This window comes from Pseudomonas sp. FP1154 (assembly GCF_030687245.1).
Taxonomy (GTDB): Bacteria; Pseudomonadota; Gammaproteobacteria; order Pseudomonadales; family Pseudomonadaceae; genus Aquipseudomonas; species Aquipseudomonas rhizophila.
The window spans coordinates 573,119-630,789 of sequence record NZ_CP117465.1 but is presented as its reverse complement, the minus strand read 5'-3'; the positions used below and the strand labels follow the sequence as shown (position 1 = coordinate 630,789).

The 57,671-nt window shown below is 61.2% G+C and carries 48 protein-coding genes, 3 pseudogenes and 1 riboswitch (2 of these 52 running past the window's edge); of the genes and pseudogenes, 14 read left to right on the top strand and 37 right to left on the bottom strand.

Annotated features, from left to right (window positions below):
* From hflC to PSH91_RS02745, 9 genes are all read right to left on the bottom strand, one after another.
* A protein-coding gene (gene hflC, locus PSH91_RS02785; RefSeq protein ID WP_047227313.1) for a protease modulator HflC crosses the window boundary here: on the bottom strand, window positions 1–601 show its 5' portion. Its footprint begins 269 nt before the window's first position; the window shows 601 of its 870 coding nt (coding positions 1–601); it begins with the start codon at window positions 599–601; its stop codon lies beyond the left edge, outside the window.
* A complete protein-coding gene (gene hflK, locus PSH91_RS02780) occupies window positions 601–1,773 on the bottom strand; it encodes an FtsH protease activity modulator HflK (protein ID WP_047227312.1) in 1,173 nt (390 codons plus the stop codon). The genes hflC and hflK overlap by 1 nt, the downstream gene beginning before the upstream one ends.
* Before the next feature lie 85 nt (window positions 1,774–1,858).
* Window positions 1,859–3,160, bottom strand: coding sequence for a ribosome rescue GTPase HflX (hflX, locus tag PSH91_RS02775; protein ID WP_160893732.1), 1,302 nt, complete (start codon window positions 3,158–3,160; stop codon window positions 1,859–1,861).
* Window positions 3,161–3,172: 12 nt separating this feature from the next.
* The gene (hfq, locus tag PSH91_RS02770) at window positions 3,173–3,433 is read right to left on the bottom strand and encodes an RNA chaperone Hfq (RefSeq protein WP_047227310.1); all 261 of its coding nucleotides are present in this window, start codon (window positions 3,431–3,433) and stop codon (window positions 3,173–3,175) included.
* A gap of 91 nt (window positions 3,434–3,524) precedes the next feature.
* Window positions 3,525–4,496, bottom strand: a complete 972-nt coding sequence (miaA, locus tag PSH91_RS02765; RefSeq protein WP_160893734.1) for a tRNA (adenosine(37)-N6)-dimethylallyltransferase MiaA — start codon at window positions 4,494–4,496, stop codon at window positions 3,525–3,527.
* On the bottom strand, window positions 4,496–6,409 hold the full coding sequence (mutL, locus tag PSH91_RS02760; protein WP_076382898.1) for a DNA mismatch repair endonuclease MutL: 1,914 nt from the start codon (window positions 6,407–6,409) through the stop codon (window positions 4,496–4,498). Before mutL ends, miaA begins: the two co-directional genes overlap by 1 nt.
* Entirely contained in the window at window positions 6,406–7,836 is a 1,431-nt protein-coding gene (locus PSH91_RS02755) for an N-acetylmuramoyl-L-alanine amidase (RefSeq protein ID WP_047227307.1), read from the bottom strand. The genes mutL and PSH91_RS02755 overlap by 4 nt, the downstream gene beginning before the upstream one ends.
* Entirely contained in the window at window positions 7,836–8,306 is a 471-nt protein-coding gene (tsaE, locus tag PSH91_RS02750) for a tRNA (adenosine(37)-N6)-threonylcarbamoyltransferase complex ATPase subunit type 1 TsaE (protein WP_047227306.1), read from the bottom strand. Before tsaE ends, PSH91_RS02755 begins: the two co-directional genes overlap by 1 nt.
* Entirely contained in the window at window positions 8,294–9,793 is a 1,500-nt protein-coding gene (locus PSH91_RS02745) for an NAD(P)H-hydrate dehydratase (RefSeq protein ID WP_305467219.1), read from the bottom strand. Before PSH91_RS02745 ends, tsaE begins: the two co-directional genes overlap by 13 nt.
* A gap of 63 nt (window positions 9,794–9,856) precedes the next feature.
* On the opposite strand from PSH91_RS02745, the gene queG reads away from it, so the two are divergent.
* Window positions 9,857–10,936, top strand: coding sequence for a tRNA epoxyqueuosine(34) reductase QueG (gene queG, locus PSH91_RS02740; protein WP_047227304.1), 1,080 nt, complete (start codon window positions 9,857–9,859; stop codon window positions 10,934–10,936).
* Here queG and PSH91_RS02735 read toward each other — a convergent pair.
* Window positions 10,918–11,532, bottom strand: a complete 615-nt coding sequence (locus tag PSH91_RS02735; protein ID WP_171061284.1) for a trimeric intracellular cation channel family protein — start codon at window positions 11,530–11,532, stop codon at window positions 10,918–10,920. The two genes, queG and PSH91_RS02735, sit on opposite strands and share 19 nt — an antisense overlap.
* 260 nt (window positions 11,533–11,792) lie before the next feature.
* Complete coding sequence (orn, locus tag PSH91_RS02730) at window positions 11,793–12,335, bottom strand: oligoribonuclease (RefSeq protein ID WP_047227302.1); 543 nt, start codon at window positions 12,333–12,335, stop codon at window positions 11,793–11,795.
* Window positions 12,336–12,587: 252 nt separating this feature from the next.
* On the opposite strand from orn, the gene rsgA reads away from it, so the two are divergent.
* Entirely contained in the window at window positions 12,588–13,619 is a 1,032-nt protein-coding gene (gene rsgA, locus PSH91_RS02725; protein ID WP_047227301.1) for a small ribosomal subunit biogenesis GTPase RsgA, read from the top strand.
* A 169-nt stretch (window positions 13,620–13,788) separates the two neighbouring features.
* Here rsgA and motB read toward each other — a convergent pair whose 3' ends face one another.
* Together motB and motA are read right to left on the bottom strand one after the other, a co-directional pair.
* A complete protein-coding gene (gene motB / locus PSH91_RS02720) occupies window positions 13,789–14,829 on the bottom strand; it encodes a flagellar motor protein MotB (RefSeq protein WP_305467217.1) in 1,041 nt (346 codons plus the stop codon).
* Window position 14,830: 1 nt separating this feature from the next.
* Entirely contained in the window at window positions 14,831–15,682 is an 852-nt protein-coding gene (gene motA / locus PSH91_RS02715) for a flagellar motor stator protein MotA (protein WP_047227299.1), read from the bottom strand.
* 166 nt (window positions 15,683–15,848) lie between these two features.
* On the opposite strand from motA, the gene PSH91_RS02710 reads away from it, so the two are divergent.
* The 4 genes and pseudogenes from PSH91_RS02710 to PSH91_RS02695 all read left to right on the top strand — a co-directional run bounded on the left by PSH91_RS02710 (window position 15,849) and on the right by PSH91_RS02695 (window position 21,082).
* Window positions 15,849–17,387 (top strand): HDOD domain-containing protein, encoded by a 1,539-nt coding sequence (locus PSH91_RS02710; protein ID WP_047227298.1) that lies wholly within the window; start codon window positions 15,849–15,851, stop codon window positions 17,385–17,387.
* Window positions 17,388–17,429: 42 nt separating this feature from the next.
* Window positions 17,430–18,245: a thiosulfate sulfurtransferase gene (rhdA, locus tag PSH91_RS02705; protein ID WP_047227297.1), complete on the top strand. Its 816-nt coding sequence runs from the start codon at window positions 17,430–17,432 to the stop codon at window positions 18,243–18,245.
* Window positions 18,246–18,264: 19 nt separating this feature from the next.
* Window positions 18,265–19,126 (top strand): annotated as a pseudogene (asd, locus tag PSH91_RS02700) (archaetidylserine decarboxylase).
* 195 nt (window positions 19,127–19,321) lie between these two features.
* Window positions 19,322–21,082: a hypothetical protein gene (locus tag PSH91_RS02695; RefSeq protein WP_047227295.1), complete on the top strand. Its 1,761-nt coding sequence runs from the start codon at window positions 19,322–19,324 to the stop codon at window positions 21,080–21,082.
* A gap of 92 nt (window positions 21,083–21,174) precedes the next feature.
* Here PSH91_RS02695 and serB read toward each other — a convergent pair whose 3' ends face one another.
* On the bottom strand, window positions 21,175–22,389 hold the full coding sequence (serB, locus tag PSH91_RS02690; RefSeq protein WP_076382904.1) for a phosphoserine phosphatase SerB: 1,215 nt from the start codon (window positions 22,387–22,389) through the stop codon (window positions 21,175–21,177).
* A gap of 133 nt (window positions 22,390–22,522) precedes the next feature.
* Here serB and PSH91_RS02685 point away from each other — a divergent pair, with 133 nt between their 5' ends.
* The gene (locus tag PSH91_RS02685; protein ID WP_305467213.1) at window positions 22,523–24,037 is read left to right on the top strand and encodes an AhpA/YtjB family protein; all 1,515 of its coding nucleotides are present in this window, start codon (window positions 22,523–22,525) and stop codon (window positions 24,035–24,037) included.
* A 237-nt stretch (window positions 24,038–24,274) separates the two neighbouring features.
* Here the strand turns inward: PSH91_RS02685 and PSH91_RS02680 are convergent, their stop codons facing one another.
* The 10 genes and pseudogenes from PSH91_RS02680 to PSH91_RS02635 form a co-directional block, all read right to left on the bottom strand.
* On the bottom strand, window positions 24,275–24,979 hold the full coding sequence (locus tag PSH91_RS02680) for a membrane integrity-associated transporter subunit PqiC (protein WP_047227292.1): 705 nt from the start codon (window positions 24,977–24,979) through the stop codon (window positions 24,275–24,277).
* A 179-nt stretch (window positions 24,980–25,158) separates the two neighbouring features.
* Window positions 25,159–27,423, bottom strand: coding sequence for a DNA topoisomerase IV subunit A (gene parC / locus PSH91_RS02675; RefSeq protein WP_047227291.1), 2,265 nt, complete (start codon window positions 27,421–27,423; stop codon window positions 25,159–25,161).
* Window positions 27,424–27,433: 10 nt separating this feature from the next.
* A complete protein-coding gene (locus tag PSH91_RS02670; protein ID WP_076382906.1) occupies window positions 27,434–27,955 on the bottom strand; it encodes a TIGR02281 family clan AA aspartic protease in 522 nt (173 codons plus the stop codon).
* Window positions 27,952–28,939, bottom strand: a pseudogene (locus PSH91_RS02665) (esterase-like activity of phytase family protein). Before PSH91_RS02665 ends, PSH91_RS02670 begins: the two are co-directional and overlap by 4 nt.
* On the bottom strand, window positions 28,939–30,843 hold the full coding sequence (parE, locus tag PSH91_RS02660) for a DNA topoisomerase IV subunit B (RefSeq protein WP_047227288.1): 1,905 nt from the start codon (window positions 30,841–30,843) through the stop codon (window positions 28,939–28,941). The pseudogene PSH91_RS02665 and the gene parE overlap by 1 nt, the downstream one beginning before the upstream one ends.
* A gap of 41 nt (window positions 30,844–30,884) precedes the next feature.
* Window positions 30,885–31,493, bottom strand: coding sequence for a YqiA/YcfP family alpha/beta fold hydrolase (locus tag PSH91_RS02655; RefSeq protein ID WP_047227287.1), 609 nt, complete (start codon window positions 31,491–31,493; stop codon window positions 30,885–30,887).
* Between the two features lie 766 nt (window positions 31,494–32,259).
* A complete protein-coding gene (locus tag PSH91_RS02650) occupies window positions 32,260–32,616 on the bottom strand; it encodes a DUF6124 family protein (RefSeq protein WP_160893744.1) in 357 nt (118 codons plus the stop codon).
* A gap of 914 nt (window positions 32,617–33,530) precedes the next feature.
* Window positions 33,531–34,346, bottom strand: a complete 816-nt coding sequence (gene cpdA / locus PSH91_RS02645) for a 3',5'-cyclic-AMP phosphodiesterase (RefSeq protein WP_160893746.1) — start codon at window positions 34,344–34,346, stop codon at window positions 33,531–33,533.
* Between the two features lie 136 nt (window positions 34,347–34,482).
* Window positions 34,483–34,923 (bottom strand): annotated as a pseudogene (locus PSH91_RS02640) (DUF1249 domain-containing protein); the annotation flags it as partial.
* Window positions 34,914–35,531 carry an NUDIX domain-containing protein gene (locus tag PSH91_RS02635; protein ID WP_076382912.1) on the bottom strand — a complete coding sequence of 206 codons (618 nt, stop codon included), beginning with the start codon at window positions 35,529–35,531 and terminating at the stop codon, window positions 34,914–34,916. The pseudogene PSH91_RS02640 and the gene PSH91_RS02635, both read right to left, overlap by 10 nt.
* Before the next feature lie 214 nt (window positions 35,532–35,745).
* Here PSH91_RS02635 and PSH91_RS02630 point away from each other — a divergent pair, with 214 nt between their 5' ends.
* Entirely contained in the window at window positions 35,746–36,492 is a 747-nt protein-coding gene (locus PSH91_RS02630) for a DUF3298 domain-containing protein (RefSeq protein WP_076382914.1), read from the top strand.
* On the opposite strand, the gene cytX is transcribed toward PSH91_RS02630, so the two are convergent.
* Together cytX and thiC are read right to left on the bottom strand one after the other, a co-directional pair.
* Window positions 36,461–37,753, bottom strand: a complete 1,293-nt coding sequence (gene cytX / locus PSH91_RS02625) for a putative hydroxymethylpyrimidine transporter CytX (RefSeq protein WP_047225886.1) — start codon at window positions 37,751–37,753, stop codon at window positions 36,461–36,463. The genes PSH91_RS02630 and cytX overlap by 32 nt on opposite strands.
* Before the next feature lie 171 nt (window positions 37,754–37,924).
* Window positions 37,925–39,814, bottom strand: coding sequence for a phosphomethylpyrimidine synthase ThiC (gene thiC, locus PSH91_RS02620; protein ID WP_076382918.1), 1,890 nt, complete (start codon window positions 39,812–39,814; stop codon window positions 37,925–37,927).
* 175 nt (window positions 39,815–39,989) lie between these two features.
* Window positions 39,990–40,095: riboswitch (TPP riboswitch) on the bottom strand.
* Window positions 40,096–40,249: 154 nt separating this feature from the next.
* Between thiC and PSH91_RS02615 the strand changes: the two genes are divergently transcribed.
* Window positions 40,250–41,689 (top strand): TolC family outer membrane protein, encoded by a 1,440-nt coding sequence (locus tag PSH91_RS02615; protein ID WP_047225888.1) that lies wholly within the window; start codon window positions 40,250–40,252, stop codon window positions 41,687–41,689.
* 124 nt (window positions 41,690–41,813) lie between these two features.
* Here PSH91_RS02615 and waaA read toward each other — a convergent pair whose 3' ends face one another.
* Together waaA and PSH91_RS02605 are read right to left on the bottom strand one after the other, a co-directional pair.
* Window positions 41,814–43,088, bottom strand: a complete 1,275-nt coding sequence (gene waaA / locus PSH91_RS02610) for a lipid IV(A) 3-deoxy-D-manno-octulosonic acid transferase (RefSeq protein ID WP_160893748.1) — start codon at window positions 43,086–43,088, stop codon at window positions 41,814–41,816.
* 22 nt (window positions 43,089–43,110) lie between these two features.
* Window positions 43,111–44,001, bottom strand: coding sequence for a LysR family transcriptional regulator (locus PSH91_RS02605; RefSeq protein ID WP_047225890.1), 891 nt, complete (start codon window positions 43,999–44,001; stop codon window positions 43,111–43,113).
* Between the two features lie 104 nt (window positions 44,002–44,105).
* On the opposite strand from PSH91_RS02605, the gene PSH91_RS02600 reads away from it, so the two are divergent.
* From PSH91_RS02600 to PSH91_RS02585, 4 genes are all read left to right on the top strand, one after another.
* A complete protein-coding gene (locus PSH91_RS02600; protein ID WP_047225891.1) occupies window positions 44,106–44,438 on the top strand; it encodes a multidrug efflux SMR transporter in 333 nt (110 codons plus the stop codon).
* A gap of 205 nt (window positions 44,439–44,643) precedes the next feature.
* Window positions 44,644–45,819 carry an FAD-binding oxidoreductase gene (locus PSH91_RS02595; protein ID WP_047225892.1) on the top strand — a complete coding sequence of 392 codons (1,176 nt, stop codon included), beginning with the start codon at window positions 44,644–44,646 and terminating at the stop codon, window positions 45,817–45,819.
* Complete coding sequence (locus PSH91_RS02590) at window positions 45,816–46,628, top strand: aldo/keto reductase (RefSeq protein ID WP_047225893.1); 813 nt, start codon at window positions 45,816–45,818, stop codon at window positions 46,626–46,628. Before PSH91_RS02595 ends, PSH91_RS02590 begins: the two co-directional genes overlap by 4 nt.
* Window positions 46,629–46,662: 34 nt before the next feature.
* Window positions 46,663–47,628 (top strand): hypothetical protein, encoded by a 966-nt coding sequence (locus PSH91_RS02585; protein ID WP_047225894.1) that lies wholly within the window; start codon window positions 46,663–46,665, stop codon window positions 47,626–47,628.
* 152 nt (window positions 47,629–47,780) lie between these two features.
* Here the strand turns inward: PSH91_RS02585 and hldE are convergent, their stop codons facing one another.
* The 5 genes from hldE to PSH91_RS02560 form a co-directional block, all read right to left on the bottom strand.
* Window positions 47,781–49,202, bottom strand: a complete 1,422-nt coding sequence (gene hldE / locus PSH91_RS02580) for a bifunctional D-glycero-beta-D-manno-heptose-7-phosphate kinase/D-glycero-beta-D-manno-heptose 1-phosphate adenylyltransferase HldE (protein WP_047225895.1) — start codon at window positions 49,200–49,202, stop codon at window positions 47,781–47,783.
* Between the two features lie 90 nt (window positions 49,203–49,292).
* Window positions 49,293–49,904 carry an adenylyl-sulfate kinase gene (gene cysC / locus PSH91_RS02575; RefSeq protein WP_305467203.1) on the bottom strand — a complete coding sequence of 204 codons (612 nt, stop codon included), beginning with the start codon at window positions 49,902–49,904 and terminating at the stop codon, window positions 49,293–49,295.
* Window positions 49,897–50,601, bottom strand: coding sequence for a sulfotransferase family 2 domain-containing protein (locus PSH91_RS02570; RefSeq protein ID WP_107321434.1), 705 nt, complete (start codon window positions 50,599–50,601; stop codon window positions 49,897–49,899). Before PSH91_RS02570 ends, cysC begins: the two co-directional genes overlap by 8 nt.
* Before the next feature lie 179 nt (window positions 50,602–50,780).
* On the bottom strand, window positions 50,781–52,586 hold the full coding sequence (gene msbA, locus PSH91_RS02565; RefSeq protein ID WP_047225897.1) for a lipid A export permease/ATP-binding protein MsbA: 1,806 nt from the start codon (window positions 52,584–52,586) through the stop codon (window positions 50,781–50,783).
* 15 nt (window positions 52,587–52,601) lie between these two features.
* Window positions 52,602–53,774, bottom strand: a complete 1,173-nt coding sequence (locus PSH91_RS02560; protein WP_305467199.1) for an O-antigen ligase — start codon at window positions 53,772–53,774, stop codon at window positions 52,602–52,604.
* Between the two features lie 111 nt (window positions 53,775–53,885).
* On the opposite strand from PSH91_RS02560, the gene PSH91_RS02555 reads away from it, so the two are divergent.
* Window positions 53,886–54,491 (top strand): lipopolysaccharide kinase InaA family protein, encoded by a 606-nt coding sequence (locus PSH91_RS02555; RefSeq protein ID WP_305468492.1) that lies wholly within the window; start codon window positions 53,886–53,888, stop codon window positions 54,489–54,491.
* Here PSH91_RS02555 and PSH91_RS02550 read toward each other — a convergent pair.
* From PSH91_RS02550 to PSH91_RS02535, 4 genes are all read right to left on the bottom strand, one after another.
* The gene (locus PSH91_RS02550; protein ID WP_305467197.1) at window positions 54,477–55,580 is read right to left on the bottom strand and encodes a glycosyltransferase; all 1,104 of its coding nucleotides are present in this window, start codon (window positions 55,578–55,580) and stop codon (window positions 54,477–54,479) included. The genes PSH91_RS02555 and PSH91_RS02550 overlap by 15 nt on opposite strands.
* 48 nt (window positions 55,581–55,628) lie before the next feature.
* Entirely contained in the window at window positions 55,629–56,393 is a 765-nt protein-coding gene (locus PSH91_RS02545) for a glycosyltransferase family 2 protein (RefSeq protein ID WP_305468490.1), read from the bottom strand.
* A gap of 56 nt (window positions 56,394–56,449) precedes the next feature.
* Window positions 56,450–57,406, bottom strand: coding sequence for a glycosyltransferase (locus PSH91_RS02540; protein ID WP_047225901.1), 957 nt, complete (start codon window positions 57,404–57,406; stop codon window positions 56,450–56,452).
* A gap of 115 nt (window positions 57,407–57,521) precedes the next feature.
* Window positions 57,522–57,671, bottom strand: the final stretch of a protein-coding gene (locus PSH91_RS02535; protein ID WP_305467195.1) for a glycosyltransferase. It continues 981 nt past the right edge of the window; only the last 150 of its 1,131 coding nucleotides appear in the window; its start codon lies off the right edge, out of view — the gene reads right to left on this strand; the stop codon is at window positions 57,522–57,524.

Here is a 57,671-nt window from a genome sequence, read left to right as displayed (position 1 = left end):
TACCCTTGGCGCGGTGCTCACGAGCTTCACGCTCACGCTCGGTGCTCATCCGCTCGAACACACTGCGGTTCACTTCCTTGGGCAGGTCGATGGCCTTGACCCGGACATCGACAACTTCGATACCCAGCTCTTTTTCCGCCATCGCGTTCAGCGAACGAGTGATGTCGGCCATGAGCGCATCACGCTCACCAGACACGACTTCATGCAGCGTACGCTTACCGAACTGGTCACGCAGGCCCGACTCAAGACGACGGGACAGACGCTCGTCGGCAATCTGCTTGAGACCGGAAGTCGCGGTGTAGAAGCGCTCGGCATCTTTCACGCGCCACTTGGCGTAGGCGTCCACCATCACGGCTTTCTTTTCCAGCGTCAGGAAGCGTTGTGTCGGTGCATCCAGTGTCATCAGGCGGGCATCGAACTTACGCACCTTGTTGACGTACGGCACTTTCACATGCAGGCCCGGCTGGACATCCGCCTGGACCACGCGACCGAATTGCAGCAACACCGCACGCTCGGTCTGAGCCACGATGTAGAAGCAGTTCCAGGCAGCGATCGCCACGACGACACCGACAATAAGGGCGATCAGCGATTTATTGCTCATCAGCGACTCTCCCTGGTACGTGCTTGCTGTTGCTGCTGCTCCGCCGCCGCGCGGGCATTGGCTTCATTGCTGGCCGCTGCCGTGCTGGACGGTGGCGTGCCGGTTTTACGACCGCCTTCGACCATCTTGTCCAGCGGCAAGTACAGCAGATTGCTCTGGCCGTTCTTGTTGCCGGTCACGAGGACCTTGCTGGTGTTGCTGAAGACTTCCTGCATGGTGTCCAGGTACAGACGCTCGCGGGTGACTTCAGGCGCCTTGCGATACTCGCTCACCAGTTTGGTGAAGCGATCCGCCTCACCCTTGGCGCGGGAGACCACTTCGTCGCGGTAACCGTTGGCATCTTCAATGATGCGCTGGGCCTGACCACGGGCTTCCGGCACGACGCCGTTGGCGTAGGTCTCGGCCTGGTTGCGCGAACGCTGCTCGTCTTCACGGGCACGGATCACGTCATCGAAGGCTTCCTGGACTTCACGCGGTGCCGCTGCGCTCTGAACGTTGACCTGGGTAACGGTGATACCGGTGCGATAGGTATCGAGGAACCTTTGCAGGCGCTCCTTGATTTCGCTGGCCATCAACTCACGACCTTCAGTCAGCACCTGGTCCATGGCGGTAGAGCCCACCACATGACGCAAGGCACTTTCAGTGGCGTGCTGCAGGCTGATTTCCGGTTGGTCGACGTTCAGTACGAAGTCTTGCAGATTGGAAATCTTGTATTGCACGGTCAGCGGCACTTCGACGATGTTCTCGTCTTCGGTGAGCATCTGGCCCTGCTTGGTATAGGCACGCTCACGCGTGACGTTTTCCATGAACTTCTTGTCGATCGGCGGGAAATAGATGTTCAGACCCGGACCGACAGTCTCGTAGTACTTGCCGAAGCGCAGCACCACGGCCTGCTCCTGCTCGTCCACGACATATACCGCGCTGTACAGCCAGACAGCCGCGAGCACGACGAGACCAATGCCGAGCAGGCCATAACCGCCACCCTTGCCCGAACGGCCACCACCATCGTCACCGCGTTTCTTACCACCACCGAACAAACCGTTCAGGCTTTCCTGCAGCTTTCGGAAGGCCTCGTCGAGATCCGGCGGCCCCTTGCGGTCGCCGTTGTTACGACGTTTTCCACCCCAGGGATCCTGATTATTCGAGTTGCCACCCGGCTCATTCCAAGCCATAGCGCTCTCCATCTGATAAAGCAAAGACGCACCCACGGCGCGCCGACCAATGCTACAGAATGCCTGACACAGCTTTCTCAGGCTTTTATTGCAAAGTGTGTTGCTCGATGAATTCCATCGGCTGCAGCCCTTCGCGACTGACCAGTCGATTGAGCTCCGCCCGAGGCAGGCGAACCGCCAGCAGGCAGACGCCTTCTTCGTCGTGTTCTTCTTTCTGCACCGCTCCGAGCTCAAAGAACTGGGCCCGCAGCCGAGCGAAACGTTGCGGCAACTTCAGCGTGCCAACAAACAAGTCGTTGCCCAGCAGCTCCGCCACGGCCTGCTTGAGCAGGTCGAGGCCGGAGCCGTCGCGGGCCGATAACCAGACCCGCTGCGGTTTGCCATCGGCATCACGCTGGATCTGCGGCTCCACGCCTTCGAGCAAATCGAGTTTGTTGTATACCTCGAGGATCGGCAAGTCCTGGGCTCCGATCTCGCCCAGCACCACCATGACCTGCTCGATCTGCAGCATCCGGTCCGGCTCGGCGGCATCGATCACGTGCAGCAGCAGGTCGGAGTTGCTCGACTCTTCGAGCGTAGCCCGGAAAGCCTCCACCAGCTTATGCGGCAGGTGCCGAATGAAGCCCACGGTGTCGGCCAGCACAATCGGCCCGAGGTCGTCCAGATCGAGCCGGCGCAGGGTCGGATCGAGCGTGGCGAACAACTGGTCGGCGGCGTAGACATCGGACTGGGTCACGTTATTGAACAGCGTCGATTTGCCGGCGTTGGTGTAACCCACCAATGAAACCGTCGGGATATCAGCACGCTTGCGGCCACGCCGGGATTGCTCGCGCTGGCTGCGGACCTTTTCCAGACGCCCCTTGATCTGGCGCAGGCGAACCCGCAGCAGGCGCCGGTCGGTTTCCAGCTGGGTCTCACCCGGACCGCGCAGACCGATACCCCCCTTCTGCCGCTCAAGGTGGGTCCAGCCACGAACCAGGCGCGTACTCATGTGCTCAAGCTGGGCCAGTTCGACCTGGAGCTTGCCTTCATGAGTGCGGGCGCGTTGGGCGAAGATATCGAGAATCAGCCCCGTCCGGTCGATCACGCGACACTCGAACACACGCTCGAGGTTACGCTCCTGACTGGGCGTGAGGATGTGATTGAAAATCACCAGGTCGACCTGCTCGGTTTTGACCAGGTCGCGCAGTTCCTCGACCTTGCCGCTACCTATCAGGTATTTGGCGGTTGGCCGATGACGCGGCACGTTAAAAAACGCGACGGTCTCGGCGCCGGCCGAAAGTGCCAATTCCTGAAACTCCTGCGGATCTTCGCGCGCCTCAGGGTCTTGTCCATCCAAGTGAACGAGAATGGCCCGCTCACCCCCACCGTGGCGCTCAAAGAACAAAGGAGACTCCTATCAAGCGTTACCCGGTTCAGCGTCACCGGCTTCGGATTCGGTTGCGCTAGGCAGACGAATCGCACGCACAGGCACTACTGTCGAGATCGCGTGCTTGTAGACCATCTGGCTGACGGTGTTTTTCAACAGGATGACGAACTGGTCGAAAGACTCGATATGGCCTTGCAGTTTGATCCCGTTGACCAGATAGATGGACACCCCAACTTTCTCTTTACGTAAAGTGTTCAAGTAAGGGTCTTGTAGCGAATGCCCTTTTGACATGTGCCGCACTCCTTTAAGGATCAATAATTAAAATCGGAATCAGATGGCTTGGGCCGTCACACCCCCAAGGATAGACGGCAATTGCAAGGACTCAGCTCAATATGGAGATGGTCCCAAGGTATTTCAAGGCGCGCGGCAGATTGTCGCAATCAAGACTGTCAAGCCAATGCAAGTCAGTCCAGCTCCGCAGCCAGGTGAACTGGCGTTTCGCCAATTGGCGCGTGGCAATGATTCCACGCTCCTGCATCTCGGCTGACGTCAGCTTGCCGTCCAGATAGTCCCAGACCTGTCGATAACCCACCGCACGTATAGACGGCAACCCGGCATGCAGGTCACTTCGCTCACGCAGGGCTACGACCTCGTCTATGAATCCCTGTTCCAACATTAATGTGAATCTTTGTTCAATTCGCCGATGCAGCACTTGCCGGTTCGCCGGAGCGATGGCCAGATTGGCGACAGTATAGGGCAATTGTTGCATTCCCGAAGCGGCTGCTTCAGTACTTTGCGCAGATTGTCGCTGTCGCAGGGCCGTCATGCTCTGCCCGCTGACCCGATAGACCTCCAGCGCCCGGCTGAGCCGTTGCGGGTCGTTGGGGTGAATGCGGGCCGCCGACTCCGGGTCGATGACCGCCAGTTGCTCATGCAGGGCTTGCCAGCCAAGGCGTGCAGCCTCTTCTTCGATCTGCGCGCGCACGTTGGGATCGGCAGCCGGCATGTCCGCCAGCCCCTCGACCAGAGCCTTGTAGTACAGCATCGTGCCGCCCACCAGCAGCGGAATCTTGCCTCTGGCAGTGATGTCGGCCATGGCCTGAAGGGCATCGCGACGAAAATCCGCTGCCGAGTAAGCTTCGGCCGGATCCAGGATGTCGATCAGTCGGTGCGGGAACTCGGCCAGCAGCTCTTTTGACGGCTTGGCCGTGCCGATGTCCATGCCCCGGTAGACCAAGGCCGAATCGACGCTGATCAGCTCGCAGGGCAGCACTTTGGTCAACTCAATGGCCAGGTCGGTCTTGCCGGCTGCGGTCGGCCCCATCAGAAAGATCGCAGGTGGTAACTGGCTCATCAACGACCGCGCAGGAACAGTTTGTCCAGGTCGTCCAGGCCCAGTTGGGTCCAGGTCGGCCGGCCATGGTTGCATTGGCCGCTGCGCTCGGTGTTTTCCATATCCCGCAGCAGGCCGTTCATTTCCGGCAAGGCCAGACGCCGGTTGGCGCGGATTGCGCCGTGGCAGGCCATGGTGCCGAGCAGTTCGTTCAGGTGCGCCTGGATCCGGTCGCTGGTGCCGTACTCCATCAGGTCCGCCAGCACGTCGCTGACCAGTCGGTTGGCCTCGGCCTGTTTCAACAACGCCGGGATCTGCCGGATCGCCAGGGTTTCCGGGCCCAGGCGCTGCAGCTCAAAGCCCAGGCGCTGGAACCAGCTCACATGCTCCTCGGCGCAATCGGCCTCACGCTGGCTGACCGCCAGGGATTCAGGCACCAATAGCGGTTGCCCGCTAAGGCCTTCGCTGGCCATGGCGATCTTCAGGCGCTCGTACATGATCCGCTCGTGGGCGGCATGCATGTCTACCAGAACCAGGCCTTGGGCATTTTCCGCGAGGATATAGATGCCTTTGAGCTGCGCCAGGGCATAACCCAGTGGCGGAATGTCACCCTGGCCGTCCGGCAACGCCGCCGCACCGGCCTCAGGCAGGGGCTTGAAGAACTCGCGATAAGCCGCCTGAGCTTCGGCGGCGGGCACGCTCGATTGCGCACGCGGGGTGTATTGGTACTGGTAACCGCTGCCCGCGCCGGTCCCGGCGGCGTTGTAGGTCGGCTGGGGCTGGGGTTGCTCCAGCAGTGCGTTGGCGGCCAGGCGCATTTCGCCCTGAGGCCCGAATTCGCCAGCCTCCAGCCCCGTTGGCCGGACCATGCCGGCAACTGCCGCCGGTGCCGCCAATTGATCTTCGGGGCGCACATCACCCAAGGCGCGGTGCAAGGTGCCGTAAAGGAAATCGTGCACCATGCGCCCGTCACGGAAGCGTACTTCATGCTTGGTGGGATGCACGTTGACGTCCACCACCGCGGGATCGACTTCGAAAAAAAGCACGAACGTTGGATGCCGACCGTTGAACAACACGTCGCGATAGGCCTGGCGCACCGCGTGGGCCACCAGCTTGTCGCGCACCGCCCGCCCGTTCACGTAAAAGTACTGCAAGTCCGCCTGGCTGCGAGAAAAAGTCGGCAGCCCGACCCAGCCCCACAGGTGCAGGCCATTGCGCTCCACTTCGATGGGCAGAGCCTGCTCCAGGAACCCGGCACCGCATACCGCGCCGACGCGTCGAGCACGGGCCGCATCATCATGGGCCTCGTGCAGGCTGAGGATGGTCTTGCCGTTGTGGCGCAAATGGAACGCCACGTCAAAACGCGCCAGCGCCAGACGCTTGATGACTTCCTGCAAATGATCGAATTCGGTCTTCTCGGCCTTGAGAAACTTGCGCCGCGCCGGGGTATTGAAGAACAGGTCGCGCACTTCCACCGAGGTGCCCACCGGATGGGCCGCGGGCTGGACGCGAGAGGCCATGTCCCGGCCTTCGGTCTCGACCTGCCAGGCCTGGTCGGCTTCGCGGGTACGCGAGGTGAGCGTCAGGCGCGACACCGAACTGATGGAGGCCAGCGCCTCGCCACGGAACCCCAGGCTCATGACCCGCTCGAGGTCTTCCAGATCGCGGATCTTGCTGGTGGCGTGGCGCGCCAGGGCCAACGGCAGGTCGTCGGCAGGAATGCCGCCACCGTCATCGCGCACACGCAGCAGCTTGACACCGCCCTGCTCGACATCCACATCGATGCGCCGGGCCCCGGAGTCGAGGCTGTTCTCCAGCAACTCCTTGATCACCGACGCCGGACGCTCGACCACCTCACCGGCGGCGATCTGGTTCGCCAGCCGGGGGCTGAGCAGTTCGATGCGGGCAGTGCTGCCGGTCAGTTCATCGCTCATTGCTTGACCACCACTTCGTTGCCGGGAATGGTCAGGGTCTGGCCGATCTTGAGCTCGTCGCTCTTGAGATTATTGGCACTGCGCAACGACGCGGGCGACACCTGATAGCGCACCGCGATCATTGCCAGGGTTTCGCCAGGATTGACCCGATGGTCTCGCGGCCCCTGGGCGATCTTGCCGGAGTCTCGTAGCCAGGCGATGTAGGTGCCCGGTGGCGGGTTCTGCTGGAAGAACTGTCGCACGCCGCTGCTGATGGAGCGGGCCAGGGCTTGTTGGTGGCTGGAGGATGTCAGCTTCGAGGCTTCGTTGGCGTTGGAGATGAACCCGGTTTCCACCAGAATCGACGGGATATCCGGCGACTTGAGCACCATGAACCCGGCCTGCTCGACGCGTCGCTTGTGCAGCGGCGTGACACGCCCAATGTTGCTCAAGACTTTTTGACCGACGTTCAGGCTGGACGTCAGCGAGGCGGTCATCGACAAATCGAGCAGCACGCCGGCGAGCATGCGGTCCTTGTCATCGAGGCTGACGTTACCGGCACCGCCAATCAGGTCGGAACGGTTTTCGCTGTCAGCCAGCCAACGGGCGGTCTCGGAGGTGGCCCCCCGGTCAGACAGGGCAAACACCGAGGCCCCGAACGCGGCTTTTGAAGGGGCGGCGTCGGCATGGATCGAGACGAACAGGTCCGCGCCCTTCTTGCGGGCGATTTCGGTACGGCCACGCAAGGGAATGAAATAGTCTCCGGTACGGGTCAGTTCCGCGCGAAAGCCCTTCATACCATTGACCTGGCGCTGCAACTCACGGGCGATGGACAACACCACGTCCTTTTCACGCTGCCCTCGCGAGCCAGAGGCACCCGGGTCCTCCCCCCCGTGACCGGCATCGATCACAACGATGATATCGCGCTTGCCGGAAGGCGCCGGCGGTAGCTTGAGAGCAGGCTCGGTCGGCGTGACCGGCACCGCCGGCACTGTGGCGACTTTGGTCGGCGGCGCAGGCGGTGGCGCGGCATCGCCCGGGTTGTCGAACAAGTCCACCACCAGTCGGTTGCCGTACTGGGCGTTGGGCGCCAGGGTGAAGCTTTTCGGGGTCACCGCCTTATTCAGATCGACGACCACCCGCAGGTCAGTCGGCGTGCGCTGAGCCGAGCGAATGGCCGTGATCGGCGTGTTGGCGGTGGCGGCTGTCAGCGGCGCCCCCAGGGATGCGCCATTGATGTCGATCACCAGGCGATCCGGAGCGGTCAGGGTGAATACGCTGTGCTGCACCGGCCCCGTCAGGTCGAACACCAGACGAGTGTTGTCCGGCGCCCGCCACAGACGAACGCTGCTGACCTTCGTCTGTGCCACAGCATCGACGGCCAGTGCCGTAAGCAACATTCCTACGACAGCAACCACCGCGCGAAAGCGCATACCAAACCCCATCATCAATTAGTTTCCAGTGCCAAAGCGGCACACCACGACTCGCCACGCGAGCCTTGCGGCGTCAGTATCAACGAACGCCCGCCGTTCTGCGCGCCAATGGTAATGGTCAGGTCGGGCTTTGGCAAAAAGCCTGCACCCTTCTGGGGCCATTCGATCAGACACAAGGCGTCATCTTCGAAGTAATCGCGGATACCGAGGAATTCCAACTCTTCAGGGTCCACCAGTCGGTACAGGTCAAAATGGAAGGCACGAATGTCGCCGATTTCGTAGGGTTCAACCAACGTGAACGTAGGACTTTTCACTGCGCCGACGTGTCCCAGGCCACGAATAATGCCGCGGGACAAGGTGGTTTTTCCCGCGCCGAGGTCGCCCTCCAGAAAAATCAGACCATGGCCTGCCGTGGTACGCGCAATGCGCGCCCCCAATTGCGTCATGGCTTGTTCGTCCGCCACGTACAGGGTTACTTCAGACACGGTGAATGCTCCTCCAACAACTGACGAATGGCCGGGATCAGATCGGTCGCCGCCAATCCCCGGCCCGACTGACCGGCTTGCGCACCGGCATTGGCATGCAGCCACACCGCAAGGCAGGCGGCGTCAAAGCCATCCATGCCTTGGGCGAGCAACGCACCGACCACCCCGGCCAGTACATCCCCGAGGCCTGCCGTGGCCATGGCCGGATGGCCCTGGCTACAAACCGACAGGCGACCGTCTGGACTGGCAATCAGGCTGCCAGCGCCTTTGAGAATCACTGTGGCCGCGTATTGTTTGCTCAATGCGTGGGCCGCCGCCGGACGATCGGCCTGCACCTGAGCCGTGGAGATACCCAGAAGCCGCGCCGCCTCGCCCGGATGAGGGGTGATCACACAGTGCGCGGGCAAACTGACCGCGCCACTGCTCAGCAGGTTCAGCGCATCGGCATCCCACACCTGGGGCAGCGATGCGTTGGCCGCCGCCGACAACAAGCTACGGCCCCACGCAGCCTGACCAAGGCCCGGCCCCACCACCAACACACTGACCTGCTCAAGCAACCCCATCAATTGGTTTGCTGAGTGGGTGCCCTGCACCATGACTTCGGGTAAACGCGTCAGCGCAGCGGACACATGCTCGTTGCGAGTGGCCATGGACACCATCCCCGCGCCGCAACGCAGGGCACTCTCGGCGCTCATCTGGATAGCCCCGCCGAAACCTCGATCGCCGCCGATCAATAGAACATGACCGAACTTGCCTTTGTGGGATGCGCGCGCGCGCGGCGTCAGACCCGGCAGATTAGCGGGCTGCAGAAGCCGGGCCGTGGCCGGCGCCGCCTCGACGATGTCGGGATCGGCATGCAGATCATTGAATATCAGTTCACCGACCCGGTCCGCCGCATCGCCTGTGAACAGGCCCAGCTTCAGGCCGATAAAGGTTACGGTCAGGTCGGCCGTCACTGCCGTACCCAGCACCCGTCCCGTGTCGGCACACAGCCCCGAAGGGATATCCACCGCGGCCACTGGCAGGCCACTGACATTGATGGTGTCGATTGCCCGAACGTAGGGCTCGCGTACTTCGCCACTCAATCCCGTGCCGAGCAAGGCGTCGAGCAGCACACCGCGCAAGTCGGACTCGTCCGACCATGGCTCCACCGGCACACCCACCGCCACCGCCTCGGCGTGGGCATTGGCGGCATCCCCCTGCAAACGCCGGGGCTCACCCACCGTCAGCACCCGCACTGACCAGCCGGCACGGCGGGCCAGGGTCGCCACCAGATAACCGTCGCCGGCGTTGTTGCCATGCCCGGCCAGCACGGTCAGCTCGCTGGCGTCTGGCCAGTGCCGGACAATGGCGCGCCAGGTGGCGCGGGCGGCTCGCTGCATCAATTCGAAGCCAGTCGTGCCTGCCGCAATCAGCTGTGCGTCAAGGGCCCGGACCTGCGCGGCACTGTACAGCGCGTCGGGAAAATCATCTTTAGTGTGCGGCATGCGTCTTCGGGCTCCGATGTCTGGCAGAATTATACGCATCTCAGCTCCGGTTTCTCTCGCCTCATGCCCGTCATTCCCACAGACCTCCCCGCCCTCGCCCAATCCATCAAGGACTGGGGCCGCGAGCTGGGTTTCCAGCAGGTCGGCATCAGCGGCCTGGACCTGGCCGTGCATGAGCAACATTTGCAGCGCTGGCTCGACGCGGGCTATCACGGCGAGATGGACTACATGGGCGCCCACGGCAGCAAACGCTCGCACCCCGAGGAACTGGTGCCGGGCACATTGCGTGTGGTTTCCCTGCGCATGGACTACCTGCCGGGCGACACGCAAATGGCGCAGATGCTCGGCCAACCGGAAAAAGCCTACGTCTCGCGTTATGCATTGGGCCGCGATTACCACAAATTGATCCGTAAACGCGTGCAGCAGCTGGCAGAAAAAATTCAGGCGGTCATTGGCCCCTTCGGTTATCGGGCCTTCGTTGACAGCGCACCGGTGCTGGAAAAAGCCATCGCCGAGCAGGCCGGCTTGGGCTGGATCGGTAAAAACACCCTGGTACTGAACCGCAAGGCCGGCAGCTATTTCTTCCTGAGCGAACTGTTCGTCGACCTGCCGCTGCCGGTTGACCCGCCCCACGCCAGCGAACACTGCGGAAAATGCACCGCATGCCTGGACATCTGCCCTACGAATGCCTTCGTCGGCCCCTACGTCCTGGATGCCCGACGCTGCATTTCCTACCTCACCATCGAACTCAAAAGCGCCATCCCCGAGGAACTGCGGCCATTGATCGGCAACCGGGTGTTCGGTTGCGATGACTGCCAGATCGTCTGCCCGTGGAACCGCTTCGCCCGACCGTCCGGAGAAAGCGACTTCAAACCGCGACACAACCTGGACAATGCCGGGTTGGCCGAGTTGTTCATGTGGGACGAGGAAAAATTCCTCAGCAGTACCGAGGGCTCGCCCCTGCGCCGCGCCGGGTACGAACGCTGGTTGCGCAACCTGGCGGTGGGGCTGGGAAATGCACCTTCAACCATCCCGGTCATGCAAGCGCTTGAAGCGCGGCGCGATTACCCATCGGAACTGGTGCGCGAGCATGTGGAGTGGGCGTTGCGCCAACACGCCGAGCGTCAGACCTCGTCGTTGTAGACGAACTTCGGCATTTCCCAGTGAAAGCGGATCGCCAGGAGCCGCAACAGGAAACCGCCGAACAAGGTGATGAGGATCGCCTGCTCGCTCGGCAACTGCAGATAGACACACAGCATGTAGCACCACGCCGCGGCAAACGAAACGCTGGCATAGAGCTCGCGACGGAAGATCAGCGGGATATCGTTGCAAAAAATGTCACGCAGGATGCCACCGAAAACGCCGGTAATCACGCCACTGACCGAAGCCACCAACATGCCATGGCCCATTTCCAGGGCGGTCATGCAGCCGATCAGGGTGAACGCCACCAGGCCCACGGCGTCGAGCACCAGGAATAACGAGCGCAAATGGCGCATCCAGCGCGCCAGGATCACCGTCAGCATCGCCGCCGCGGTGGTCAGCACCAGATATTCCGGGTGCCTGACCCAGGTGAGCGGGTAATGACCGAGCAGCACATCGCGCACCGAGCCGCCACCCAACGCGGTGACGCAGGCGATCAGCACCACGCCAAACCAGTCCATGCCACGACGCCCGGCAGACAAAGCCCCAGTCATGGCTTCGGCGGTGATGGCGATCAGGTAAAGCATCAGCAACATGATGGCGGTCCTTGCAGGAAGGCGCGCAGTCTAGCCAGTTTGGGCAGGCACCAAAAGAGGGCGCGACACCGTCTTCTGCCTGAGCGCCATGCCGCCCGTTCAAACTACCCCTGTGGCGAGGGAGCTTGCTCCCGCTCGGCTGCGCAGCAGTCGCCAAACCGGACAACTCGATCTACCTGAAGCTGTTGGGCCTGCTTCGCAGGCCAGCGGGAGCAAGCTCCCTCGCCACAAAAGCGTGCTCGCACAACAGCCGAGGAGCCGACTTAGAACTTGATGAAGTGCTTACGGTAGTGCTGCAGCTCGGCGATGGACTCGCGGATATCGTCCAGGGCCAGGTGGCTGCCGCCCTTCTGGAAGCTGTCACGTACCTCAGGTGCCCAGCGGGCGGCCAGTTCCTTGAGGGTGGAGACGTCCAGGTTGCGGTAGTGAAAGTAGCTTTCCAGGGATTTCATATGGGTATAGAGAAAGCGACGATCCTGGCAGATGCTGTTGCCACAGATCGGTGACTTGCCCTTGGGCACCCACTGCTCAAGAAAGGCGATGGTTTGGGCTTCGGCCTCAGCCATGCTGATTTTGCTCTCGCGCACCCGTTGGGTCAGGCCTGAGCCGCCGTGCTGGCGAGTGTTCCATTCGTCCATACCCGCCAGGACCTCGTCGCTGTGATGGATCGCGATCACAGGGCCTTCGGCCAGGGTGTTGAGATCACTGTCGGTGACGATGGTGGCCATTTCGATGATGACGTCGGTGTCCGGGTTCAGACCGGTCATTTCCAGGTCGATCCAGATCAGGTTCTGCGGGTTCTGCATGGGGGAGCTCCTCGGCGTAGCTGCGCAGTTTAGCTTAGGCTTTGAACGAAAAGTGCCTGCGCGACGATCATGCTGCGTTGAAAACAGCCTCGGAATGCTCATTGACCACCAGTCAACGCCGCTTCCTCGCCTGTTTTCGCCCTGCCTGATCGCTGCTCGGCGACTTTTCGTTCAAACCCGAGGCAGGGCCTTGAGCGTGCTAAACTCGCGGCCGTTTTTACCTAATCGCTGCATTCTTCATACGGAACACCCATGGCCAAACGCCAACTCAATCGTCGTCAAAACTGGCGCATCGAAAAGATTCAGGGCGAGCGCGCCGCCCGCGCCGCCAAACGCGAATCCAGCGCGGTACAAGCGCTGGAGGGCGGCGACCTGGGCCCTGAACAGACCGGCCTGGTGATCGCGCACTTCGGTGTACAGGTCGAGGTCGAGGCCCGTGAAGGCGAATTGGCCGGCCAGGTATTCCGCTGCCACCTGCGAGCCAACCTGCCGGCCCTGGTCACTGGTGATCAGGTGGTCTGGCGTGCCGGCAACCAAGGCATCGGCGTGATCGTGGCTCAACTGCCGCGCCACACCGAACTGTGCCGTCCGGACAGCCGAGGCCAGCTCAAGCCGGTGGCGGCCAACGTCGACATGATCGTCATCGTCTTCGCCCCGCTACCCGAGCCCCACGCCAACCTGATCGACCGCTATTTGGTCGCGGCCGAACACGCCGGCATCCGCCCCTTGTTGCTGCTCAACAAATTCGACCTGATCGATGAACACAACGCCCCGGCGCTGAACGCACTGCTCTCGGTCTATCGGCACTTGGGCTACCCGGTGCTGGAGGTTTCGGCTCACCACGGCGACGGCATGGAAAAATTGCAGGAACAACTGGACGGGCGCATCAGCGTGTTTGTCGGCCAGTCCGGTGTCGGTAAGTCGTCGCTGGTCAACAGCCTGCTGCCGGAAGTCGAGACGCGCGTCGGGCCGCTGTCCGAGCTGTCCGGCCAGGGCACTCACACCACCACCACTGCGCGGTTGTTCCACTTCCCCGGCGGCGGTGAATTGATCGACTCGCCGGGCATCCGCGAGTTTGGCCTGGGCCACGTCAGCCGAGCCGATGTGGAAGCGGGGTTCATCGAGTTCAACGACCTGATCGGCACCTGCCGTTTCCGCGACTGCAAGCACGACCGCGAACCCGGTTGCGCCCTGCTCAAGGCGCTGGAAGACGGTCGTGTGCAGCAGCAACGGATGAACAGCTATCGCTCGATCATCGCCAGCTTGCCGGAAAGCAGTTACTGATCCGAAAGGAAGACAAGCCGGACACAGTTGTGGCGAGGGGATTTATCCCCGCTGGGGCGCGAAGCGCCCCCCCCTTTATCACCCCGAATATCAGATGAAAAAAGAGGGGCTACTTCGCAGCCCAACGGGGATAAATCCCCTCGCCACAGGTTTACGCTCGCCAGTCAGGTCACTGCGCAGGCGGCTCGGCCGGTTTCGGCGCGAGATCATCGAACAGATTCAGACGCTCACGTACCTCATGGGCGGGAACAGGCTGCTGGTCCGCCGGCAATGCGTTCGGATCCGCCGCCGCGCCGGGCGTACCCGGCACTTCACCCGGCGCGCCGGCGCCCTGGGCCGGGTCCGGCGCCGGGTCATCGGTTTGCGAACCTTCGATGGCTTTCTGGGCCTTCTTGGTCAACACCACGATATCGATCCGCCGGTTGACCGGGTTGAACGGGTCTTTGCGGTCGAACAGCGCCGAGGAGGCATAACCGACCACCCGCGCCACCTGCTCGTCCGGATAACTGCCGGCCACCAGGGCCCGACGAGCCGCATTGGCGCGATTGGCGGAGAGTTCCCAGTTACCGAAATCGCCTTTGCCGATGAAGGGCTTGGCATCGGTATGACCACTGATGCTGATCTTGTTCGGCACCGCTTTGATGGTGTCGGCCATGGCCAGCAGAATATCTTCGAAATAAGGTTTCAGGCGCGCGCTGCCAGAGTCGAACATCGGACGACGGTTCTCGGCGTCCATGATCTGGATGCGCAAGCCGTTCGGCGTGATTTCGAACAGGATCTGGTCCTTGAACTTCTGCAGTTGAGGGTTCTCTTCGACTTTGTTCTGCAACTCTTGCAGCAACAACTCCAGACGCTCTCGCTCGACCTCCTCGGCCATGCCTTCGGCGTCATTGGCGTCTACCTTCGCCTTGTCGGGCTGAGGCTGGGATTCGACTTCAGGGTTGAGGGTGTTTTCCGGCGCCAGGACCGGCGAGCCGCCCAGGTCGATGATATACGGCGTGCCGCTTTCGGAAAAACCCACCGGGTCCTTGAAATAACCGGCGATGGCGATTTTCTGCTCTGGAGTCGCGGTGGACAGCAGCCACAGCACCAGAAAGAACGCCATCATCGCCGTCGCGAAGTCGGCGAAGGCGATTTTCCAGGCGCCCCCGTGATGCCCGCCGGCGATGCGCTTGACGCGCTTGATAATGATCGGCTGGTTGTTTTCCATCTTAGCGACCGCGAACCGCTTGTTCTAACTCGGCGAAGCTTGGACGGTGCGCCGGGTACAGGACCTTGCGACCGAACTCCACAGCCAGCGATGGAGGCATGCCCGAAGCCGAGGCCACGAGCGATGCCTTGATGGCTTCGTAGACATTGAGTTCTTCCTTGGCGTCGTGGGCCAGGGAATGGGCCAACGGGCCAAAGAAGCCATACGCGGCGAGAATACCGAAGAAGGTACCTACCAGTGCCGCACCTACGTGCAGGCCGATAGATGCCTGGTCGCCTTCGCCCAGGGAGGCCATGGTCACCACGATGCCCAATACCGCCGCGACGATACCGAAACCCGGCATGCCGTCGGCGATGCCGTTGACCGCGTGAGACGGGTGCTCCAGATCTTCCTTGAGGCTGTACAGTTCCATGTCGAACAGGCCTTCGAGCTCATGGGGAGCCATGTTGCCGGACGACATGATGCGCAGGTAATCACAGACGAACGCCGTCATGCGCTCATCCTTGAGTACCGTGGGGTACTTGGCGAAGATCGGGCTGGACGCTGCGTCTTCGATATCCCCTTCGATCGCCATCATGCCTTCGCGGCGGCTCTTGTTGAGGATCTCGTAGATCAGCCCCAGCACCTCAAGGTAGAAAGTGTGGCTGAAACGCGAGCCGAACATGCTCAAGGACTTCTTGAGCACGTGCATCGTCATGTAGCCGGGGTTGGCTTGCAGGAATGCGCCAAGGGCCGCGCCGCCGATGATCAAGACCTCAAAGGGCTGGACCAGGGCGGCAATCTTGCCATGGGAGAGCACGTATCCGCCCAGAACGCTCGCGAACACGACAATGATGCCGATAATTTTAGCCATAGATAGAAAGTACTTATTTAAGTCGGGTTCAAGGTCATATTCGGAAGCTGAAAAATCTCTTCTTCTACTTATCGGCAAAACTGCGCCAGACTATAGCCAGTTCAGGCGAAAAGCCAATTTGCCCCGTTCCGGGCGTAGATACTCCCTATGATGATCGCGTCCAGCCATGGCTAATGAAACGAAGGTTCCAACTCCACGACCGAACACGCTCGAAGGCTGGGTCAAGCTGCTCGAGGGCGTCCATCTGCCAGTGCCGCAAGCCAGTCATGACCTGGTCTGCAAAGCCATTGCCGACAGCCGCCGCTCACTGCGCGACATTGCCGAGCTGATCCAGGACAGCCCCGCCCTGGCGCTGAGCGTCATTCGTGAAGCCAACCATCACACCCATGGCAACTTTGCCGAACCGGCAGAAAATCTCGAAGTGGCCATCAACCGCCTCGGCCTCAAGCGCACCGAAGAACTGCTCGCCCGACTGCCCTCGTTGCCGGAACAGCAAATCCCCCTCGCGCTGCGCCAACTGCAATTGATCAGCCAGCACGCAACGCAACAGGCCAATGGTTTTTTTGCCAGCCGCCTGGCGCGGCTATGGCAAGACATCCACTGGGGCAGCCTGCTGTTTCTGTCACCGCTCTGGCCGCTGGCCCTGACTCATCCGGGATTGCTGGGCGAGTGGGAATTGCGGGTTGTCCATAAAGGCCAGTCAGCGAGCAAAGTGGAGCGCGAGTTGTTCGGCGTCAGCCTGCTGAAAATCTGCCTGGCGCTGGTAGAGACCTGGCGCCTGCCGGTCTGGGTGGCGCAGGGCTACCGCCTGCTGCTCAACGAACGCCGCGAGCTGGTGAAAGTCCTACGCATCGCCCGGGACAGTGAACACCCGCTGCGCCAGCAGAATCGCCTGGACGATGACCCGACCCTGCGGCGCTGGCTCAATCAGCCAGCCAACACAGTGCTGCTAGCCAACGGCCTGGCCCTTTCAGCGCAACAGGCGTGGGACGGCCCTCACAGCACCCGCTGGCAATATCTGACAAGTTTGTATCTGCAGATGTCCATGGATGACGTCCAGCAGCAATTGCACCAGCAAGCCGTCATCAGTGCCCGCCACAACACCATGCCGGACCTCTGGCATCCGGCTGTGGCGTTGATCTGGCCCTGGGGCAGCCGACGCGTCCACCCGGGGCTGCTGCCGGCCGCCCCGCCCAGCGCCGAAGACCTGACCCAGTGGCGCAAGCAATGCGCCGAATTGCTGCTGGAACCGAGCCCGTTCAGCAACGCCATGCACCTGACCACCTCGGCACGGGACGCCTTGGTGGCCTGCGGCATGCGGCGAGTGATGATTCTGATGGCCGACCGCAGCCAGACCAGCTTGCGCGTGCATCAGATCGCCGGCCTGCCCAAAGAAGCGGCGGCCATGAGTTTTTCCATCAGCCAAAGCAAAGTGTTGCAACGGTTGCAGGCCCAGCAGGCCCAGGTTCGCCTGAACCCGGACAACAACGCTCAGTTTTCGGCGTTGCTGCCGCCGGGCCTGCGCAGCCTGTTTCGCGGCGAACACCTGCTGTTGCGTTCACTGACCTGCAACGGCCGGGTGATCATGCTGGTGGCGGTGGACCAGGGCGGCGGGCCCTTCTCGGACGTGACGGTGCAGGCCTTCGGCAAAACCGTGCAGTGTATCGAACGCGCCTTGCACAGCTTTACCAACCGCGGTCGCTGATCTTGATACAATCTTTTCCCTTTGCGCCCCTGGAGACCTCACATGCCTGACTTCTCTGGCTTGCCGCTGGTAATCGAGCCGAGCGACCTGCTGTCGCGCCTCGACGCCCGCGAACTGATTCTGGTGGACCTGACCAGCGCCGCCCGCTACAGCACCGGGCACATCCCTGGCGCACGCTTCGTCGACCCCAAGCGCACCCAACTCGGCCAGCCCCCGGCACCAGGTCTGCTGCCAGCAAAAGCCGACCTCGAGGCGCTGTTCGGCGAACTGGGGCACAACCCGAATGCGGTCTACGTGGTCTATGACGATGAAGGCGGTGGCTGGGCCGGGCGCTTTATCTGGCTGCTGGATGTGATCGGCCATTCGAACTACCACTACCTCGACGGTGGTTTGCTGTCGTGGCTGGACGAAGGCCTGCCGGTGTCCACTGAAGTGCCGCCGCCCGCCACAGGCCCGGTGAGCCTGACCCTGCACGATGAACCCACCGCCACCCGCGAATACCTGCAAAGCCGCCTCGGTGCCGCTGACCTGGCGATCTGGGACGCACGCGGGCCGCTGGAATATTCCGGCGAGAAAGTCGTCGCAGCCAGGGGCGGACATATTCCCGGCGCGATCAACTTCGAATGGACCGCCGGCATGGATCAGGCACGCAACCTGCGCATCCGCAGCGACATGCCGCAGATCCTCGAACAGTTGGGCATCACGCCTGACAAAGAAATCATCACCCATTGCCAGACCCACCACCGCTCTGGCTTCACCTATCTGGTGGCCAAGGCGCTCGGTTATCCGCGAGTCAAAGGCTATGCCGGCTCCTGGGGCGAATGGGGCAACCACCCTGATACCCCCATCGAGCTCTGAAGGTTCTTAAGGACAGTTAATGAAAAACCGCTTGTTCATCCTCAGCCAATACCTGCTACCCCACCACCTGCTGTCTCGGCTGGCCGGCTGCATTGCCGAATGCCGCGTGCGCTGGTTCAAGAATGCCTTCACCCAATGGTTCGCCAAACGTTATCAGGTGGACATGTCCCAGGCGCTGGTCGAAGACCTTACGGCCTACGAGCACTTCAATGCGTTCTTCACCCGAGCGCTGAAAGAAGGCGCCCGCCCGCTGGACCCAACACCGGGAGCGATCCTCAGCCCCGCCGACGGTGCCGTCAGCCAACTCGGTCCCATCGAGCACGGCCGGGTATTCCAAGCCAAGGGCCACAGCTTCAGCGTGCTGGAACTGCTGGGCGGCGATGCAGCCAACGCAGCGCCGTTCATGGGCGGCGATTTCGCCACCATCTACCTGTCGCCCAAGGACTATCACCGCGTGCACATGCCACTGGCCGGCACCCTGCGGGAAATGGTCTACATCCCGGGACGGATTTTCTCGGTGAACCAGACCACCGCCGAAAACGTTCCGGAACTGTTCGCCCGTAACGAGCGCGTGGCGTGCATTTTCGACACCGAGCGCGGGCCGATGGCCGTGGTGCTGGTGGGCGCGATGATCGTTGCCTCCATCGAAACCGTCTGGGCCGGCCTGGTGACGCCACCCAAGCGCGAACTGAAAACCTTCCGTTACGACGAAGCCGCCCGGGCGCCGATCCACCTGGAGAAAGGCGCCGAGCTGGGCCGCTTCAAACTGGGATCGACCGCCATCGTGCTGTTCGGCCCGAATCAGGTGCAATGGGTCGAAGACCTGGTGGCCGGTTCGCCGGGTGCAGATGGGCCAGGGGTTGGCATTGCCAAAAGCCTGATTCACGCCCTTGGAAGCCGGCTTGTGGGAGCAAGGCTTGCCCGCGATGAACGATAACGCAGTCTGAAACAAAGACCGCGGCGCCTGCATCGCGAGCAAGCTTGGCTTCCACAGCACATCCAGCGCGGCGCGCTTCTCTGTCAGCTGCTAGAGTTGGGAACATCCCTTTCATTTCCCGCCGGAGCCCATCCACGGCATGAATGAGACCAGCCCTCTCCAGCTTTCGCGCGTTCTGACACCGACCCAGTCGCGCCTGTCGTTCTGCGACGCCACGCCGCGCGACCTCAAGCGCTGGATCGCCAACCTGCCCAAGGCCAATATCGGCGAAACCGCACGCCTGTTGTACCAGGCCATCGGCGAACTCAACCAACTGATCACCCCCAGCGATAATCGCCTGCAACTGCTCGAATTGTTGCGGCCCGAGGTGTATTACGTCTGCAAACACCTGGAGCGGCATTTTTTGCAACAGGCCATCGTTCTGGATGAGCGCTCGCGCAAGATCGTCAACCTGTGCCAGGCCCTGCAAACCCAATTGGCCATGGGTTACAAACAGATCGTCGCGCGCATCTCGCCGAAATACTCCAAGGACCGCGCCCGGCTGCTGAGCACCGCGCTGCAACGCGCGATGCATGCCCTGGACGGCACGCTGCTGCGTATCAGCCAGTTGTATAGCCCGGTACCCGAAGGGCTGTGGCTCGATTTGCATCAGTTGTACCGAATCGCCTGCCACCATCGGCTGCAACACCTCAGCGTCAGCGATGAACTGGCCAGCCAGGTGCACCAGTTGAATGTCGAGCAAACCTACGTGGTCGCCCTGCTGCTGGGCACCTCACGCAGCAATCAACTGCGCCAGGGCCAGATTGCGCGACTCGTCGAGGTGCTCGAATCCTGGAGTCAGAAGGTCACGCTGGACCCGGCCACCACCGCCACGAGCCTGTTCGCCGTTGCACCGCAACTGGATATCGGGCCGCGCTATCGCTCCAAGTTCAGGGCCGAGCAACAGCCCAGCCTGCTGGGTTTCGATCCGCAGCCGCTGGTGCGCGCCATTGCCACTCATCTGGAGCAACCCGACGATCACACCTTGCCCGTGCCTGGCGCAATGAACGCCGACACCTTGCATCACCTGCAAGCGGCCTGGGGCGAAGCGGTCGAACGCAGCTTCCAGCGCACGGAGGGCAACGGCACGCTGACGCTCTGCGTGGGCATGAGCGCTTTGCACTATTACCTGGGCGGCGAGCGCTCTTTCAGCGAAATCCTCAAGGACTCTGCAACGCGCAAGGCCCGGTTCGAGGCCACACCGACCAAGACCAACGACACCTGGAGCCAGGCTTTCGACGCAGCTGCGGCCGGTGACAGTGATCTGTTGCCCTATGAAGAAATCGAGTACCCGGTCAATCCAGCCGATGACGACGGCGCCAGCTCCGACAACCAGCACCACTTCGCGACCTACGACCTGCCCATCATCAATCACAGCCCCGGAGGTTACTGCCTCGGCTGGCCGAAGGAGGTGCCTGAGCAACTGCAGGCCGGGGAAATGGTCGGCATTCGCGACACTAACGATCAAGCCTGGAGCATCGCCGTGGTGCGCTGGATCAGGCAAGTGCGCAATGGCGCCATGCAAATGGGTATCGAGCTGGTCGCGCCTCATGCCCAGCCTTGCGGGCTGCAACTGGTACGAGAGAAGGATGAGCATGGTCACTACCTGCGAGGGCTGCTGCTGCCTGAGATCAGCGCCATTGATCTGCCTCCCACCATGATCGCGCCCCGTCTGCCTTTCCAGGAAGGCCAGCAAGTGCTGATCAACACCAACGGCCAGGAACGCCGCGCCAGCCTGGACCGACGGGTGACCAGCACGCACAGCTTCAACCAGTTTGCTTATCGACAGGAAGACTCAGCGACCACCGGAGATGGCCACGACAATGAAGGGGATTTTGATTCGTTGTGGAAGTCGCTTTAGACCGCCAATACATAACCCTTTGTGAAGAGAGAGCTCTCTGTGGGAGCAAAACTTGCTCCCACAGATAAATCCCCTTGCCACAGGAGATTGAGTCAGAGCTGCCCGTCGCGATCCCTGAAGCCCAGCAGATACAACACCCCATCCAACCCCAGGGTTGAGATCGCCTGCCGGGCCGACTGCTTGACCAGCGGCTTGGCCCGGAACGCCACGCCCAGACCGGCGATCGCCAGCATTGGCAGGTCATTGGCGCCGTCGCCGACGGCGATGGTCTGTTCCAGGCGCAGGCCTTCCTTCTCGGCCAGTTCGCGCAACAGATCCGCCTTGCGCTGGGCATCGACGATCGGCTCGACGGCCACGCCCGTGACCTTGCCATCCACGACTTCCAGTTCATTGGCGAACACGTAGTCGATGCCGAGTTTGGCCTGCAACTGCTTGGCAAAGTAGGTGAAGCCCCCGGACAGGATCGCGGTCTTGTAGCCCAGACGCTTGAGTTCGGCGAACAGGGTTTCGGCGCCTTCGGTCAGGCGCAAGGAAGCGCCGATGGAGTCCAGCACGCTGACGTCCAGCCCCTTGAGTAGCGCCAGGCGCTCCTTGAAGCTAGCGCGAAAATCCAACTCGCCGGCCATGGCTCGCTCAGTGATGGCCGACACCTTGTCGCCCACGCCGGCGGCCTTGGCCAGTTCGTCGATGACTTCGGCTTCAATCAGCGTCGAATCCATGTCGAATACCGCCAGGCGACGGTTGCGGCGGAACAGCGAGTCTTCCTGGAACGCGATGTCGACATTCAACTCCTGGGCCACGCTGAGGAACTCGGCACGCAGCGCCTGGGGATCGGCCGGCTCGCCGCGCACGGAGAATTCGATGCAGCCCTTGCCCTTGTCATCCGGCGTATCCAGCGGCATGCGCCCGGACAAACGGTCGATGTGGTCGATGTTCAGGTCGTATTTGGCAGTGATCGAACTGACCCGCTGCAATTGCTCGGCGGTAACCTTGCGGGTCAACAGGGTCACGATGTGACGCTTCTTGCCCTGGCCATTGACCCAATGCTGGTAATCGGCTTCGGACACCGGGGTGAAACGCACCTGTTGGTCGAGCTTGTAGGCGGTGAACAGGATGTCCTTGAGCACCGACTTGCTTTGCTCGGCGTCCGGGATTTCAACCAGGATGCCGAACGACAGTGTGTCGTGAATCACCGCCTGACCAATGTCGAGAATGTTCACACCACCCTGGGCCAGAACGCCGGTAATGGCCGCAGTCAGACCCGGACGGTCACTGCCAGTGATGTTTATCAGGACGATTTCGCGCAAGGCGCACCCCCGCAGGTGGAAAAAAACCGCATTCTACCCACTTTCAGTGACCATCGGGCACCGTCGGTGCTTTGCCGGTCATGGGCCTGTCGCTATACTGCGCGTCAATTTCACGGACAAAGAGCCGAGCTCAGTGAACCGGCCCACGCCAGTCAAAACCGACAATTTCTTTCTGCTGATCTTCCGTGCACTGCGCCACCGTCGCGTGCCGATTGCATTGCGCATTGCCAGCCATAACGTGATCCTGGTCGCCCTGGCCCTGGTGATCTATGCCTGCGTGATGGGCCTGCAGTTCAAGCAGGCAATGCACGAACAGGCCGACGCCCTGGGCGAGAGCCTGACCACGCAGACCGCCACGTCCGCCACCGAGCTACTGGTGTCCAACGACATCCTCAGCCTCAACGTGCTGCTCAACAACCTCACCAAAAACAAACTGGTGGCCCACGCCGCCATTTATAGCGTGGACAACCGCATCCTCGCCGAAGCCGGCCAGCGTCCCAAGCCGGGCCTGCTGGGCGAATCCGGCGGCATGTACCAGAGCAGGATCACTTTCCAGGACGTGACCGCCGGGCAACTGCGCATCAGCCTGGACATGGACCAGTTCCAGCAGCCGATGACCATCAGCCTGCAAAGCATGGGCATCCTCAGCGCGATATTGCTGGCGCTGGCGCTGGCCTTGAGCTTGCGCCTGGGACGGCACATCTCTACGCCATTGCTGCAACTGCGGGTCTGGCTGCGGGATATCGACGAGCACACCCCAGCGACCCAGCGCCAGGACGAAATTGGCGATCTGGCTCGGCAACTGCACGCCAGCTTCGCCCCGGAACCTGCCCCCGTGCCGGAGCCTGAAGACATCGACTACAGTGACGACGAAGCCGAACCAGGTTTCGAAGTGCGTAACCTGCGGGACCCGGACTTCGATGAAAGCCAACCTCTACCCGCCTCCAGGCCCGGGCCACGCCGGGTGGTCCGCACGGTAGAGGACGATGAAGACGACGATGCTTTCGCCGACCTGCGTGACGACTCAATCGCCGATGAGCCGCAATCGGTCGCCAGACCCGTCGCCTCGGACCTGCCCCAACACAGTGCCGTGCTGGCCGTGCAACTGGGCGCCCAGGACCAACTGCGCCGGCTGCCCCAGGCGCGTCTGAAGGAACTGCTTGAGCGTTACCGCGACTGCCTCGATCAAGCCGCATCGCTGTATCAGGGCCAACTGCACACCCTGAACGATGGCAGCACGCTGATGCTGTTCCACACCGAGGACAGCGGTGATGACTACCTCACCAACGCCATTTGCTGCGGTGAGTTGCTCAGAGCCCTGGGACACCAGTTGCAGATCGAAGTCGCCGACAGCGGCATCACCCTGCAATTGCAGTTGGGCCTGACCTTGGGTGACGGGCTGTTCGGCCTGAGCCAGATCGACCTGCTGCTGACCGAAACCGCCCAGGACGCCCTGGCCCTGTCGCAACACAGCCGCAACCTGCTGCTGGTGGAGCGCAAGATCAACGACGACGCCCTGATCCGCCAGCGCGCCCGCATCCGCCCTATCGCCAGCCCGGAAGGCGCATGCTGCGTCGAGCGACTGATGGAGCCTTATCCGTCGATGCTGGAGCGACAACTGGCGCGGATGCATGAGCGTCAGGCCTGAGCCTCAACACCTGAAATGACGAAGCCCGCAGATGAGTGATTGTCTGCGGGCTTTTTTGTGGCCTTCGCCTACCTCATCGCGAGCAAGCTCGCTCCCACAGGGACCTCTGCTAGCCACAGATCCAGTGTGGGAGCGAGCCTGCTCGCGATGAGGCCGGCATAGACACCCGAGACTGCACCCCACAGAAACAACAAAGCCCGCATCAACGCGGGCTTTGTTTTGCATCCAGTTCAACCATCAGAACCTGAACACTTCCATGTCCGTACGGATCGGCAAGGCCATTGGAATCTTGTCCTTTTCCTTCTCGACCTTTTTGGTCGCTGCAGGAGCAGATTTGCGCGGCACCTCTGCGACAGGCGGCTGGTTGGCCAAAGGCTTGAGCGCCACGGACAGTTGCTCGGCCAGACGTTGCAGCAGCACGCCCTGAGCCTGGACCTGCGCCGCGGTACCGCCGGCATGTTGCTCCTGCAGATGAATGATCCGGTTCTCGCGAACCTTTCCGCGACGATCGATCAGGCGCCACTGGGCATCCAGTACCGCCGGTTGCGATTCGCCCGAATCCAGCCGGGTAATCGACAGCAAGACCTGAACATCCGGGGTAAAGCCCTGGGTGGCCGGCGCGAGTACTACGCGCTGGCTGTCCAGATGCCCGGCGACCTGACGCAGCAACAGCTGGTCAATGTCCGACGACAGGCTGCCGGCCCAACGACCGTCGGTGGCGGCCTGCAGGCTGCCGTCCGGTTGGCGTTGCAATAGGGTTTCACGTTGCAGGTAATCGGCAATCAATACCGGGCCCAGTAATACCGCCATGCCTGCGCTTTGTGCAGGCTGGGCCGGGTTTCCGCTGTCGAGTTGATACAGCGACACTGGCTGATTGACGCTACAGCCCGCCAGGCCAAGCAGGCCGGCGAGCCACAAAATAGGAAGGCGCAGAGCAGTCATCGTCCCGTCCAGGTGGCGGCCACAAGGCTTACCACAGTGAAAAAATACTCGGTCAATATGAAGAACGCTCGGCCACGCCGGCGCTTGAAAGGGCCTATCATCCGTGAATATGCGCTCCGACTCCAGCGCGAAAGTGCCGATCTGCGGCTTTTAATCGCAGACCGAGCGCTCTAGCACGCTTAATTGAGGTTTTCGACGAGCAGTGCATCGACCCGCTGAAACCCTCTCGGAAGCTTGTTGCCCCGCCGACCGCGTTCACCTTTGTAGTGTTCAAGATCGTCTGCCTTCAACGAAAGCGTACGCTTTCCAGCCTGCAGCACAAGCGTGGCGCCTTCCGGCAACACTGCAATATCCGTGACATATTCCTCACGACTTGCCACCCGTTCGCCGGAAATACCGATGATCTTGTTGCCTTTACCTTTACCCAACTGTGGCAAGTCACTGATTTTGAAGACCAGCAACCGACCTTCGGTCGTCACCGATGCCAGCCAGTTGTTCTCACGATCGGACACAGGTCGCGGCGCTATGACCTTGGCGTTATTCGGCAGGCTCAACAACGCCTTGCCCGCCTTGTTCTTGGCTTGCAGGTCCTCACCCTTGACGACAAACCCGTAGCCGGCGTCCGACGCAATAACGTACAGCCCGTCATCATCAGGCATCAGCACGCATTCAAAAGTTGCACCCGGTGGAGGAGTTAATCGACCGGTCAGTGGCTCGCCCTGTCCGCGAGCCGATGGCAGGGTATGCGCCGGCACCGAATAACTGCGTCCGGTGGAGTCGACGAACACCGCAAACTGGTTGGAACGCCCGGCCGCCAGGGCCTTGAAGCCATCCCCGGCCTTGTAGGAAAGCCCCGTCGCGTCAATATCATGACCTTTGGCAGAGCGTACCCAACCTTTTTCTGACAGCACGACAGTCACTTTCTCGTTCGGCAGCAGATCGTGCTCACTCAGCGCCTTGGCTTCGGCGCGCTCGACGATAGGCGAGCGACGGTCGTCGCCGTAGGTTTCGGCGTCCTTGAGCAGTTCGGTGCGCACCAGCTTCTTGAGCTTGGCTTCGCTGCCCAGCAAGGCTTGCAGCTTGGCCTGCTCCTTGAGCAGTTCATCCTGCTCGGCCCGCAGCTTCATCTCTTCCAGCCGCGCCAGTTGCCGCAGGCGGGTATCGAGAATGTAGTCGGCCTGGATTTCGCTCAAGGCGAAACGCTCGATCAGGCTGGCCTTGGGGTGCTCCTCGGTACGGATGATATGAATCACTTCATCCAGGTTGAGGTAGGCAATCAGCAAACCGTCCAACAGGTGCAGGCGACGTTCGACCTTGTCCAGGCGAAATTGCAGGCGCCGGCGCACGGTCTTGACCCGGAACTCCAGCCATTCCACCAGCAGCGCCCGCAGGTTTTTCAGCTGTGGCTTGCCGTCCAGACCGATGATGTTGATGTTGACCCGGTAGCTGGACTCAAGATCGGTACTGGCAAACAGGTGCTGCATCAGCGCGTCATGATCAACCCGACTGTTGACCGGAATAATCACGATCCGGCAGGGGTTCTCGTGGTCGGATTCGTCGCGCAGGTCAGCGACTTGCGGTGCTTTCGACGGTTTTGCCTGCATCATCGCGGCAATCTGTTCCAGCACCTTGGCCCCGGAAACCTGGTGCGGCAGGGCGGTGACGATGATGTCGCCATCTTCGATGTGGTACACCGCGCGCATACGCACCGAACCGCGACCGGTTTCGTAGATCTTCAGCAGGTCGGCGCGCGGGGTGATGATTTCCGCTTCGGTTGGGTAGTCCGGGCCCTGAATGTGTTCGCAGAGCTGCTCCACCGTGGCTTTGGGCTCGTCCAGCAAGCGCACGCACGCGGTGGCCACTTCCCGCAGGTTGTGGGGCGGCACATCGGTGGCCATGCCCACGGCGATACCGGTGGTGCCATTGAGCAGGATGTTCGGCAACCGCGCCGGCAACACCAAGGGTTCGTCGAGGGTGCCGTCGAAGTTCGGCCCCCAGTCCGCGGTGCCCTGGCCCAGCTCGCTGAGCAGCACTTCGGAATAACGCGACAGCCGTGCCTCGGTGTAACGCATGGCAGCAAAAGACTTGGGATCGTCTGGCGCACCCCAGTTCCCCTGGCCGTCCACCAGGGTGTAGCGGTAGCTGAACGGCTGGGCCATCAGCACCATGGCTTCGTAGCAGGCCGAATCGCCGTGAGGATGGAACTTACCCAGCACGTCACCGACGGTACGCGCCGACTTCTTGTGCTTGGAATCGGCATCCAGCCCCAGCTCACTCATGGCGTAGATGATCCGCCGCTGAACCGGCTTGAGACCGTCGCCGATGTGCGGCAAGGCGCGGTCCATGATCACGTACATGGAGTAATTGAGGTAGGCATTTTCGGTGAAGTCAGCCAGCGACCGGCGCTCTACGCCGTCTAAGCTGTCTGCAAGAATATCGCTCATGCGGGCCTCATCAGTTCGTTGTCTGGCGCAGCAACATGGTGCCGCCGCGCTGGGTAAATTCAAGTTTGTTCAGGGCGCTCATGCCCAGCAGCACTTGCGTGCCGCCCAGGCCTGGCGCCACCAGGGCACGGACATCGCGCAATACGATGTCACCCAATTGCAAACGGTCGATACGGGTGCGATAACCCTCGCTCAAACCGTTGGCGGTGCTCAACGTCACACCGAAACCTTTTTCCAGCTTGAGGCGCGCAGCCAGCTCCTGCGGGATCGCCACGTCCGTGGCGCCGGTGTCGAGCATGAAGTCCACCGGTTGGCCGTTGATCTGGCCGCTGGCGACAAAATGCCCCTGTTTATTGCTGACCAGCTTCACCTCGATAAAACCTTCACCCTTTTGCGAATACACCTCGGTATTGGGATTCTGCGCACGCTGCTCCCACTGGGCAAAAAACCGCGTCGCCAGAAACAGCGCCGCGCACCAGGCCAGTATCATCAACACCCGGCCGGCGCGCTTGCCCGGCGGTTGCTGGCTCATGGCGTGGCGCCCCAACCACCGTCCGGCGCGGCAAAGCGCCAGATGATCGGCCGCTGTTCGCCGTCGGCCCGTGCCCCGTCGTTGTTATCCAGACCAACCCAGGCGCCCTCGGCATCCACCACCAGCGCTTCGGCCAAGCCGTAGTTCTGTGAATAACGACGGTTTTCCTGCAACGCCTCGGCGGCGAACGACCAGCAACGCTCCACTTGAGCGGTTTGCGAGTCACGCCGGCAAATCTGATAAGCGTTGCGCTCCAGGGTAAACAGCTTGCCGTCGAACAGTGACAGATCGGCGAAATCCCGTGATACCGCCCGGGCATTGAGAAACTGCTCAGGTTGCATCTGCTTCCCCGCTTCACTGAGCAACACGCAGTTGCCATCACACTCCCACACCGCTTGCTGACGCTTGATCAGCAACAACCCGCGACGCTCCCGCTCAGCGGCCAGCCATAGCTGATCACCGGCCGGATTGATCGCCAAGCCTTCAAACAACGCATTGAAATGCAGCAACATGCCGCTGGCCCGCGCCTGGCGGATCATCGCGCGGTCCGATTTTCAACCAGGACGCGGCGCCCGTCGGCGACACCTGCAACACCGCGGCATGGGATTCACTGACCACGTAGCGATTGCCGGCACTGTCACAACTGATGCCTTCGAAATCCAGCTCGCCACCGCGCAGGTACGACGCAGCCCAGGTCCGCGATCTCAAACCCCACGGCAAACCGCTGTCCGGCACCGGCGGCACCTCGATTTCAACGGCTTCTGCCTGCCAGACCGGCGCATCAGAAGACTTGAGACGGTAGATCCGATCGTCATCGCGATCCGACACCGTCCACATTTCACCCCCGCACACGGCCAGCCCGGACAAGTTACCGCCACGCAAATCCTCGACGGCATGCTCGGACAGCAACTTCAACTGCGGTGCAGGACCTGCGACCACCACCCCCGCCCACAGCAACAACGCCAGGGCGAAACCGTTGCGCATCAGGCCAGCACCTCGGCCAGGTCCCCTTTGGATTCGAGCCAGGACTTGCGATCGCCAGCGCGTTTTTTCGCCAGCAGCATGTCCATCATTTCCGAGGTCGCTTCGAAATCATCCAGGGTCAACTGCACCAGGCGGCGCGTGTTCGGATCCATGGTGGTTTCGCGCAGTTGCGGCGGGTTCATCTCGCCAAGGCCCTTGAATCGGGTGACCTGCGGTTTGCCGCGTTTCTTTTCGGCCACCAAACGATCAAGAATGCCATCGCGCTCAGCCTCGTCCAGGGCGTAGTAGATCTCTTTGCCCAGGTCGATGCGGTACAGCGGCGGCATCGCCACGTAGACGTGACCGGCGTCCACCAGCGGGCGGAAATGCTGGACGAACAACGCGCAGAGCAACGTGGCGATGTGCAGACCGTCGGAGTCGGCGTCGGCGAGGATGCAGATCTTGCCGTAACGCAGTTGGCTCATGTCCGCGGCGCCCGGATCGACACCGATGGCCACGGCAATGTTATGCACTTCCTGGCTGGCCAGCACTTCGCTGCCGTCCACTTCCCAGGTGTTGAGGATCTTGCCGCGCAACGGCAGGATCGCCTGGAACTCTTTGTCCCGCGCCTGCTTGGCCGAACCGCCGGCGGAATCACCTTCCACCAAAAACAGCTCGGAACGCATCGGGTCCTGCCCGGCACAGTCAGCGAGCTTGCCGGGCAACGCCGGCCCCTGGGTGATGCGCTTGCGCTCGACCTTCTTGCTGGCCTTGAGGCGCCGGCCGGCGTTGTTGATCGCCAGTTCTGCCAGGGCCAAGCCGGTTTCCGGGTTAGCATTGAGCCACAGGCTGAACGCGTCCTTGACCACCCCGGAAACAAACGCCGCCGCTTCGCGGGACGACAGACGCTCTTTGGTCTGGCCGGAGAATTGCGGCTCCTGCATCTTCATCGACAATACGAAGGCAATGCGCTCCCAGACGTCTTCCGGCGCCAGCTTCACGCCACGGGGCAGCAGGTTGCGGAACTCGCAGAACTCGCGCATGGCGTCGAGCAAACCCTGGCGCAACCCGTTCACGTGGGTGCCGCCCTGAGCGGTGGGGATCAGGTTGACGTAGCTTTCCTGGACGCTTTCGCCGCCTTCGGGCAGCCACAACAGCGCCCAGTCCACCGCTTCCTTGTTCCCGGCCAGGCTGCCGCAGAATGGCTCGTCCGGCAGGCGTTCGAAACCGTTGACCGCGTCCACCAGGTAAGAACGCAGGCCGTCCTCATAATGCCACTCGACTTTCTCGCCGGTGGCCTTGTCCTCGAAACTGACCAGCAGCCCCGGACACAACACGGCCTTGGCCTTGAGCACGTGCTTGAGGCGGGTGACGGAGAATTTAGGCGAATCGAAATACTTCGGGTCCGGCGCAAAATACACGCTGGTCCCGGTGTTGCGCTTGCCGACGGTGCCGACCACTTCCAGTTCGGTGGCCTTGTAGCCATCGGCGAACGTCATCTGGTATTCGTTGCCGTCACGCTTGACCCGCACGCGGACCAGGGTCGACAAGGCGTTGACCACGGAAATACCTACCCCGTGCAAACCGCCGGAGAACTGGTAGTTCTTGTTGGAAAACTTGCCACCCGCATGGAGCTTGGTGAGGATCAACTCGACGCCGGATACGCCCTCTTCAGGGTGAATATCCACCGGCATACCGCGACCGTCGTCGCTGACTTCCAGCGAGTGATCGGCGTGCAGGATGACCTGCACCGAACGGGCGTGCCCGGCCAAGGCTTCGTCGACACTGTTGTCGATGACTTCCTGGGCAAGGTGGTTCGGCCGACTGGTGTCGGTGTACATGCCGGGGCGCTTGCGCACCGGGTCGAGGCCCGAGAGGACTTCGATGGCGTCTGCGTTATAAGAGCTAGCGCTGGGAGTGGCCATGGGGTCTCGTCGTCAGTGTTCAATGAAAAAGAGGCGATGGCTCACAGCGACGTGAAGTCGATCGCCTGGTACAAATCGGCGCCAATGCCGGCAAAACTCAACAGCGCCGGCAACTGCTGGGCAAACCCTTGAAAACTGTGGTCGCCGCCGGCCTGGATGCGCAAGGCACAGGCGCGGTAATACTGCTGGGCGTGGCGATAATCCAGCGTTTCGTCACCGGTTTGCAACCATACCTGATACCGCTGCGGATCCTGGGGCGCCGGCACTTCCAGTTCGGCCAGGGCCGTGACGTGGTCGTGGGTCAATTCCCAGGTTTCATCGGTGTACAAATTCTTCTGCGTGCCCAGGTAACCGTCGAACATCCGATGGGGGCTGACCGCAGGGTTGACCAGCAGGGCCTTGAGCCCGTGGCGCTCGGCCAAGTGAGTCGCATAGTAGCCGCCGAGCGAGCTGCCGACCAGCAGTGGGCGGCCCAGTTGTGCAATCGCCTGTTCCAGCTGACCGATGGCCTGGCGGGGGTGGTGATGCAAGGCGGGCACCTGTAGCTGGTCGCTGAGGCCGAGGCGTGCCATTACTTCGATCAACTGACTGGCCTTGGTCGACGCTGGGGCGCTGTTGAAGCCGTGGATGTAAAGGATCGAACCCGACATTGCCGACTCCCTGGGTGTTGGGCAAAGGGCGGAGTTTACAGGGAGATTGCGGTGATTGGGGGGGATTTGCCCGTGTTGTCGCCTCCTATGACCCGTCGATCACAGCACCTGTGGGAGCGAGCCTGCTCGCGATGGCGGTCTGACTGAGTACATATCCATTGCTGAGGTAACGACCACTTATGGTTCCGCTCTTACAGCGGGTCACTTTCGAAAAGCGCGAAAGTAACCAAAGCGCTTCTGCCCCACCACTCGGTGCCTCGCTTTGGCTCGGCATGCCCTCACTCCGGCATTGCTCCGTGGGCCCGCCGCGAAGGGCCATCCATGGCCCAGCGCGGCTATCCCGGCATCCATGCCGGGATGCCCACTCCACAATGCCTGCGTTCGGCCAGCGTGGTTAACGGGGCCCCCAAGATCAACGTCCACCGCAAGGCGGCCTGAGAGCCGACCTGGCTTAGGGTGATCGCGTTTCTCCTGTGGGAGCGAGCTTGCTCGTGATGGCGATGGGTCTGCTTGCATCAATGCTGAATGTGCCGCTGCCATCGCGAGCAGGCTCGCTCCCACAGGGACTTGTGGTGAATGCGATACCTGAGAACAACTCGAAAAAAATGTGGGAGCGAGCCTGCTCGCGATGGCGGTGGACCAGCTTGCATCAGCGTTGGATGTACCACCATCTTCGCGAGCAAGCTCGCTCCCACAGTTGGATTGAAGTACTGCCACCGGAGACAGGTCGGCGATAAGTGCTCCCACACAATGCTTCCGCTCGGCGCTAGCGCGGATCGACGATATCCAACGCCCGGTTCGCCAACAATTCACTGAGTTCGATCATCTGCTGGACTCCCAGGGCGAAATGCCGACGCGAGCCTTCCAGATCGAAGGTCAGGTCGCCGAGCAAGGCGTTGGCGGAGGCCAGGGTTTCGCTGAGGTTGGCTAGGAGGGTTTCGGTGTCTGCGCTCTCCGCGACAGAGAACAGTTGGCTTGAGGGTTGTTTCTTCTTGGGTTGGGGCTTGGGGTCGAGATAATGGTCGATGGCGCGCTTGGCGGCTTCATCGAGTTTTTGGGGATCGAGACCGGCGTGGGATGATGAGGGATCAGTTTCGGGGGGATTGGGTGTGGCTTTGAACATGATGTAGTTCCTTTTACGTAGTGGAACCGCCATCTCCCGTTTCCAGGCGAGAAGGTGGCAGCTATGCACGGGCTGGAAAACCGAGGTAAAAGGCAAACCCGGCAGACTCGAAAGTCTCCCGCGCACAGCCGCCATAACGCAGAACTGAACGCTCAAAGCGCCGCAGTATCTCACGGGGCTCGCTGATATGCCTTTTACTCATCGGGTTTCCAGGCCCGGTCGCCAAATTTGCAGCGACGGAAAAAGACTAGCGACAGCCCTTCCCACCCGGCAACCGCCAGAGCTCGTCGGAAAAATCTGCTTGCGTCAGGACGCGTGTCCGACCATTCCCACAAACCCTGGTCGGCTGTCAGGCCGCCATCGCGAGCAGGCTCGCTCCCACAGGAGAAACGCGGTCCCACCCAGAATCAGGTCGGCTATCAGGCCGCCTCGTGGTGGGGTGGACGTTGATCTCGGCGCCCCGTTAACCACGCTGGCCGAACGCAGGCGTTGCGTAGTGGGCAACCCGGCATGGATGCCGGGTTAGCCGCGCTGGGCCATGGATGGCCCTTCGCGGCGGGCCCACGGAGCAATGCCTTCGTTCGGGCATGCCGAGCCTAGGCGAGGCACCGAGTGGTGGGGCAAAAGCGTTTTGCTTACTTTTGCGCTTCTCAAAAGTGAGCCGCTGTAAGAGCGGAACCGCCAGCGGCCGTTACCGCATCAATGGATATGTACCCGGTCAACAAAACCCTGATCGACTGTCAGGCCGCCATCGCGAGCAGGCTCGCTCCCACAGTTTGATGGAAGTACACCGGGAGAAACAGGTCGGCTATAAGGCCGCCTCGCAAGCAAGCTGTGCTCCCACAGGTCCAGCTCAAACAGGTCTGACGGTGTACGACCGGGAGAAACAGGCCGGCTGTCAGGCCGCCTCGTCCTCAATACCCGTTGGATTCGTAATCAGGGGTAAACGCAAACCCAACCACCCGCTCAACCCCCGTCTCCAACCGCCCATCCGGCAAAAGCCGCAACCACCGATACCCCGGCGCCTGCCCCCCCACCGCAAAATCCTCACTCCCCGGCTCAAACTGAATACAGGTCGAAGGCGAAGCCAACAAACGAACCCCCTCACGCACCTGATCAACCTCCTGATGCACATGCCCCCACAGAACAGCACGCACCTGAGGAAACCGATCCAACACCGCAAACAGCGCCTCAGGATTACGCAACCCAATCGGCTCCATCCACGCACACCCAATCGAAACAGGATGATGATGCAGGCACACCAAGTGATGTCGCTCCGGCGCCTCGCTCAAAGCATTGGCCAACAGAATCAATTGCTCCTCGGCCAAAAACCCCGGCACAGAACCTGGCACGGCAGAATCGAGCATCGTCACCCGCCAATTGCCAATGTCCACCACCGGATCGAGCAACGTACTCTTGACCGCCGCCTCAAGCATCACCTGCGGCTCATCATGGTTACCGGGAATCCAACGCGCCGGCGCGTCGATACGCGCACTCAGTTGCCGAAACGCCTCATAGGACTGCAGCGTTCCGTCCTGGGACAAATCCCCAGTGGCAAGCATCAGGTCAATGTTCGGCTGCTGCTTGAGCACCAAGTCAATGACCGCCCGCAGGCTGTCGCGGGTGTTCATGCCCAGCAACGAAGCGTCGGCCTCGGCAAACAGGTGACTGTCAGACAGTTGGACCAGCAGCGCCGTATCGGCGGTGGTCAAGGTGGATACGCTCGGCAAATCGCTCTCTCCCAGGCGCGACTACGCCATTGGATGAAGCGGCAATTATGCTGGGGAAGATCGAAAGGGGAAACCCGCGAACCGGAACCGGTTCACAACCAGTGTCCAGTTTTTGACCGGCAGCTACCGAACACACCTCGAATTCGTGGCCCAGCGCCAGGCAATGACTCAGCCATTCCCCCAGAAACAGGTTCAACTGGGCCTTTTCATCCGGTTGGTGCATCGACGCATTGGGATAAGGATAGATGCCGCGAAAACGTCGCGCATGTTCGGCGCTCACGACTTCGGCCATGCGCGCATCGTGATAGACCTGCACTTCCAGTTGCGGCACCGGCAGCCACGGCAGGCTGTGTTCCTGGCGCACTTGCAAGGTGGTGGTGTATGGGCAAGTTTGCAGCACTTCAATGGCCAGCACGCCGAGCATCTGGTCGCCATGGGTCACGGCGATGCGCCGGGGCGCGGGGTCGTTGCGCATGTCCGGCAACAAGCGCATCAGGCGGGCGTAGTTGGCCTCGCAGGCGGCCTGCAACCCGACCAGATCGACGCGATAACGGTCGCGCAGCTTGCTTAAGACCATAGCCCCCTCACTTCATCGCGATTCAAGGCCAGCCATTGCAAGGCAATGATGCTGGCCGCGTTGCAAATCTGCCCGTCGCGCACTGCTTGCAAGGCATCTTCAAAAGCCCAGACCTTCACACGAATGTCTTCGGCTTCTTCCACAAGCCCATGCAGGCCACCGGCCCCCGCACTGTCGCAACGCCCCAAATAAAGATGCACGAATTCATTGCTGCCGCCCGGCGATGGAAAATACTTGGTCATCGGCCAGAGCGCAGCGAAGACAAGCCCAGCTTCCTCCTGCGCTTCGCGATGAGCAACTTCTTCCGGTTGCTCGTCCTTGTCGATCAGGCCGGCCACCAGCTCCACCAGCCAGGGATTGGTGGTCTTGCCAATGGCGCCGACGCGAAACTGCTCGATCAGCACCACCTCATCGCGTTGCGGATCGTAGGGCAGCACGCACACCGCGTCATGACGCACGAACAGTTCACGGCTGATTTCACGGCTCATGCCACCGGCAAACAACTCGTGGCGCAGGTGGACGCGATCGAGTTTGTAGAAACCCTGAAAGCAGTTTTCACGCTTTACGATGTCCACGGCGCTCGGTGTGGCGTTGGCGAAATCGGTCATGACAGTCCTCGTTTGCAGCGGATCGATGCGAGGTTCCAGCCTCGGCTTCGCGCCATCCTAACGCGCCCGTACCGTTTGATGCAGCCCCTTTCCAGTCATCGGGATAGACGGCTGCCCTCAAAGCCACTCTAATGAGCTTAGTGGCGAACTGATTGCCCTGCCGACAGTCGAAGCGGGTAACTTTTCGCCTTTCCCTGTTTCATGAAGGACGCCCATGTCGCTTTTCAAAACCCTTTGCGTGGCCACTATTGCCCTGACCCTGGGCGCTTGCCAAAGCCTGTTCCAACCCAACTACCGCGCTCCGCTGGAAACCACCCGCGATGCCTCGGAACAACTGCAACCAGGATGCGCCAGCGCCGACTGCCCCCTGGTCAACATTGACACCCTGCGCTTTCCCGCCGAGCCGGCCTTGGACGGCATTATCGAGAAACGCCTGCTGCAAATGACCCGCACCACACCGGACGCTCCGGTGGCGCCGACGCTGGCCGCCTACCGCGAGCAGTTTTTGCGCAGCGCAGCGCCGCGCAACAGCAGTTACTTGCAAGCCAAGGTACGGGAGCAGCATGACGGCTTGGTGATCATCGAATTGTCCAGTTACCTGGACACTGGAGGTGCGCACGGTACGCCGGGGCGCGGTTTCATCAACTATTCGCGCCAGCAGCACAAGGTATTGACGCTGTCGGACATGCTGCTGCCGGGCCAGGAAGAGGCGTTCTGGAAAGCCGTGCAGGTCGCCCACAACAGCTGGCTGATCAGCACCAAACTGGATCAGGAACCGGAGTTCGTGAAGCAGTGGCCGTTCCAGAAAACCCCGAACGTGGCGCTGACCTACGGCGGGGTGATCCTCAAGTACCAAGTGAGCACTATCGCGCCATACGCCCTGGGCCACATCGAACTGAAGATCGCTTACCCGCGCCTCAATGGCATCCTCAAGCCCGAGCTGTTTCCCGGCCGTAGTTGAAAGCCCGGCCCAGTATCAGTTGCAGCAACCCTGCCAGGACCAGCGACGGCAGGGTGGCGCCGATGTCCGGGTAGAAGTTGGCCAGCAGGTGATAGGTGCTCACCCCGCCCAGCCAGGCCAACAGTGCCGGCCAGCACAACGCCGCTGACACGACCCGGCTGGCGCGCTTGCGCAGGATGAAGTGGTCCACCAGCACCACCCCGAACAGCGGTGCGAACACCGAGCCGATCAGCAACAGGAAATTCTGATACTGCGCCAACGGCGCGAAGCAGGCGATCAAGGTGCAGACCACGCCAATCGCCAAGGCCAGGTGCTCGACTTTCAACCCCGTCAGCATGCCGCTGGACACCGCCGCCGAGTGGATATCAGCGAAGGCATTTTCCGATTCATCCAGCAAAATCAGCAGCAGCGGGATACCCAACCCGGCGCCCGCCAGGGCCAGCAACAGCGCGTTGACTTCACCGCTCGGCGCGAACGCCAGGGTGTAGGCCACGCCCAGGCTCATCAGCCAGAAATTACCGATAAAGAACCCCAGCGCGGTGCCGCCGAAGACGTTTTTTGCGCGTTTGCCGAAGCGTGAGTAGTCGGCAATCAGCGGCAACCAGGACAGCGGCATGGCTATCGCAATGTCGAAACCGACGGCAAACGGCATCGAACCATCTCCCGCCCGCGCCCACAACGCCGCCAGATCAGCCTTGGCAAACAGGTTCCAGGTCAGCCAGATGCACGCCGCCAGCAGCAGCCAGATGCCCCACTTGCGCAGGACCTTACGCACGAACGTCAGCGGCCCGCTCACTGCCAGCAGGGTCGCCAGTGCGCCGAAAAATAATGTCCACAGCAGTGGGTTCGACCCCAGGCTGCCTTCGCTGAAGGCCCGGGCGCCGAGCAGGCTGGCGGCGTCACGCATGACGATGATTTCGAATGAGCCCCAACCGATCAACTGCAGCAGGTTCAACACCGCCGGCACGCTCGCGCCCTTGCCGCCGAGGCTGAGCTTGAGGGCGGCCATGGCCGACAGGCCGGTGTCACTGCCGATCACTCCGACGGCCGCCAGCAGCAGGACGCCCACCAGCGTGCCGAGGAAAATCGCCAGCAACGAACCGCTCAGGCCCAGGCCCGGCGCGAGCAAGGCGCCAACCTGCAAGACCATCAGGCCGATGCCGAGGGAAAACCACAGGGAGAACAGATCACGGGCGCCGAAGACGCGCCTGTCCAAGGGGACGGCGGCGTCGGGAGAGTAGGTGCTGGGTTGGATGTTCAAGGGTTGTTATCTCAGAGGAATATTTGTTGTTTTTTTGGCCGCTATCGCGAGCAAGCTCGCTCCCACAGAGGATCAACGGCGCACACAGACTTTGCGTCCACAGCAGATCCCCTGTGGGAGCGAGCTTGCTCGCGATGAGGGCAGTGAAAACACCGCCCCCCACAGCTCAAATCACACTTTCTTGTACAGCTGACTACCTTCCTTCTTGAACCGCTCAGCCTGTTCCGCCAAGCCCTGGGCGACCTCGACATCCACCGCTTCAATGCGCTGGTTGGCCGCGTATTCGCGCACTTCCTGGGTGATTTTCATCGAGCAGAACTTCGGCCCGCACATCGAGCAGAAATGCGCGACCTTGGCCGAATCCTTCGGCAGGGTTTCGTCGTGGTACGAGCGGGCGGTGTCCGGGTCCAGGCCGAGGTTGAACTGGTCTTCCCAGCGGAACTCGAAACGCGCCTTGCTCAAGGCGTTGTCGCGGATTTGCGCGCCTGGGTGCCCTTTGGCCAGATCGGCCGCATGCGCGGCGATCTTGTAGGTGATGATCCCGGTCTTCACGTCATCCTTGTTTGGCAGCCCCAAGTGTTCTTTCGGGGTGACGTAGCAGAGCATGGCGCAACCGAACCAGCCAATCATCGCCGCACCGATACCGGAGGTGATGTGGTCATAGCCCGGCGCAATATCGGTGGTCAGCGGGCCGAGGGTGTAGAACGGCGCCTCGTCGCAGCACTCCAACTGCTTGTCCATGTTCTCTTTGATCAACTGCATCGGCACGTGGCCCGGGCCTTCGATCATGCACTGCACGTCATGCTTCCAGGCGATCTTGGTCAGCTCGCCGAGGGTTTCCAGCTCACCGAACTGCGCTTCGTCGTTGGCGTCGGCAATCGAACCCGGACGCAGGCCATCGCCCAGCGAGAAGCTGACGTCGTAGGCCTTCATGATTTCGCAGATGTCTTCGAAGTGGGTGTAGAGGAAGTTCTCTTTGTGGTGCGCCAGGCACCACTTGGCCATGATCGAGCCGCCACGGCTGACGATGCCGGTGACGCGCTTGGCGGTCATCGGCACATAACGCAGCAGCACGCCGGCGTGGATGGTGAAGTAGTCGACGCCCTGCTCGGCCTGTTCGATCAACGTGTCGCGGAACAGCTCCCAGGTCAGGTCTTCGGCCACGCCGCCGACTTTTTCCAGGGCCTGATAGATCGGCACGGTGCCGATCGGAACCGGCGAGTTGCGGATGATCCACTCGCGGGTTTCGTGGATGTGCTTGCCAGTGGACAGGTCCATGACCGTGTCCGAACCCCAGCGAATGCCCCAGGTCAGCTTCGCCACTTCTTCTTCGATGGACGAGCCCAGTGCGCTGTTGCCGATGTTGCCGTTGATCTTCACCAGGAAGTTACGGCCGATGATCATCGGTTCCAGTTCGGTGTGGTTGATGTTGGCCGGGATGATCGCGCGCCCCCGGGCGATTTCGTCACGCACGAATTCCGGGGTGATGACTTTCGGCACACTGGCACCGAAGCTGTGGCCGGCGTGTTGCTGGTCCAGCAGGCCGGCGGCGCGGGCCACTTCCAGCTTCATGTTTTCGCGGATGGCGACGTATTCCATCTCAGCGGTGATGATGCCTTTGCGCGCGTAGTGCATCTGGCTGACGTTGGCGCCGGGTTTGGCGCGACGCGGGTTGTTCACATGGGCGAAGCGCAGTTTGGTCAGCTCGGGATCGGCCAGGCGTTCCTGGCCGAAGTTGGAGCTCAGTCCCGCCAGGCGCTCGGTGTCGCCACGGGCTTCGATCCACGGTGAGCGCACATCGGCCAGGCCTTTGCGTACGTCGATGATCACATTCGGGTCGGTGTAGGGACCCGAAGTGTCGTACACCACCACGGGCGCATTGATTTCGCCGCCAAAGTCGGTGGGGGTCACGTCGAGGCTGATTTCGCGCATGGGCACGCGAATATCCGGGCGGCTGCCCTGGACATAGATTTTTTGCGAGCGGGTAAAGGGCTGAACCGATTGCTCATCGACCTTGGCCGAATCACTGAGGTTGGTCGCGTTTTTTGATTTTGTCGTCATCACGGGCTCTCCAGACACACATCCAGGCAGTGGATTTTTGTCGGAGCGAACCTGTAACGAATGGACGCGTCCCTGCACGAGAGTGCGGACGCTGTGCTTGCTGCTCGAGGATGCTCGAAGATCGAAAGTCGATTGTCGAACAACATCCCGGACGAAGCACAAGAGGACTCGCCGGGTGACGAGAAATCTTGTTCCCTACGCAGGCGCTAACCTGATCAGGTTCAACGGGATCCGAAATTATTCGATCTCAGCCTCATAGCAAGGCACCCCGACAAGAACCCGGCCAGTCTAGACATAACCACCGCAGAACGCCATCGCGACGGCAAAAGGCGTGATGAATGGCGCATATACAGGATTGTTGCCGTGCGTGCGCGCAACTACACTCGCTACGCCGCGCCTCTTGTGCGCAATCATTTGAGAAGTAGGGAACGCCTCATGCTGCGCAAACTCTCACTGGCCCTTGCCGTGTCTTGTGCGTCCAATGGAATGGCCTGGGCTGCCGAAGCGCCCTTGACCACCAAAACCGATCTGGTGAGCGTGTATCAGGAAGCGGTGGACAACAACGCCGACCTGGCCGCCGCCCGCGCCCAGTATGGCGCCCAGAAAGAAGTGGTGCCCCAGGCGCGCGCCGGGTTGTTACCCAACCTGTCGGCCGGTGCCGACCTGAACAACACCCGTACCGAGCTCGACGAGCCCGCCATGACCGCCTCCCGTAGCGGTACGGTCTACCAGGCCACGCTGTCCCAGCCGATTTTCCGTGCCGATCGCTGGTTTCAGTTCCAGGCGGCGAAGTCGGTCAACGAACAAGCGTCGCTGCAACTCTCGGCCACTGAACAGAACATGATCCTGCAAAGCGCCGAGAGCTATTTCAACGTGCTGCGCAGCCAGGACAACCTGGCCTCGACCAAGGCCGAGGAAGCGGCGTTCAAGCGTCAGCTCGACCAGTCCAACGAGCGCTTCGACGTGGGTCTGTCGGACAAGACCGACGTGCTGCAATCCCAGGCCAGCTACGACACCGCGCGAGCCAACCGGATCCTGGCCCAGCGGCAGGTCGACGACGCCTTCGAAGCCCTGATCACCCTGACCAACCGTCAGTACAACTCGCTCCAGGGCATCGTCCACACGCTGCCGATCCTGCCGCCGGCACCGAACGACGCCAAGGCCTGGGTCGATACGGCCGCCAAGCAGAACCTCAATCTGCTGGCCAGCAACTACGCCGTCACGGCCGCCGAAGACACCCTGCGTCAGCGCAAGTCCGGGCATGCCCCGACCCTCGATGCGATCGCCCAATACAAAAAAGGCGACAACGATGGCCTCGGTTTTACCAACCCCAGCCCCACCGGCCAGCGTTATGGTGGCGATGCCGAGCAACGCACCATCGGCCTGCAATTGAGCATCCCGATCTACAGCGGCGGGCTGACCAGCTCTCAGGTGCGCGAATCCTACTCGCAACTGACTCAGACCGAACAACAGCGCGAGGCCCTGCGCCGGCAGGTGGTGGAGAACACCCGCAACCTGCACCGGGCGGTGAATACCGATGTGGAACAGGTCCAGGCCCGCCGCCAGTCCATCATCTCCAACCAGAGCGCAGTGGAAGCCACGGAGATCGGTTACCAGGTGGGCACGCGCAACATCGTCGATGTACTCGATGCCCAGCGTCAGCTGTACACCTCGGTGCGCAACTACAACAACGCCCGCTACGACTACATCCTCGACAACCTGCGGCTCAAGCAGGCAGCGGGTACGTTGAGCCCGTCGGATCTGCAGGACCTGTCGCGCTATCTCAAACCCGACTACAACCCGGACAAGGACTTTCTACCGCCGGATCTGGCACAGGCTGCGGCGGAGCAACTGCGCTCGCGGCCGACGCAGTAACCCCTCGGAGGGAAGCTCTGCCAGCGACCTCCTGTGGGAGCAAGGCTTGCCCGCGATGAATACAACTCGATCGCCCTGGAACCGGGGCGCTTGCATCGCGAGCAAGCGTTGCTCCCACAGATACTCAGTCGATCAACCGCCCCAACCCCTCCAGTAACCGCTGCAACGCGCCCTGATTGGTGCGCATCACCGCAAGCCCCGCCTCGGCCATGCGCTGGGCATCGCGAGGCAGTTCGAACAGGCGTTGTACCGCCAGAGCCAGGCTTTCGGCATCTTCGACTTCCGCCAGCGCCCCGGCAGCCCGCAGTTGCGCGGCGATTTCGAGGAAGTTGAACAGGTGCGGCCCGCTGAGCACCGGCTTGGCCAGTGCCGCCGGCTCCAGCAGGTTATGGCCGCCGTTGGGTACCAGGCTGCCGCCGACAAACGCGCTGTCGGCCAGCGCGTAGAGAAACAACAGCTCGCCCATGGTATCGCCCAGCAGCACCGTGGTCTGGGCAGTGACAGGCTGTGCGCAGGAACGCCGCACCGTGGCGAAACCTTCGTTCTCACACAATTGATGCACTGAATCGAAACGCTCGGGATGGCGCGGCACCAGGATCAGCAGCGCATCGGGATAACTGGCGAGCAGCCGACGGTGGGCGGCCAGCACCACCTCATCTTCGCCTTCATGGGTACTGGCGGCGATCCACACCGGGCGCTCCGTCGCTTGCCACTCGTGGCGCAAGGCGCTGGCGCTTTCCAGCAGTTGCGGGTCGATGGTCAGGTCGAACTTGATCGAACCGGTGACCTCGACGGTTTGCGCCCGGGCACCCAACTGGCGCAAGCGCTCGGCCTCGGCTTCGGTCTGGACAGCGAACAGGCTCATCTCGGCGAGCATTGGCCGGGTGAGTTTGGGCAAACGTGCATAACCGCGCGCAGAACGCTCCGACAGTCGCGCGTTGGCCAGGGCAACAGGGATGCCGCGCCTGGCGCATTGATGAATGTGGTTGGGCCACAATTCGGTTTCCATGATCACCGCGAGCACCGGCCGAACCCGATCGAGGAAACGGTTGGCCGCGCAGGGCAAGTCGTAGGGCAAATAGCAATGCTGGATGCGCGGCTCGTTGGCGAACAACGCCTGGATGCGCTCGGAACCGGTGGGCGTCATGCAGGTGACCGTGATCGGCAGCTGTGGATAACGTTGCAGCAAGGCGCGGATCATCGGCGCGGCGGCAATGCTCTCGCCCACCGACACGGCGTGGACCCAGATGCCTCCCGGCACCATCACCGGCAACCCCCAGGAAAAACGCTCGCCGATGCGCCGGGCGTAGGCCGGCGCCTTGCGTGCCCGCAACCAGAGCCGAATCGCTACCAGTGGCAGTCCCAGATAAAACAATGCGCTATAGAGAGTTCTGTTCATGGCGGCGGAGTTTATCGGGTTTTCAGCCGATCGCCTGCAACTGCACGGCAAAACGTTCCGCCAGCCAGCGCGCGGCCGGGCCCAAAGGCTCGTCGCGGCGCCAGACCAGTTCCACCACCAGGGCCGGCGGGGTCCACTCACTGTTGAGCTCGACCATATCCCCCAGGTACGCCGGGTACTGCACCACATGCCGTGGCAGCCACGCCCAGCCCAGGCCGCTTCTCAGCCATTCGGCCAAGACGTAGAAACTGTCGGCGCGCCAGACCTGCGGGCTGGCCTGTTCACTCCCGGGGTAGACACTGGACTGGGTCGCCATGAGCAATTGCCGATGCCGGGCCATTTCCAGGCAGGTCACGTAATCATGGCTCGCCAGTGGATGCCCCCTGCCACAGACCGTGACCATCTCGACGCTGCCCAGCACCCGGCGCTCCAGCGCTTCGGGGATCTGGTCGTGATAAAACAACAACCCCAGGTCAGCGCGGCGCTCCACCAGTTTGCGCGCCACATCACCCTGCGCGGCGCTGGCCAGTTGTACCTCGAGGGTCGGGAACCGCTCGGCCAGGGCCGCCAGGCTGTCGATGACCGGCTGATAGGGCATCGCCTCATCCTGAGCCAGGCGCAACATCGCCTCCTGACCGCGCATCAGGGCCAGGGCCCGGCCATTGAGACGCTCACACTGGCGCAGCACTTCCCGCGCCTCTTCCAACAAGGCCTCGCCGGCTTCGGTGAGCTTCGGCTGGCGGCCACTGCTGCGCTCGAACAGCGTCACGCCCAGGTCGGTTTCCAACAACGCAATCGCGCTGCTAATGGCCGATTGAGCCTTGCGCTGGTCCCGCGCCACGGCGGAAAACGAACGTTTCTCGGCGACACCGACAAACAGCCGCAGCTGCTCCAGATTCCACAGAACACTCATGACCCGACCTATCTCGTATACAGATAGGTAATGACTTTACCCCATCTGACCGCGCCCTAAAATGTCCACACAGAAAGACGCACCCTTCAAGAGGATTTTCGCCTATGAACGCTTACTACTACCTGGCCATCGCCATCTGCGCCGAAGTGATCGCCACCGTGTCGATGAAAGCGATCAAAGGCTTGAGCACACCCCTGCCTCTGCTGCTGGTGATCGCTGGCTACGGCATCGCATTCTGGATGCTGACCCTGGTGGTGCGCACCGTTCCGGTGGGCGTGGCATATGCGGTCTGGGCTGGGATGGGGATCGTCATGGTCAGCGTGGCGGCGCTGTTCATCTACGGGCAGAAGCTGGACGTGCCGGCGATGCTGGGGATGGCGTTGATTGTACTGGGGGTGGTGGTGATCCAGCTGTTTTCCAAGACTGCCGGGCACTGAAAACATGGATTAATGGGGCTGATAGCACATGTGTGGCAAGGAGAAATCTGTGGGAGCAAGGCTTGCCCGCGATAAAATGACGCGGTCTCTCTGGAACCGAGGCGCCGGTATCGCGAGCAAGCGTTGCTCCCACAGGTTGAGCGGCGAAAACTCCATCCATCGAGTCTGTATACTGCGCCCTCGTCTTGAACACTGAGGTCGCTGCATGCCATCCGTTATTTCCACCGACGTTCTGATTGTCGGCGCCGGAGTCGCCGGCCTCTGGCTGAATGCGCGCCTGCGCCGCCAGGGCTTTTCGACTGTGTTGGTGGAAAGCGCCAGCCTCGGCGGCGGGCAGAGCATCAAATCCCAGGGCATCATCCATGGTGGCGCCAAGTACGCCTTGCACGGTGCCCTCACCGGCGCCTCGGAAGCCATCGCCGACATGCCACGCCGCTGGCGCGAAGCCCTGGCCGGCGAGGGCGAACTGGATCTGTCCGGCGTGCGCCTGCTGTCCGAAGCTCACTACCTCTGGTCTCCCGGCACCCTGGCCGGCAACCTCACCAGCTTCTTCGCCAGCAAGGCCGTGCGTGGGCGGGTCGATCAGGTCAAGGGCGAGCAACTGCCGCCGGCCCTGCAAGACAAGCGCTTCAAGGGCAAGGTCTATCGCCTGGCCGAGTTGGTGGTGGACGTCCCCAGCCTGCTTGCGCGGCTGGCAGATCTGGCCGGCGATGGTTTGCTGGCCGGCAAAGATATCGAGCCGTTGCGCGACGGCGACGAACTGATCGGCCTCAAGGTTGATGGCCGCGAGATCCGCGCCCAGCGTATCGTCCTCAGCGCCGGGGCCGGCACCGCCGATCTGCTCAGTGCCCTGGGCCTGGAGCAACCGGCCATGCAGCGTCGGCCATTGCACATGGTGCTGGTCAAGGGACCGAGCCTCAAGCCGCTGTACGCTCACTGCCTGGGGGGCGGGCCGAAGCCGCGCATCACCGTGACCACCCACCCGGCCGCCGATGGCCAATGGGTCTGGTACTTGGGCGGCGACATTGCCGAAGCCGACGGCGTGGCCCGCGAGCCCGCCGCGCAGATTGCTACCGCCCAGAAAGAACTTGGCCAATTGCTGCCCTGGGTCGACCTCAGCGCCGCACAATGGGCCACGCTGCGGGTCGACCGCGCCGAACCGCTGCAATCGGGCCTGACCCGCCCGGACAACGCCTTTCTCGCCGAACAGGATCGCCTGCTGGTGGGCTGGCCGACCAAACTGGCCCTGGCCCCGGACTTTGCCGATCGAGTGATCGCCACGCTACAACGCGATGGCATCACCCCCAGCCATCCGGCGCCATTGCCGGACCTGCCGAAACCGCCCATGGGCATCCCGGCCTGGGAGCAACTGCTGCCATGAGCCAACCGACCCTGCACGACTTGCATCGCCCGCTGGGCAATAACGGCCCGCGGGTTTCACCCCTGGGCCTGGGGACCGTCAAGCTCGGCCGCGACCAGGGGGTCAAATACCCCAACGGTTTCCAGATTCCCGATGACGACGAAGCGCGCATGCTGCTCAAACTGGCGCGTGACCTGGGCATCAACCTGATCGACACCGCGCCGGCCTATGGCCGCAGCGAAGAACGCCTGGGCCCGTTGTTGCGCGGCCAGCGTCAGGATTGGGTGATTGTCAGCAAGGTCGGTGAAGAGTTCAGTGACGGCCAGTCGCACCACGATTTCAGTGCCGCCCACACCCGACTCTCGGTGGAACGCAGCCTCAAGCGCCTGGAAACGGACTACATCGACATGGTGCTGGTGCACTCCGACGGCAACGACCTGGCGATCCTCAACGACAGCGAGGTCTACCCAACCCTGGCGGCGCTCAAGCGCGAGGGCAAGATCGGCGGCTTCGGCTTTTCCGGCAAAACCGTCGAGGGCGGTTTGAAAGCCCTGGAGCAAGGCGATTGCGCGATGGTCACCTACAATCTGAACGAACGAAACGAGAAGACTGTCATTGACTACGCAGCCTTGCATGGCAAGGCCATTCTGGTGAAGAAAGCCTTGGCCAGCGGTCACGTCTGCCTGAACCCGGGTGTGGACCCGGTCCGGGCCAGCTTCGAACTGTTGTTTGAACATCCCGGTGTCGCCAGTGCTATTGTCGGCACCATCAATCCGCTGCACCTCGCCCATAACGTCGCGACCGTAGCCAAGGTCCTACGTAAAAACTGACGCCGCCCTGCGCGGCCTTAAGGAAGGAGCCGACATGCCGCGCACGCTCATCAGAAAAAACCCCAGCAACTTCAAGACCCTGCCCCTGTTCGTCGAAGCGACACCCGAAGGCCTGACTTACCAGAGCGTCGGGATGCCATTGAATTTTTCCCAAACCCTGCAGCGGCGCCGTCCGGTGACGGTGGACGACCCCGAGCGTTTTTCCCTGGAACTGGCAAACCTCGGTGTCTCGGTGCGCCTGACCCTGCACTGGCAGAACCGCGACTATTGGGTGCTGGTGCGCCAGCGTCGACAGGACCGCGGCGACGTGGTGCTCAAGTTGATTTCCGGTTATGTCCCGGCCCATGAACTGAACCTGCCGCTGCTCACCGCCATCAGTGAAATTGCCGAAGAATGCCTTCTGGAAACCCCCGAGGGCTGGCTTGGCGGACGCTTCAATGACACCTGGTTGCCCGCGCCATACGCCACCGCCCTGCATTATCGTGAAGCCTTGCCGTTTCGCCTGACGCCGCTGTCCGGTTCGGCCCGCCCAGTGCGCAGCGCCAACCTGCAACTGATCGAGCGACCACGCGCCTACGTGCACCTGCCGACGGCCTCGCTGCAACTGATTTACGATTTGCGCCTGGATGTGCCCAAGGAAGCCAAGTCCCTGAGCCTGTTTCATGTGGATGAGCGCCTGGAGGGAGACCAACTGGTGGCGCGCCTGGACCGCAAGCGACCTGATCTTTACCTGATGCCGCTACAGGACGGCCAACCCTTGCCCGAGCTGTACACCTTGAAGAAGGATCAACTGTACCCGGCCAGCACCCGCGGGCTGTACCTGGCGGAGAGTTTTGCCAGGCAGGACGGCTGGCTGGTACGAGACGAGCGGATTCGCTGGAAGGATTGGCTGCACCAGCAAGGGCTGACGCCACCGGGCAAGGAGTCGGGGCTGACCCGGCTGAGGGGCAAGGCCCGGCAATTGCTCAAGAAGATCGTGCCGCGCAAGGTGGCTCGTTAACGTCATCGAGTTGGTGATGGGCCCTGTGGGAGCGAGCCTGCTCGCGATGGCGTTGGACCCGTCAGCCTCGATTTGGCTGACACATCGCTATCGCGAGCAGGCTCGCTCCCACAGGTTGGCGCATTGCCTGACACATTGTCACCAGCAAAGGCTCAGTGATTGCGGATCTTTTCCACAATCGCCGTCGTCGAGCTGTTTTCCACCAGCCCCAACACCTTCACAGTGCCGCCGTAGGCCGCGACAATGTCCGCTCCCACGACCTGATCGATCCCGTAGTCACCGCCCTTGACCAGCACATCCGGCTTGACCTCGCGCAGCAGGTTTTCCGGCGTGCCTTCGCTGAAGCTGATCACCCAATCCACCGCGCCAAGACCAGCCAGGACCGCCATGCGCCGGTCGACGCTGTTGATCGGCCGCCCCGGCCCTTTGAGACGACTCACGGATGCATCGTCGTTGACCGCGACGATCAGGCGATCGCCCTGGGCCCTGGCTTGCTCGAGATAGGTCACGTGGCCAGCATGCAGGATGTCGAAGCAGCCGTTGGTGAAAACGATTGTCTCGTTGTGGGCACGGGCGTCGTCGACGGCCAGCAGCAATTGCTCCAGGCCCAGCACGCCCCGCTCGGAGCCTTCTTCGCGCTGGATCGCGCGGCGTAGCTCCGGGGCGCTGATGGCGGCAGTACCGAGCTTGCCGACGACAATGCCCGCCGCCAGGTTCGCCAGGGCCACCGCATGGGGCAGTTCCTCGCCGGCGGCGATGGCCGCGGCCAGGGTGGAAATCACGGTATCGCCGGCACCAGTCACGTCGAACACTTCACGGGCACGCGCCGGCAGGTGCAACGCCGGATGATCGGGACGCAGCAGGGTCATGCCATGTTCGCCACGGGTCACCAGCAAAGCGCCGAGGTCGAGGTCTTGCATCAGCTGAGCGCCTTTGCTCACCAGTTCGTGCTCATCGGCGCAACCGCCGACGATGGTTTCGAATTCGCTGAGATTCGGCGTGATCACGCTCGCGCCGCGGTAGATCGAGAAATCCTTGCCCTTGGGGTCAGCCAGTACCGGAATGCCACGGGCACGAGCGGCCTGGATCAGCGCCTGATGGTTTTTCAACGCACCTTTGCCGTAGTCCGACAACACCAGCACCTTGACGCCTTCGAGCAGGTTATCGACCTCCGCCCCGAGGGCCAGGGGATCGGTGGCGAACGGTTCTTCGAAATCGATCCGCAACAGTTGCTGGTGACGGCTCATGACCCGCAGCTTGACGATGGTCGGCTGGTGCGCAACCCGCTGGAATATCGCCCGCACGCCGGCGCCATTGAGGCTATTGGTCAGGCTGTCGGCGGCTTCGTCGTCACCGGTCACCCCCACCAGAGAGGCCGGTGCACCAAGGGCGGCGATGTTCAAGGCAACGTTGGCGGCACCACCGGGACGGTCCTCGATGTGTTCGACCTTGACCACCGGAACCGGCGCCTCAGGGGAAATCCGTGAGGTACCGCCATGCCAATAGCGGTCGAGCATGACATCGCCGACCACCAATACAGGGGCTTGATCGAATCGCGGCATGGACAACTTCATGGAGCATCCCACATACAAAATGAACAGGGCCGCGATATTAGCACAGGGTTGGCGAAGGCTCGTCCATGGCCCTCCTGACCTGCGCTTTTTTCATTCCTTTTGCAGCAGTGCCGAAAGTCGGCCAACGGCTTGGGCCAGTTCCACCTCGCTGGTATCGATCTCACAGTCGGGCGACAGCGGCGCCTCGTAGGGGCTGTCGAGCCCGGTGAAATTCTTGATCCGCCCGGCGCGCGCTTCCCGATACAACCCCTTGGGATCACGCTGGGCGCAAACTTCAAAAGGCGTGCTTACATAAACCTCCAGAAAGACGCCCTGAGGGAACAATTTTCGCGCCGTCTCCCGATCAGCGCGAAACGGGGAGATTGCTGCCACTATCACGATCAGGCCGGCATCGACCATCAAGCGCGCCACTTCGCCAATCCGCCGGATATTTTCCTTGCGCGCCTCGGCGTCCATCCCCAGGTCACGGCACAACCCCCGGCGCAGGTTGTCGCCGTCGAGCAGGCAGGTGTGCAAGCCTTGCTGGTTGAGCTGCACCTCCAAAGCATTGCCCAGCGCAGACTTGCCCGCACCTGATAGCCCAGTCAGCCAGATACAACGCGGCCTCTGGGACTTGATCGCGGCCCGGTCCTTTGGCGCAACAGCCAGTGCGCAAGGGCCAATCTCTGACGTTGGCATCAACACCTTTGACGTTTCATTCATAGCCGAGCATCTCGTAGTCACGTTGATACACTCGCCGTACCAAACGGCGGGTACGCACAGAGCAGATTTCCCGGACCGGCAACGCCACGCGTTGCTGGGTACGATTTACGTGGGGCAACGTTGCAGTCAACCCCAAATGCTCGCACACCCTTTGATAATCACGGCTCAGGTACTCCTGATAACCGATGAAGTCCATCGCCAAGTGGCCAAGGGAGTCGGTGAGGAAATCCGTCTGGGCGGTGAAATGCAATTGCCGTGTAATGTTTTCCGGATGCAGCCAGCGGGCGACGAAATCATCGAAGTCCCGATAATGGCTTACCAGGTTTTGTGCGGCATGATCGCGTGCTCCCAACGTATTCCCTCGCAGGAAAGCATAGGCCGAATATGTGCGCTCCAACGGGTCACGGACAAAAGCAAATTTGAAGCTGCCCGCGTACTGCTCTGGAAATTGCTCCTGGTACCAGTACAGCGGCAAGTGACCCGGGCTGTAGCCATCGAACATGCCCGTGCAAATGCTGCTTCCGGCGCACTTGGGCACATGGATGAACAGACAAGCGCGCTGCGCGAAGGCTTTGGGGAAGCGGCAGTTGGCTGACATCGATTTGTTCACGATCTGTCGGTCAACCACCGACAAGCGTCCCAACAAGAAGGAGCGCTGCGACTTGGGCAGCAGCTTCCAGAGATAACGTTGCAGCATTCGAATACCCGCGCGCTGGGGGTTACCCCCTCATGATCCAAAATTCGTTCAGCAGGACTTCCTGTAGTCGGAACCATATCAAGCGCGGGTCATAGATTTATTGTGGGTTGGTCACTACAAGTAAGCGATTAGATACAAATGCCTGCAGGAGCACAGCCCCCCACAGGCTTGACCCGTACTCAGGCGATGTCCTGAGTGGGAGCGTCCAATCCCATGGCGTGGAGACGAGCATAATAGCCATTCTGCGCCAATAGCTCGCTGTGAACACCACGCTCGACAATCCGGCCCTGATCCATCACCAGGATCAGATCGGCCTTTTCGATGGTCGACAAACGATGCGCAATGACCAGCGTAGTGCGGCCTTTCATGACCTGATCCAGCGCGGCCTGGATATGCCGTTCGGACTCGGTATCCAGGGCCGACGTGGCTTCATCGAGAATCAGCAACGGTGCGTTCTTCAATAGGGCCCTGGCAATGGCCAGACGCTGACGCTGCCCGCCGGACAACAGCACGCCGTTTTCACCCACCTCGGTGTCCAGCCCCTTGGGCAGCTGCGCAATAAAGTCCATGGCGTAGGCGTCTTCAGCCGCCTTCTCAATATCGGCCCGTGGCGCGCCGGCCAAATCCCCGTAGGCGATATTGTTGGCCACCGTGTCGTTGAACAGTGTGACGTGCTGGGTGACCTGGGCGACATGTCGACGCAGGTTGCGCAGGCGATAGTCTTCTATTTCCACCTCGTCGAGAAAAATCTGCCCGACGTCATGGTGATAGAAGCGCGGGATGAGGCTCGCCAGGGTCGACTTACCGCTACCTGAACGCCCCACCAGTGCAATCATCTGCCCAGGTGCCGCCGTGAAACTGATGTCCTTGAGCACCTCCCGATCAGCGCCAGGGTAGGTGAAACTCAGATTGCGAACCTCCAGACGGCCGCTGACGCGCTCCTTCTCGACCGTTCCCCTATCGACTTCCGGCTCGACGTCCAGTTGTTCAAAAATGCTTTCAGCACCGGCCACGCCTTTCTGGATGGTGGAGCTGACTTCCGAAAGCTGGCGAATCGGCTTGGGCAACAAGCCCGCCGCAGTAATGTAAGCCACCAGATCGCCAGCCGTCGCATCGCCACGCAGAAAAAGCACCAGGAACATCAGAGCCGCCATGGCGGTGTAAATCACCAGTTGCAGCATGGGTGTATAGACAGCGCCGGTGCGAGTCATGCGCAGTTGTTTATCGGTATTACCCTGGCTGGCATTGGCAAAGCGCTGCTTTTCGTAGCCCTCGCCACCAAAACTGCGCACCACGCGGTACCCCTGGATGGTTTCGGACGCGACATGAGTAACGTCGCCCATGGCCACCTGGATTTTTTTACTTTGCTTGCGGAATTTTTTACTGGCGCTGCTCACCATTAATGCAATCAAAGGCAGGATCGCCAACATCACCAGCGTCAGCTTCCAGTTCATCCAGACGAGGTAAGCGAAGAGGAAGACCACAGTGAGACCTTCACGAATCACCACCTTGATAGCATCGGTGGCGGCGCCGGTAACCATGGTGACGTTAAACGTGATTCGGGAAATCAGATGCCCGGAGTTGTGCGTATCGAAGTAGCGGTTAGGCAGCACCAACAGTTTGTTGAACAGTTCGACCCGCAGGTCGTGCACCAGTCCCAGGGATACCCTGGCCAGGTAATAGTTTCCCAGGAACGACCCCAGGCCCTGCCAGGCAGCGATCAGAATGATCAGCAGCGGCACCGCCATCAGCAGTTTCAAGTCCTTGAGATACGGAACGGTGGGAAAGAGCACCGCATTGGGATTGCTCAGACCATCGACAAAATATTTGAGAATCCCCGCCAACATGGGTTGGGTGGACGCAAATATCACGAAGCCCAGGATACTCAGCAGGAAAATGCCAGCGTAGGGTTTGACGTATCCCAGCAAACGAAAATAGATCTTCAGGCTGGAATCCTGTTCCGTTTTGGGCGGTGCGTCACTCATTGTCGAGCTCACTGATTAAGAAGAACACGGAACTTTATCACAGGCGCCCGGCTTGGCCCGTGCCCAGACCAAAACCCCGGCCAAGCCGATCGGCAGCCAACTGATGAACCATTCCGCGCGAGGGGTTCCTGTCAGGCTCGCGGCGTCGAACTGCATCGCCAGGAATGAAAATACCCACATGCCCAGCACGCCTCGGCCCAGCAGGGTGTCCCGGGCACGCCAGGCTTCACGCAGCACAGCGAACCAGACCGTGCACCAAAGCAGCAGCCCAGGTAGCCCGAGCTGAATGGCAACGTGGCTGAACAGGTTATGCGCGTGATCAAAAGAGTGGCCTGGAATCGCGACCCTGTAGTCACCCGCCAACCCCAAGCCACCCCACGGCCGTTCGGCGATCATATGCAGGCTCGACATTAAAATCTCGGGCCGATAGGACGCACCTCTGGCCATCACCAGCGGTTCAAGCAACCAGAAGGTCAGCATGGCCAGCACCACAGTCATGGCGGCGATGACCCGTGTACGCTGGTCGGTGCAGTAAAGAGGCATTGCCAGCACACTTAGCAACAAGGCCAGGGCCGCGCCGCGACTCTGGGACATCACGACAAAGACACCCAGCACAGCCAACGCCAACGCCCAAAGTACCTGCAACCCGATATGGCGCGGCACCCAGTGCAGCATCCAGACCGCCGCCAGCCCAATCACGTAGGTGCCCAGGATCGGATGGGAAAGCTTGCCCAACCCCTCCAGGCGCGCCACCCAGTTGCGCCCTTCAATGCCGTAGAAGTCGACAATCGACACCAGCGCGACGAGCGCAAGCCCCAGCCCTCCCCACTGCATGATACGAATCACTCGCTCGGGCTGACGATTGGCAAGGATTGGGAAAAACAACAGGAACGCCAGGATATAGAGCAGTCGCTTGGCTTCGCGGCCTGGCTCCGACACCTCGGACCATAACAGTGTAATCAGCGCCCAGGCCGCCAACGCCAGAAGCGTCAGGTAAATCAACCGCTGGGCACGCCACACCTCCAACAGCCGATGGCGCGCTGACCAAGCGAAGATAATCACCGGCAACCAGAGAAACGCGATCAAACCTTGCTGATAGACCTTGTTGGTCGGTGCCAGGGCTATCGCCATCAAAAACCATAACAAGCCAAAGGCCATCCACGCCTGTGCCCAACGCGTCGCGTACATCTATCGCTCCTAAACGGTCTACCAGCCAAAACCGGCATGGTTAAAACACAAACTTTTGGGCATCATGGCCCGCTACGGCACCGGTTCTTTTTTCAACAAGGCTTTCCTACGATGCAATCCTCACGGCTTCCCCAAGCCGCTTTGAATCAATTGATTGAAGGCGCCAGTATTCTGGAGGCCGACGGCCACGGCCCGAAAGTCTATCTGTTGCAGGATGGGAATATCCTCAAATTGTTTCGCCTCAAGCGGTTTTTTTCTTCGGCCCTTTTACGGCCTTATTCAGCGCGGTTCATCAGCAACGCGACCCGATTGCAGGAACTCGGCGTGCCTACGCTCGAAGTGCTGGCTTTCTACAAATTGCAAAAGCCCGGCATGACCGCCGTGCTGTATCGACCTCTGCCAGGAAAAACCCTGCGTCAACTATCGAATCAGGAAAACTTCAGTTGGCAGCAGACCCTTCCGACACTGGTCGAGCTGATTCGCAGCCTTCACGCTCGTGGCATTTATTTTCGCTCATTGCACCTGGGTAACATCGTCGTCACTCCTGAGAACAAGCTGGGACTGATCGATGTGGCCGACATGCGCTTCCTGCGCTCCCCTCTGCCACGCCGCCTTGTGCGTCGCAACCTGCAACATTTCGCTCGTTATATTGCCAGGGAGAACCTGAACGAGAGCTTTCCCATGCAGGCGCTGGAAAGCGCCTTATTGCCCGTTTAAGATCAAATTCCGAGCGGTCTGGCTGAAACTCAGCCAAGCCTGCTCAGGGGCCAGTGCCTGGTACTGGGCCTGCGCTACGGCGTCAGCTGGAGCTTGTGAAGCCCTTGTGATCGCCTCACTCCAAGCCACTTCGTCATTGGCCGGTGCGTACCAGCCGGTATCCCCCAGTTGCTCACGGAATACAGCGATTTCGCTGGCCAGTACCGGGATGCCTGCCAGTATTGCTTCCTGAAGGATCAGACCAAGCCCTTCGTCGAGTGACGGAATCAACACCCAGTCGAATGCCTTATAAAGCGTCGCGACATCCTCCAGATGCCCAGTCAACAAGACCTTGCCAACAAGATCCGGCTGGGTAATCCGAGCCTGGAGCGCATCGCGTCTCGGCCCTTCGCCTACAATGACCAAGCGCCAATCGCCATGGCCCGACGCCGCTCGCGCGAACGCGTCCAACAAGCTGACAAATCCCTTTTTACCCACCAACCGGCCGACGGCGCCAAAAACACGCTGGTCCGCCAAGGATAAACCCAGACGGGCGCGAGCCTCCTCACGAGGCTTGAGTGAGGCCTGAAAGGCGACCGGATCGAACGCGCTGCGTAATGCAACGACCGGCAGGCCGAGTTCGTCCTGCAGCGACGTAGCCAAGGTCTCGGAGACTGCCGCCAGACTCAGGCGCGAAGCAGGAAACCCGCGCAGCAACTCACGGCTTGTAATGTGCAGGCGTGTCGCGCCATGGAAGATCACCACCACGCGGATCTGAGGCATGTCCTTGAGCACAGGCAAGAGAGTCCGGGCCACGCCCAGGCCATCGAGCAATACCACGCGGGCATCACTGTCGAGCAAAGCCTCCCGAAAACGGCTTCGCATCCAGGGTCTGAACAGACGCCAGATGTGCCGCCCCTTGAGTCGGGCTGACGTCAGATTCCACTCATGCGCGGGCCCGACATCGACCTGACAGTCAGAAGCCGCCCCCTGCAAAAGCCAGGTTTTTACGGGCATCCCAGGCTCGATTCGCGAAAGGATCTGATGATGGACCTTGTGTACCGAAGCAAACGGCAAACCGCCTGCCCACATAACATTGATAATGCTCATCAAGCAGCAAACCTTTTATCGCCGACCAGGATTCGTGCTTCGAGACATCTAATAATTGATAATCCAGCCAACGCAGACTCCGAGCAAAAGAACCAGAAAGAGCTTGATTTGCTCTCTGCGTCTGCGACGCGCTTTGCGCTGACGCTCGACAGGGACTTCGACATGGACGCCGAATCCGGTATGCAAAACAGCATCCCCTTCCAGCGTGACCGCCGTCAAGTTCAGTTGCGCATAGCGAAGCGACAGTGCCTTCTCGCCGCCATAGCCCGCAAACGGGGCACACAGCTGATACTCCTTCAGGCGTCGCAAGCCGGGATTGAGGGAAAAACTCTGCCACTCGGGCTTGTCGGATATAAGCGGATAACACGGCACGCCGCCGACGATCTCACGCTCGCCCAGGCGAATGTAAGGGCTGTGTACGCACAGGTCGTAAACATAGTTGCGCAGCCAGACCTGTAGGATTTCGGGACGTAATTCGAGAATCTTGCGCGAGTCTTCTACAAAGGCCGGGCGATAGAACTCCCAGTCATCCTCACAGTGAAAGATGTAAGGGGTCTTCACATGCCCGTACGCCAGGTCAATAGACGCCAATTGCCCCAGCTTCGGTCGATTGACGAATACGGTACAGCGATCCTTCCAATGCGCTGGGATAACTGCATTTACGCCCTCGTCGCCGGCATCTTCGGTAATGAAGACTTCACGAATCGGCGCCGTGTTGAAATGGTCGAAGCTCTCAAGGGTTCGCTTGAGCAGATCGAGCCGACCGCAACTGGTCACCACCAGGGTAATGTCACTTTCGTCGGAAAACTGCACCTGAAATACCATTTAGTCAAACGCCATCCGAACGCCAGATAGCTGAACGGTTCCCGTCAAACGCCCAGTTTCAGGCGCAATTTTTCCAGCAGACTCAACGGTGCACGAGGCCGCAAGGGCGGCTCCAGTGCCTCAACGATTTTTTGCCCGATGCGGGCGAAACTGAACTGTTCCAGCGCCAGCTCATGGCCGTTGCGCGCAATACGATGGGCCAGTTCGGGGTCAGCTCGCAGTCGGTAAAGCTTTTCCTGAAGCTGCGCAACGTCGCAATACAACACCACGTTATGCATGTCCTGCAACCCCAGCGCACGTGCTTCATCGACCCCCTGATCGAAAGCCAGCAGCACACAACCACAGGCCATGGCTTCGAAATTTTTGATCATGAACTCGCCCATACCCACATCGGCGCTGACAAAAAAACGAATGCGGTTCAGGGTTTCGCAATACTCTTCCCCGGACTTGGTGCGGGTTACCACCAGCGGCTCAACGCGTGCCAACTCATCCAGCAGTATCTTGCGCCCACTGTAGGCGGCGCTGTTGGTGCTTCCTACAAAGGCCAGTTCGATATCCCGCTCGCGATTCTGATTTTGCAATAACGATTGATCGTAGCCTTTGGGTACGAACACCGCATCGAAACCTTCGGTGCGAAGACGTTGAGCAACCATGAAACCGGAGCTGATGACCCGCACCCATGGCAGACGACGATAATGGGCACTGAACTTGCCCGTGTATTTGCACGCAATGTAGTTCTGATAGGCGTCGTGTTCCAGGATCACCAGATTCGGGATCGTGCGAATGAATGCCGCCTGGCGGATCTCCTGCTTGAAGCGCAGGAAAAATACGATCCGATCGTAACGCGATACGTCCACGTGACGCCGGAAATACCCTCGCAAGTTACGCTGCTCATTGCTGTCGAGCCAGCGCAGGTCACACTCGCAATGGGCTGCCACGCCTTCATAGAGGCGGTCCAGGATGGCCCGCTGCTCTTTCTGGACCAAAAATAAAACTTTCATCGTCTTCCTTGCGGCACCGAACGACTTGATAAATAACCCGGTATCGCGCCGGACGGACTTCCCCGCCTCATCATGCGAGGCTGCTACGCCGACGCCAACTGCGGATCTGATTGGATCAGGCCCTTGACGCCAGTTCGGCGACCATAGGCAAACGCCAGAAAGCCTCACGAGCAGCCCGATCGGAAAAGCGTTCACGCAAGCGATCAAGCATCAGCTCTGCACACCTGCGACGCTGCAACTCGTCCATGGCCGCCAAGTGTTGCAG

Coding starts and splice junctions, on each gene's coding strand:
- mutL (WP_076382898.1), bottom strand. CDS start 6,409: ATGAGCGATGAACTGACCGGCAGCACTGCCCGCATCGAACTGCTCAGC.
- PSH91_RS02695 (WP_047227295.1), top strand. CDS start 19,322: ATGAATGAGACCAGCCCTCTCCAGCTTTCGCGCGTTCTGACACCGACC.
- PSH91_RS02590 (WP_047225893.1), top strand. CDS start 45,816: ATGAGCCAACCGACCCTGCACGACTTGCATCGCCCGCTGGGCAATAAC.
- PSH91_RS02710 (WP_047227298.1), top strand. CDS start 15,849: ATGGCTAATGAAACGAAGGTTCCAACTCCACGACCGAACACGCTCGAA.
- parE (WP_047227288.1), bottom strand. CDS start 30,843: ATGGCCACTCCCAGCGCTAGCTCTTATAACGCAGACGCCATCGAAGTC.
- PSH91_RS02630 (WP_076382914.1), top strand. CDS start 35,746: ATGTCGCTTTTCAAAACCCTTTGCGTGGCCACTATTGCCCTGACCCTG.
- PSH91_RS02680 (WP_047227292.1), bottom strand. CDS start 24,979: ATGACTGCTCTGCGCCTTCCTATTTTGTGGCTCGCCGGCCTGCTTGGC.
- rsgA (WP_047227301.1), top strand. CDS start 12,588: ATGGCCAAACGCCAACTCAATCGTCGTCAAAACTGGCGCATCGAAAAG.
- hldE (WP_047225895.1), bottom strand. CDS start 49,202: ATGAAGTTGTCCATGCCGCGATTCGATCAAGCCCCTGTATTGGTGGTC.
- PSH91_RS02570 (WP_107321434.1), bottom strand. CDS start 50,601: ATGCTGCAACGTTATCTCTGGAAGCTGCTGCCCAAGTCGCAGCGCTCC.
- orn (WP_047227302.1), bottom strand. CDS start 12,335: ATGCAGAACCCGCAGAACCTGATCTGGATCGACCTGGAAATGACCGGT.
- PSH91_RS02540 (WP_047225901.1), bottom strand. CDS start 57,406: ATGAAAGTTTTATTTTTGGTCCAGAAAGAGCAGCGGGCCATCCTGGAC.
- parC (WP_047227291.1), bottom strand. CDS start 27,423: ATGAGCGATATTCTTGCAGACAGCTTAGACGGCGTAGAGCGCCGGTCG.
- PSH91_RS02550 (WP_305467197.1), bottom strand. CDS start 55,580: ATGAGCATTATCAATGTTATGTGGGCAGGCGGTTTGCCGTTTGCTTCG.
- PSH91_RS02560 (WP_305467199.1), bottom strand. CDS start 53,774: ATGTACGCGACGCGTTGGGCACAGGCGTGGATGGCCTTTGGCTTGTTA.
- PSH91_RS02755 (WP_047227307.1), bottom strand. CDS start 7,836: ATGATGGGGTTTGGTATGCGCTTTCGCGCGGTGGTTGCTGTCGTAGGA.
- PSH91_RS02670 (WP_076382906.1), bottom strand. CDS start 27,955: ATGAGCCAGCAACCGCCGGGCAAGCGCGCCGGCCGGGTGTTGATGATA.
- motA (WP_047227299.1), bottom strand. CDS start 15,682: ATGGCTAAAATTATCGGCATCATTGTCGTGTTCGCGAGCGTTCTGGGC.
- hflK (WP_047227312.1), bottom strand. CDS start 1,773: ATGGCTTGGAATGAGCCGGGTGGCAACTCGAATAATCAGGATCCCTGG.
- hfq (WP_047227310.1), bottom strand. CDS start 3,433: ATGTCAAAAGGGCATTCGCTACAAGACCCTTACTTGAACACTTTACGT.
- waaA (WP_160893748.1), bottom strand. CDS start 43,088: ATGAACAGAACTCTCTATAGCGCATTGTTTTATCTGGGACTGCCACTG.
- PSH91_RS02595 (WP_047225892.1), top strand. CDS start 44,644: ATGCCATCCGTTATTTCCACCGACGTTCTGATTGTCGGCGCCGGAGTC.
- motB (WP_305467217.1), bottom strand. CDS start 14,829: ATGGAAAACAACCAGCCGATCATTATCAAGCGCGTCAAGCGCATCGCC.
- PSH91_RS02655 (WP_047227287.1), bottom strand. CDS start 31,493: ATGTCGGGTTCGATCCTTTACATCCACGGCTTCAACAGCGCCCCAGCG.
- PSH91_RS02600 (WP_047225891.1), top strand. CDS start 44,106: ATGAACGCTTACTACTACCTGGCCATCGCCATCTGCGCCGAAGTGATC.
- PSH91_RS02745 (WP_305467219.1), bottom strand. CDS start 9,793: ATGCCGCACACTAAAGATGATTTTCCCGACGCGCTGTACAGTGCCGCG.
- PSH91_RS02605 (WP_047225890.1), bottom strand. CDS start 44,001: ATGAGTGTTCTGTGGAATCTGGAGCAGCTGCGGCTGTTTGTCGGTGTC.
- PSH91_RS02650 (WP_160893744.1), bottom strand. CDS start 32,616: ATGTTCAAAGCCACACCCAATCCCCCCGAAACTGATCCCTCATCATCC.
- PSH91_RS02555 (WP_305468492.1), top strand. CDS start 53,886: ATGCAATCCTCACGGCTTCCCCAAGCCGCTTTGAATCAATTGATTGAA.
- miaA (WP_160893734.1), bottom strand. CDS start 4,496: ATGAGCCAGTTACCACCTGCGATCTTTCTGATGGGGCCGACCGCAGCC.
- queG (WP_047227304.1), top strand. CDS start 9,857: ATGCCCGTCATTCCCACAGACCTCCCCGCCCTCGCCCAATCCATCAAG.
- PSH91_RS02635 (WP_076382912.1), bottom strand. CDS start 35,531: ATGACCGATTTCGCCAACGCCACACCGAGCGCCGTGGACATCGTAAAG.
- thiC (WP_076382918.1), bottom strand. CDS start 39,814: ATGACGACAAAATCAAAAAACGCGACCAACCTCAGTGATTCGGCCAAG.
- PSH91_RS02585 (WP_047225894.1), top strand. CDS start 46,663: ATGCCGCGCACGCTCATCAGAAAAAACCCCAGCAACTTCAAGACCCTG.
- cysC (WP_305467203.1), bottom strand. CDS start 49,904: ATGAATGAAACGTCAAAGGTGTTGATGCCAACGTCAGAGATTGGCCCT.
- msbA (WP_047225897.1), bottom strand. CDS start 52,586: ATGAGTGACGCACCGCCCAAAACGGAACAGGATTCCAGCCTGAAGATC.
- rhdA (WP_047227297.1), top strand. CDS start 17,430: ATGCCTGACTTCTCTGGCTTGCCGCTGGTAATCGAGCCGAGCGACCTG.
- PSH91_RS02615 (WP_047225888.1), top strand. CDS start 40,250: ATGCTGCGCAAACTCTCACTGGCCCTTGCCGTGTCTTGTGCGTCCAAT.